Annotated in this window: 57 protein-coding genes, 2 tRNA genes, 1 pseudogene and 1 riboswitch (2 of these 61 running past the window's edge); of the genes and pseudogenes, 27 read left to right on the top strand and 33 right to left on the bottom strand. The window is 72.0% G+C overall.

Annotation, left to right across the window (positions count from 1 at the left end):
- On the top strand, positions 1-530 hold the 3' portion of the coding sequence (locus ACH4OA_RS19415) for an HAD family hydrolase (RefSeq protein ID WP_397946750.1). It extends 283 nt beyond the left edge of the window; only the last 530 of its 813 coding nucleotides appear in the window; the start codon falls outside the window, past its left edge; the stop codon is at positions 528-530.
- A gap of 41 nt (positions 531-571) precedes the next feature.
- Here the strand turns inward: ACH4OA_RS19415 and ACH4OA_RS19420 are convergent, their stop codons facing one another.
- A complete protein-coding gene (locus ACH4OA_RS19420) occupies positions 572-1054 on the bottom strand; it encodes a transglycosylase SLT domain-containing protein (RefSeq protein WP_365878715.1) in 483 nt (160 codons plus the stop codon).
- A 3-nt stretch (positions 1055-1057) separates the two neighbouring features.
- Positions 1058-1180: riboswitch (cyclic di-AMP (ydaO/yuaA leader) on the bottom strand.
- A gap of 704 nt (positions 1181-1884) precedes the next feature.
- Here ACH4OA_RS19420 and ACH4OA_RS19425 point away from each other — a divergent pair.
- The 4 genes from ACH4OA_RS19425 to ACH4OA_RS19440 all read left to right on the top strand — a co-directional run bounded on the left by ACH4OA_RS19425 (position 1885) and on the right by ACH4OA_RS19440 (position 6258).
- Positions 1885-2895, top strand: a complete 1011-nt coding sequence (locus ACH4OA_RS19425; RefSeq protein WP_397938385.1) for a polyprenyl synthetase family protein — start codon at positions 1885-1887, stop codon at positions 2893-2895.
- 228 nt (positions 2896-3123) lie between these two features.
- Complete coding sequence (locus tag ACH4OA_RS19430) at positions 3124-4335, top strand: outer membrane lipoprotein carrier protein LolA (protein WP_397969920.1); 1212 nt, start codon at positions 3124-3126, stop codon at positions 4333-4335.
- A gap of 44 nt (positions 4336-4379) precedes the next feature.
- Complete coding sequence (locus tag ACH4OA_RS19435; RefSeq protein WP_397969921.1) at positions 4380-5393, top strand: ABC transporter ATP-binding protein; 1014 nt, start codon at positions 4380-4382, stop codon at positions 5391-5393.
- Positions 5380-6258 carry an ABC transporter permease gene (locus tag ACH4OA_RS19440; protein WP_397938380.1) on the top strand — a complete coding sequence of 293 codons (879 nt, stop codon included), beginning with the start codon at positions 5380-5382 and terminating at the stop codon, positions 6256-6258. Before ACH4OA_RS19435 ends, ACH4OA_RS19440 begins: the two co-directional genes overlap by 14 nt.
- Before the next feature lie 3 nt (positions 6259-6261).
- Here ACH4OA_RS19440 and ACH4OA_RS19445 read toward each other — a convergent pair whose 3' ends face one another.
- On the bottom strand, positions 6262-6858 hold the full coding sequence (locus ACH4OA_RS19445; RefSeq protein ID WP_397938378.1) for a flavodoxin family protein: 597 nt from the start codon (positions 6856-6858) through the stop codon (positions 6262-6264).
- A 195-nt stretch (positions 6859-7053) separates the two neighbouring features.
- On the opposite strand from ACH4OA_RS19445, the gene ACH4OA_RS19450 reads away from it, so the two are divergent.
- Positions 7054-8268 (top strand): hypothetical protein, encoded by a 1215-nt coding sequence (locus ACH4OA_RS19450; protein WP_397969923.1) that lies wholly within the window; start codon positions 7054-7056, stop codon positions 8266-8268.
- Positions 8269-8271: 3 nt separating this feature from the next.
- Here ACH4OA_RS19450 and rarD read toward each other — a convergent pair whose 3' ends face one another.
- Entirely contained in the window at positions 8272-9228 is a 957-nt protein-coding gene (rarD, locus tag ACH4OA_RS19455) for an EamA family transporter RarD (protein WP_365878729.1), read from the bottom strand.
- Between the two features lie 131 nt (positions 9229-9359).
- On the bottom strand, positions 9360-10214 hold the full coding sequence (locus tag ACH4OA_RS19460) for an SDR family oxidoreductase (protein WP_397969925.1): 855 nt from the start codon (positions 10212-10214) through the stop codon (positions 9360-9362).
- A gap of 93 nt (positions 10215-10307) precedes the next feature.
- Between ACH4OA_RS19460 and ACH4OA_RS19465 the strand changes: the two genes are divergently transcribed.
- Positions 10308-10712: a winged helix-turn-helix transcriptional regulator gene (locus ACH4OA_RS19465; RefSeq protein WP_397938371.1), complete on the top strand. Its 405-nt coding sequence runs from the start codon at positions 10308-10310 to the stop codon at positions 10710-10712.
- Positions 10713-10725: 13 nt separating this feature from the next.
- On the opposite strand, the gene ACH4OA_RS19470 is transcribed toward ACH4OA_RS19465, so the two are convergent.
- The 5 genes from ACH4OA_RS19470 to ACH4OA_RS19490 all read right to left on the bottom strand — a co-directional run bounded on the left by ACH4OA_RS19470 (position 10726) and on the right by ACH4OA_RS19490 (position 17514).
- Positions 10726-11787: a 2-oxoacid:ferredoxin oxidoreductase subunit beta gene (locus tag ACH4OA_RS19470; protein ID WP_365878735.1), complete on the bottom strand. Its 1062-nt coding sequence runs from the start codon at positions 11785-11787 to the stop codon at positions 10726-10728.
- Positions 11780-13708, bottom strand: a complete 1929-nt coding sequence (locus ACH4OA_RS19475) for a 2-oxoacid:acceptor oxidoreductase subunit alpha (protein WP_365878737.1) — start codon at positions 13706-13708, stop codon at positions 11780-11782. The genes ACH4OA_RS19470 and ACH4OA_RS19475 overlap by 8 nt, the downstream gene beginning before the upstream one ends.
- 195 nt (positions 13709-13903) lie before the next feature.
- Entirely contained in the window at positions 13904-14563 is a 660-nt protein-coding gene (locus ACH4OA_RS19480; RefSeq protein WP_365941499.1) for a response regulator transcription factor, read from the bottom strand.
- A 183-nt stretch (positions 14564-14746) separates the two neighbouring features.
- Positions 14747-16072, bottom strand: coding sequence for a sensor histidine kinase (locus ACH4OA_RS19485; protein WP_397938367.1), 1326 nt, complete (start codon positions 16070-16072; stop codon positions 14747-14749).
- Between the two features lie 257 nt (positions 16073-16329).
- Positions 16330-17514 (bottom strand): sensor histidine kinase, encoded by a 1185-nt coding sequence (locus tag ACH4OA_RS19490; RefSeq protein WP_397969927.1) that lies wholly within the window; start codon positions 17512-17514, stop codon positions 16330-16332.
- A gap of 222 nt (positions 17515-17736) precedes the next feature.
- On the opposite strand from ACH4OA_RS19490, the gene ACH4OA_RS19495 reads away from it, so the two are divergent.
- The 12 genes from ACH4OA_RS19495 to ACH4OA_RS19550 all read left to right on the top strand — a co-directional run bounded on the left by ACH4OA_RS19495 (position 17737) and on the right by ACH4OA_RS19550 (position 29653).
- A complete protein-coding gene (locus tag ACH4OA_RS19495) occupies positions 17737-18156 on the top strand; it encodes an NADH-quinone oxidoreductase subunit A (protein ID WP_365880370.1) in 420 nt (139 codons plus the stop codon).
- Positions 18147-18749, top strand: coding sequence for an NADH-quinone oxidoreductase subunit B (locus ACH4OA_RS19500; protein ID WP_397938362.1), 603 nt, complete (start codon positions 18147-18149; stop codon positions 18747-18749). The genes ACH4OA_RS19495 and ACH4OA_RS19500 overlap by 10 nt, the downstream gene beginning before the upstream one ends.
- Positions 18746-20332, top strand: a complete 1587-nt coding sequence (locus tag ACH4OA_RS19505) for an NADH-quinone oxidoreductase subunit C (RefSeq protein WP_397969929.1) — start codon at positions 18746-18748, stop codon at positions 20330-20332. Before ACH4OA_RS19500 ends, ACH4OA_RS19505 begins: the two co-directional genes overlap by 4 nt.
- Positions 20329-21297 (top strand): NADH-quinone oxidoreductase subunit H, encoded by a 969-nt coding sequence (locus tag ACH4OA_RS19510; protein WP_397969931.1) that lies wholly within the window; start codon positions 20329-20331, stop codon positions 21295-21297. Before ACH4OA_RS19505 ends, ACH4OA_RS19510 begins: the two co-directional genes overlap by 4 nt.
- Complete coding sequence (locus ACH4OA_RS19515; protein WP_397938357.1) at positions 21297-21848, top strand: NuoI/complex I 23 kDa subunit family protein; 552 nt, start codon at positions 21297-21299, stop codon at positions 21846-21848. Before ACH4OA_RS19510 ends, ACH4OA_RS19515 begins: the two co-directional genes overlap by 1 nt.
- Positions 21845-22468: an NADH-quinone oxidoreductase subunit J gene (locus ACH4OA_RS19520; protein ID WP_397969933.1), complete on the top strand. Its 624-nt coding sequence runs from the start codon at positions 21845-21847 to the stop codon at positions 22466-22468. The genes ACH4OA_RS19515 and ACH4OA_RS19520 overlap by 4 nt, the downstream gene beginning before the upstream one ends.
- Positions 22468-22842, top strand: a complete 375-nt coding sequence (nuoK, locus tag ACH4OA_RS19525) for an NADH-quinone oxidoreductase subunit NuoK (protein WP_365880380.1) — start codon at positions 22468-22470, stop codon at positions 22840-22842. The genes ACH4OA_RS19520 and nuoK overlap by 1 nt, the downstream gene beginning before the upstream one ends.
- On the top strand, positions 22839-24833 hold the full coding sequence (locus ACH4OA_RS19530; RefSeq protein WP_397969934.1) for an NADH-quinone oxidoreductase subunit L: 1995 nt from the start codon (positions 22839-22841) through the stop codon (positions 24831-24833). Before nuoK ends, ACH4OA_RS19530 begins: the two co-directional genes overlap by 4 nt.
- Positions 24834-24839: 6 nt before the next feature.
- Positions 24840-26414, top strand: coding sequence for an NADH-quinone oxidoreductase subunit M (locus ACH4OA_RS19535; protein WP_397969936.1), 1575 nt, complete (start codon positions 24840-24842; stop codon positions 26412-26414).
- A complete protein-coding gene (locus ACH4OA_RS19540; protein WP_397969937.1) occupies positions 26411-27928 on the top strand; it encodes an NADH-quinone oxidoreductase subunit N in 1518 nt (505 codons plus the stop codon). The genes ACH4OA_RS19535 and ACH4OA_RS19540 overlap by 4 nt, the downstream gene beginning before the upstream one ends.
- Before the next feature lie 212 nt (positions 27929-28140).
- Entirely contained in the window at positions 28141-29004 is an 864-nt protein-coding gene (gene htpX / locus ACH4OA_RS19545) for a zinc metalloprotease HtpX (RefSeq protein ID WP_397946726.1), read from the top strand.
- Positions 29005-29200: 196 nt separating this feature from the next.
- A complete protein-coding gene (locus tag ACH4OA_RS19550; RefSeq protein ID WP_397938345.1) occupies positions 29201-29653 on the top strand; it encodes a hypothetical protein in 453 nt (150 codons plus the stop codon).
- Between the two features lie 23 nt (positions 29654-29676).
- Here ACH4OA_RS19550 and ACH4OA_RS19555 read toward each other — a convergent pair whose 3' ends face one another.
- Positions 29677-32274 carry an AAA family ATPase gene (locus tag ACH4OA_RS19555; RefSeq protein WP_397970109.1) on the bottom strand — a complete coding sequence of 866 codons (2598 nt, stop codon included), beginning with the start codon at positions 32272-32274 and terminating at the stop codon, positions 29677-29679.
- 319 nt (positions 32275-32593) lie between these two features.
- Between ACH4OA_RS19555 and ACH4OA_RS19560 the strand changes: the two genes are divergently transcribed.
- Together ACH4OA_RS19560 and ACH4OA_RS19565 are read left to right on the top strand one after the other, a co-directional pair.
- On the top strand, positions 32594-33199 hold the full coding sequence (locus tag ACH4OA_RS19560; RefSeq protein ID WP_397969939.1) for a hypothetical protein: 606 nt from the start codon (positions 32594-32596) through the stop codon (positions 33197-33199).
- Positions 33200-33267: 68 nt separating this feature from the next.
- Positions 33268-33582, top strand: a complete 315-nt coding sequence (locus ACH4OA_RS19565; RefSeq protein ID WP_397938339.1) for a hypothetical protein — start codon at positions 33268-33270, stop codon at positions 33580-33582.
- A gap of 58 nt (positions 33583-33640) precedes the next feature.
- Here ACH4OA_RS19565 and ACH4OA_RS19570 read toward each other — a convergent pair whose 3' ends face one another.
- Entirely contained in the window at positions 33641-34042 is a 402-nt protein-coding gene (locus ACH4OA_RS19570) for a YccF domain-containing protein (RefSeq protein WP_397938337.1), read from the bottom strand.
- A gap of 243 nt (positions 34043-34285) precedes the next feature.
- Between ACH4OA_RS19570 and ACH4OA_RS19575 the strand changes: the two genes are divergently transcribed.
- Positions 34286-34552: a GlsB/YeaQ/YmgE family stress response membrane protein gene (locus tag ACH4OA_RS19575; RefSeq protein ID WP_365876045.1), complete on the top strand. Its 267-nt coding sequence runs from the start codon at positions 34286-34288 to the stop codon at positions 34550-34552.
- Positions 34553-34642: 90 nt separating this feature from the next.
- Here the strand turns inward: ACH4OA_RS19575 and ACH4OA_RS19580 are convergent, their stop codons facing one another.
- Positions 34643-35131: a YajQ family cyclic di-GMP-binding protein gene (locus ACH4OA_RS19580; RefSeq protein ID WP_365876047.1), complete on the bottom strand. Its 489-nt coding sequence runs from the start codon at positions 35129-35131 to the stop codon at positions 34643-34645.
- Positions 35132-35345: 214 nt separating this feature from the next.
- Here ACH4OA_RS19580 and ACH4OA_RS19585 point away from each other — a divergent pair.
- Positions 35346-35427 (top strand) — tRNA-Tyr (locus ACH4OA_RS19585).
- 153 nt (positions 35428-35580) lie between these two features.
- Here the strand turns inward: ACH4OA_RS19585 and ACH4OA_RS19590 are convergent.
- From ACH4OA_RS19590 to ACH4OA_RS19675, 18 genes and pseudogenes are all read right to left on the bottom strand, one after another.
- Entirely contained in the window at positions 35581-36945 is a 1365-nt protein-coding gene (locus tag ACH4OA_RS19590; RefSeq protein ID WP_397969940.1) for a tyrosine-type recombinase/integrase, read from the bottom strand.
- Entirely contained in the window at positions 36942-37154 is a 213-nt protein-coding gene (locus ACH4OA_RS19595; protein ID WP_365876054.1) for a helix-turn-helix domain-containing protein, read from the bottom strand. Before ACH4OA_RS19595 ends, ACH4OA_RS19590 begins: the two co-directional genes overlap by 4 nt.
- A 154-nt stretch (positions 37155-37308) precedes the next feature.
- On the bottom strand, positions 37309-38547 hold the full coding sequence (locus tag ACH4OA_RS19600) for a DUF3631 domain-containing protein (RefSeq protein ID WP_397969942.1): 1239 nt from the start codon (positions 38545-38547) through the stop codon (positions 37309-37311).
- Positions 38544-38900 (bottom strand): hypothetical protein, encoded by a 357-nt coding sequence (locus tag ACH4OA_RS19605; protein WP_397969944.1) that lies wholly within the window; start codon positions 38898-38900, stop codon positions 38544-38546. The genes ACH4OA_RS19600 and ACH4OA_RS19605 overlap by 4 nt, the downstream gene beginning before the upstream one ends.
- The gene (locus ACH4OA_RS19610) at positions 38897-39808 is read right to left on the bottom strand and encodes a bifunctional DNA primase/polymerase (protein WP_397969946.1); all 912 of its coding nucleotides are present in this window, start codon (positions 39806-39808) and stop codon (positions 38897-38899) included. Before ACH4OA_RS19610 ends, ACH4OA_RS19605 begins: the two co-directional genes overlap by 4 nt.
- Positions 39809-39893: 85 nt before the next feature.
- Complete coding sequence (locus tag ACH4OA_RS19615) at positions 39894-40517, bottom strand: hypothetical protein (protein WP_397970118.1); 624 nt, start codon at positions 40515-40517, stop codon at positions 39894-39896.
- 177 nt (positions 40518-40694) lie between these two features.
- Positions 40695-41168, bottom strand: a pseudogene (locus ACH4OA_RS19620) (DNA cytosine methyltransferase); the annotation flags it as partial.
- Between the two features lie 85 nt (positions 41169-41253).
- Positions 41254-41511 carry a hypothetical protein gene (locus ACH4OA_RS19625; protein WP_397969948.1) on the bottom strand — a complete coding sequence of 86 codons (258 nt, stop codon included), beginning with the start codon at positions 41509-41511 and terminating at the stop codon, positions 41254-41256.
- Between the two features lie 14 nt (positions 41512-41525).
- Positions 41526-42218 (bottom strand): SpoIIE family protein phosphatase, encoded by a 693-nt coding sequence (locus ACH4OA_RS19630; RefSeq protein WP_397969950.1) that lies wholly within the window; start codon positions 42216-42218, stop codon positions 41526-41528.
- Between the two features lie 11 nt (positions 42219-42229).
- Complete coding sequence (locus ACH4OA_RS19635) at positions 42230-42691, bottom strand: hypothetical protein (RefSeq protein ID WP_397969952.1); 462 nt, start codon at positions 42689-42691, stop codon at positions 42230-42232.
- A 206-nt stretch (positions 42692-42897) separates the two neighbouring features.
- Positions 42898-44976, bottom strand: coding sequence for a plasmid transfer protein TraB (gene traB, locus ACH4OA_RS19640; protein ID WP_397969954.1), 2079 nt, complete (start codon positions 44974-44976; stop codon positions 42898-42900).
- 17 nt (positions 44977-44993) lie between these two features.
- Positions 44994-45542, bottom strand: coding sequence for a plasmid transfer protein TraA (gene traA, locus ACH4OA_RS19645; RefSeq protein ID WP_397969956.1), 549 nt, complete (start codon positions 45540-45542; stop codon positions 44994-44996).
- A gap of 19 nt (positions 45543-45561) precedes the next feature.
- Complete coding sequence (locus tag ACH4OA_RS19650; protein WP_397969958.1) at positions 45562-46062, bottom strand: hypothetical protein; 501 nt, start codon at positions 46060-46062, stop codon at positions 45562-45564.
- 46 nt (positions 46063-46108) lie between these two features.
- The gene (locus ACH4OA_RS19655; protein ID WP_397969960.1) at positions 46109-46450 is read right to left on the bottom strand and encodes an RRQRL motif-containing zinc-binding protein; all 342 of its coding nucleotides are present in this window, start codon (positions 46448-46450) and stop codon (positions 46109-46111) included.
- Entirely contained in the window at positions 46450-47457 is a 1008-nt protein-coding gene (locus ACH4OA_RS19660) for a DUF2637 domain-containing protein (protein ID WP_397969962.1), read from the bottom strand. Before ACH4OA_RS19660 ends, ACH4OA_RS19655 begins: the two co-directional genes overlap by 1 nt.
- A complete protein-coding gene (locus ACH4OA_RS19665; RefSeq protein WP_397969964.1) occupies positions 47454-47717 on the bottom strand; it encodes a DUF6303 family protein in 264 nt (87 codons plus the stop codon). Before ACH4OA_RS19665 ends, ACH4OA_RS19660 begins: the two co-directional genes overlap by 4 nt.
- A gap of 23 nt (positions 47718-47740) precedes the next feature.
- A complete protein-coding gene (locus ACH4OA_RS19670; RefSeq protein WP_397969966.1) occupies positions 47741-48421 on the bottom strand; it encodes a GGDEF domain-containing protein in 681 nt (226 codons plus the stop codon).
- Entirely contained in the window at positions 48418-48687 is a 270-nt protein-coding gene (locus ACH4OA_RS19675) for a DUF6284 family protein (protein ID WP_397969968.1), read from the bottom strand. The genes ACH4OA_RS19670 and ACH4OA_RS19675 overlap by 4 nt, the downstream gene beginning before the upstream one ends.
- Before the next feature lie 736 nt (positions 48688-49423).
- On the opposite strand from ACH4OA_RS19675, the gene ACH4OA_RS19680 reads away from it, so the two are divergent.
- Together ACH4OA_RS19680 and ACH4OA_RS19685 are read left to right on the top strand one after the other, a co-directional pair.
- Positions 49424-50149 (top strand): XRE family transcriptional regulator, encoded by a 726-nt coding sequence (locus tag ACH4OA_RS19680; protein ID WP_397969970.1) that lies wholly within the window; start codon positions 49424-49426, stop codon positions 50147-50149.
- A gap of 3 nt (positions 50150-50152) precedes the next feature.
- Positions 50153-50626, top strand: coding sequence for an NUDIX domain-containing protein (locus ACH4OA_RS19685; protein WP_397969972.1), 474 nt, complete (start codon positions 50153-50155; stop codon positions 50624-50626).
- On the opposite strand, the gene ACH4OA_RS19690 is transcribed toward ACH4OA_RS19685, so the two are convergent.
- Both ACH4OA_RS19690 and ACH4OA_RS19695 read right to left on the bottom strand, forming a co-directional pair.
- Complete coding sequence (locus tag ACH4OA_RS19690) at positions 50614-51180, bottom strand: HD domain-containing protein (protein WP_397969973.1); 567 nt, start codon at positions 51178-51180, stop codon at positions 50614-50616. The two genes, ACH4OA_RS19685 and ACH4OA_RS19690, sit on opposite strands and share 13 nt — an antisense overlap.
- A gap of 1 nt (position 51181) precedes the next feature.
- Positions 51182-51643 carry a GntR family transcriptional regulator gene (locus tag ACH4OA_RS19695; protein WP_397969975.1) on the bottom strand — a complete coding sequence of 154 codons (462 nt, stop codon included), beginning with the start codon at positions 51641-51643 and terminating at the stop codon, positions 51182-51184.
- 590 nt (positions 51644-52233) lie between these two features.
- Between ACH4OA_RS19695 and ACH4OA_RS19700 the strand changes: the two genes are divergently transcribed.
- Together ACH4OA_RS19700 and ACH4OA_RS19705 are read left to right on the top strand one after the other, a co-directional pair.
- Positions 52234-52368, top strand: a complete 135-nt coding sequence (locus tag ACH4OA_RS19700) for a hypothetical protein (protein WP_397969976.1) — start codon at positions 52234-52236, stop codon at positions 52366-52368.
- A gap of 553 nt (positions 52369-52921) precedes the next feature.
- A tRNA-Tyr gene (locus ACH4OA_RS19705) sits at positions 52922-53002 on the top strand.
- Between the two features lie 71 nt (positions 53003-53073).
- On the opposite strand, the gene ACH4OA_RS19710 is transcribed toward ACH4OA_RS19705, so the two are convergent.
- On the bottom strand, positions 53074-54351 hold the 3' portion of the coding sequence (locus tag ACH4OA_RS19710) for a SpoIIE family protein phosphatase (RefSeq protein ID WP_397969978.1). The gene runs 1347 nt beyond the window's last position; the window shows 1278 of its 2625 coding nt (coding positions 1348-2625); the start codon falls outside the window, past its right edge; its stop codon occupies positions 53074-53076.

Raw genomic sequence — 54351 nt, forward strand, 5'->3', positions numbered from 1 at the left:
AGACCGCGCTCGGCAAGATCGAGGCGGAGGTGGGGCAGGTGTACGCGGCGGTCGACCAGGACGGCGTGGACGGGCGCACGCTCATCGAGCCCGGCTACCGGATGCCCCACCCGACGCTGCCCGCGGTCCGCGTCGGCCGGCGGGCCGAGCTGTGGAGCGCGCCCATCAGCAAGGTGCTGCTGCGCCACGCCGGGCTGTCCGACGACGAGTTGGCGGCCGTGGCGCGCTCCGTGGTGGGCTCGCTGGCGACGGTCACCATGTCGGGGCCGGGCACCGTGGAGCTCCAGCCGGGCGGGGTGACGAAGGCGACCGGACTGGCGCTGGCCGCCGAGCGGCTGGGGATCGGCGCCGAACGGGCCCTCGCCTTCGGTGACATGCCCAACGACATCCCGATGTTCGACTGGGCCGCGCGCGGTGTCGCCATGGCCGGCGCGCATCCCGAGCTGAAGGCGGTGGCGGACGAGGTCACCGCGTCGAACGAGGACGACGGCGTCGCTGTCGTCCTCGAAAGACTGTTCCCGGCCGGCTGACCGGGCCCGCGGTGGTGTCCGGGGACACCGGCCGGTGCCGGTCAGTAGGCGCCGAAGACGTTGTCGATCGATCCGTACCGCGCGGCCGCGTAGTTGCAGGCGGCGGTGATGTTCGCGACCGGGTCGTAGATGTCGAAGGACGTTCCGGCGACGTGGTAGGCGTTGAACGTCGGGTCGATGACCTGGAGCAGGCCCTTGGACGGGATGCCCTTGGCGGCGTTGGAGTCCCAGAGGTTGATGGCCGCCGGGTTGCCCGAGGACTCGCGCATCACGTTGCGGTAGATGCCGTTGTAGGTGCCCGGGATGCCCTTCTGGCCCATGATCGCGAGGGACTCGCGGATCCAGCCGTCGAGGGTGTTCGGGTAGCCGGCGGGGGTGGTGGCGGACGCCGGGGCGGCGGTGGTGGCCGCGGCGGCGCCGGTCGCGCCGATCAGCGGCAGGGCGAGGACGGCCGCACCGGTGCAGGCGGCGGCGACGGCGCGGACGAGCCGGGTGTTGCGGGTGTGCTGAGCGGCGGCAGGCATGGGGAATCCTCTCCGGCGCCTGCGAGGTGAGCTGTCGGGTTCGGGCGGGGAGGCGCCCGGCCGTGCCCTGGAGGAGGCACGGCTTCACCCCTAGGGCCTCTCGTTTGGATCAGGCCGGGCTCGCGGGTCCTGGCACCGCACCTCGCCGCGTTGTCGTCGGTTGCCATGGCTCCGCCATGGCGCCCTCCTCCGCCTTGCGATGCACGGCACCAGACCCCGCTCCCTGATCCGGCCTGATCCAAACGACAGACCCAAGCCGTCCCGACGCGGCACGTGCCGCGCCGGGACGGCGGCTTACCTGGGTCCCCCGCTCCTGCCGTACGAATGAGTTCGTCGATGGGTTACGCGGGCGGCGGCAGGATTCGGCGTCCGCCCGACGGCCCGGAACGTATGCGAGAGCACATGTCGGGAACAAGTACCGGATGCGCTTAAGGCGCTATTTGACCTTGATCACCGCTGTATGGGGTACTTGATCCTTTGCGGTCGCCAATCCTCAACTCGCCGACAGGCAACGGGCGGTCGGCGGTGTGGCGGGTGGGGTGGGTCCGTCGGCCGGGTGACCCAATTCACGAAATAGCAAATGACGTCAAATCAGACATGGGGGATTAGGGGTGTTAGGGCGATTCGAACCCGGAGTCCGGGTCGTGAGGGAAGTGGAGTATTACTATGTGATCAAAACTATGCCCGCCATGATCCGATACCACCCAAGCTGGACGGGTGGGCGCTATCGGTGATCGAAACGGGACCGGATACGCTGACTTGAGTGATGGCAGCGACCTATCGACAAACCGTGTAATCGCCAGCAGACACCAGCAGACAGGAGACCCCTCGTGACCGTCGTCGGGCCGTTCGGGCTGAGCGTGCGGGACCAGGCTCTGGAAGCCGATGTCCAGGCCGGATTGACGGCTGTCGAGGAAGGCTTGCTCGAGGCCACCAAGAGCGAGGTCCCGTTCATCACCGGGGCCGCTCAGCACCTCGTCCGGGCCGGCGGGAAGCGGTTCCGGCCCCTTCTCGTGATGCTCGCGGCCCAGTTCGGCGACCCTTACGCACCGGGCGTCGTGCCGTCGGCCGTGGTCGTGGAGCTGACCCACCTGGCCACGCTCTACCACGACGACGTCATGGACGAGGCGGCCGTGCGCCGGGGCGTGGACAGCGCCAACACGCGCTGGGGCAACTCCGTCGCGGTCCTCACCGGCGACTTCCTCTTCGCCCGCGCCTCCCACATCCTCGCCGACCTCGGCCCGGAGGCGGTCCGGGTGCAGGCCCTGGCCTTCGAACGGCTGGTCACCGGTCAGATCCTGGAGACCGCGGGCCCCTCCGACGGCCGCGACCCGGTCGAGCACTACCTGGACGTGCTGGCCGGCAAGACGGGCTCCCTGGTCGCGGTGGCGTGCCGGTTCGGCGCGATGATGTCCGGCGCCGACGAGCGGGTCGTCGACGTGCTCACCCAGTACGGCGAACGGCTCGGCGTCGCCTTCCAGCTCGCGGACGACGTCCTGGACATCGCCTCCGACTCCCACGAGTCCGGCAAGACCCCGGGCACCGACCTGCGCGAGGGCATCCCGACCCTGCCGGTGCTCCGGCTGCGCGAGCGGGCCGCCCGGCTGGGCCTGCCCGAGGACGTCGCGCTGTGCGAACTGCTGGACTCCGACCTCAGCGACGACGCCCGGCACGCCGAGGCGCTGGCCGGGCTGCGCACGCACCCCGCGCTGGAGCAGGCCCGCCGGGACACGATCCGGTACGCGGAGGAGGCGCGGGCCGCGCTGGCCCCGCTCACCGAGTGCGACGCCAAGGCCGCGCTGACCGAGCTGTGCGACGCGGTGGTGCACCGCGCGGGCTGACCCCGCCCGGCGATCGTCCGTCCCCTAGGGGTCGGGAGGAGGCGCGGCCGTTCCGTGTCATACCGCAGGCGTACGCGCGGCTGGCTCCGTGGGGTGACGCTTCCGCGCGGCCGATTTGGTCATATGGACACCACGGACATCACCACTCCTCACCGTTTCGGGTGAGAATGGCGGTCAGGGTGGACCAGCGTGAGGACAGCCGCCGCCGACGACGGAGGTAGGGCACACATGGCACCGTACGACAGCGAGGACACAGTGGGCGCCACGCGGGACGAGGACGCGCGCACGGGACGGCGCACGGCCGCCCGGTACGCGGTTCCGGTCGCGGTGGTGGGGGTGGCGGCGGTCACGATCGGGCTCGTCCCGGCGCTCGCCGACTCCGGTGACCCCGACCTGCCGAAGATCAGCGCACAGCAGCTCGTCGAGAAGATGGCCCGGTCGGACGTACAGCGGCTGTCCGGCACCGTGAAGATCAGCACCGACCTGGGCCTGCCCGACCTCGGCGGCCTGGAGGACGGGCTGCTCTCCGGGGCCCGGGGCGGCTCCGGCAAGGACTCCGGCGACGGCTCCTCGGCCGACCCGAAGGACAGGCTCACCGAGCTGGTGTCCGGCACGCACACCCTGCGCGTCGCCGCGGACGGCCCGGACCGGCAGAAGCTGTCCCTGCTGGAGCGCGGCGCCGAGTACAGCCTGATCCACGACGGCAAGGACGTCTGGGGCTACGACAGCAAGAGCAACGAGGTCTACCACTCCACCGCGCCCGCGTCCGGCAAGGACCACCGGGCCGAGGCGCCGGCCACGCCCGAGGACTTCGCCGACGAGGCCCTGAAGGCGGTGGACGACACCACGTCCGTCATCGTCGACGGCACCGCGCAGGTCGCCGGGCGCGACGCCTACAAGCTGCTGATCCGGCCCCGGCAGTCCGGCACCACGGTCGGCGCGATCAGCATCGCCGTGGACGCCAAGACGGGTCTGCCGCTGAAGTTCACGCTGACCCCGAAGAGCGGCGGCGCCGCCGTGGTCGACGCCGGCTTCACCCAGGTCTCCTTCGCCCGGCCGGCCGCCTCCGCCTTCGACTTCACCCCGCCCAAGGGCGCGAAGGTCACCGAGGAGAAGGACGCGGACAAGGCACCGGAGCACACCCCGGAGCGCGGCGGACGGCCCGCCGGGGGCCCGGACGGACCGCAGGTCCTCGGCAAGGGCTGGACGTCCGTCGCCGTGATCGAGACGGGCGCCGAGGGCGGCCTGCCGACCGGCTCCCAGGGCGGGGACCTCGGCGGCTTCCTCGGCTCGCTCGGCGACCCGGTCTCCGGGAAGTTCGGCAAGGGCACGCTCTTCTCCACCCGCCTGGTCAACGCCCTGATCACGGACGACGGCAAGGTGTACGCGGGCGCGGTGACGAAGGAGACCCTGGTGAAGGCGGCCGACACGGGGAAGTGACCCCTGCGGGGCCGCCGCCGGACGCAGGAAGCGAGGGGGAGCCGATGGACGGAGCGTCCGCCGCGGACCACGGCCCGCGGGACGCGCGCGCCGCGCACGATCCGGCGGCGCCCCCGCCCGCGGAGCCGGCGAGTGTGATCGTCACCCGGGGGCTCGGCAAGCGCTACCGCGGCGGCCAGCTCGCCGTGGACGGTCTCGACCTGACCGTCCCGGCGGGCAGCGTCTTCGGCTTCCTCGGTCCGAACGGTTCGGGCAAGACCACCACCATCCGCATGCTGATGGGCCTGATCCAGCCGACCGCGGGCACGGTCCGGGTGCTCGGCCGGCCCATGCCCCAGGCGGCCCGCACGGTCCTCCCGCAGGTCGGCGCGCTCATCGAGGGCCCCGCCCTGTACGGCTTCCTCTCCGGCCGGGACAACCTGCTGCGCTACGACGCCGCCGACCCCACCGCCGACCCGCGCACCCGGCACGCGCGCGTGGCCGCCGCGCTGGACCGGGTCGGCCTCGCGGCCGCCGCCGGCAAAAAGGCGAAGGCGTACTCGCTCGGCATGAAACAGCGCCTGGGCCTGGCCGCCGCGCTGCTCCAGCCGCGCCGGCTGCTCGTCCTGGACGAGCCCACCAACGGCCTCGACCCGCAGGGCATGCGCGAGATCCGCGCCCTGGTCAGGGAAGTGGCCGCCGAGGGCACGACCGTCTTCCTCTCCTCCCACCTGCTCGACGAGATCGAGCAGGTGTGCACGCACGCGGCGGTGATGGCGCGCGGCCGGCTCGTCACCCAGGGCGCGGTGGCCGACCTGGCGGCCGGGGCGCGCGGCCGGCTGGCCGTGACCACCCCGGACCCGGCCGAGGCGGCCCGGGTGCTGAAGGAGCTGGGCGTCGGGGACGTGTCCGCGGACGGCGACCGGGTCACCGGCGAACCGCCCGGCCGGGATCTCGCCGAGGTGACCGCGGCCCTGGTCGCCGCTGGTGTCCGCGTCCGGGGCCTGACCGTGGAACGGGCCTCGCTGGAGGACGCGTTCGTGGCGCTGACCGGGGAGGGATTCGATGTCGCGGGCTGAGCCGCCGCGGACCGCAGCCGTCCGCCGTCCGCAGCCGCTGTGGGCCCTCGGGCTGCTGCGCAGCGAACTGGTCACCACCGTCCGCCGGTGGCGCACGCTCGCCCTGCTCGGGGTGCTGGCCGCGGTGCCGGTGCTGGTCGGGATCGCGGTGCGGATCGAGACACGGGACGGCGGCCGGGCGGGCGGCGGCGAGGGCCCGGCGTTCCTCGCGCAGATCACCAACAACGGCCTGTTCCTGGTGTTCACCGCGCTGGCCGCCACCCTGCCGTTCTTCCTGCCGATGGCGGTCGGCGTCGTCGCCGGCGACGCGATCGCCGGGGAGGCCGGCGCGGGCACGCTGCGCTATCTGCTGGTCGCCCCGGCCGGCCGTACCCGGCTGCTGCTCACCAAGTACGCGACGGTGCTGGCCTTCTGCCTGCTGGCCACCCTGGTCGTCGCCGGCTCGGCGCTGGCCGTGGGCGCGCTGCTCTTTCCGCTCGGCGAGCTGACGACGATCTCCGGGACCCGGATCAGCCTGGCCGAGGGACTGGCCCGCGCCCTGCTGATCGCCCTGGTGGTGGCGGCCTCCCTGGTCGGCGTGGCGGCCCTCGGCCTGTTCGTGTCGACCCTCACCGACAGCGGCATCGCGGCGATGGCGACCACGGTCGGCCTGCTCATCACCGTGCAGATCGTCGACCAGATACCCCAGCTGCACGCGCTCCAGCCGTACCTCTTCTCGCACTACTGGCTGTCGTTCGCCGACCTGATGCGCGACCCCGTCTACTGGGACGACCTGGTGCGCGACCTCGGTCTGCAGGCGCTGTACGCGGCCGTGTTCGGTTCGGCGGCCTGGGCGCGGTTCACGGCGAGGGACATCGGCGCGTAGCGCTCAGGAGGCGCCGCCGGTCTCGTACGGGAAGCGCGCGAAGGGCGCGTCCTGCGCGAAGAACGTCTTCGCGCGCGTCAGCGCCCCGGTGTCCTTCAGCACGTCACCGGGCTTGCTGCCGTTGCCCAGCAGCACTCCGCCGAACCGCATCCCCAGGTAGGCGGCCGAGTTGCGCAGGGTGCCCACGTACGGGTCGGCCACGGCCTGCTCCTCGTGCGCGAGCGCCGCGACGCCCCAGAGGGTGCGGCCGGACAGCGTCTCCTTGAAGTCGACCCCCGGGGTGCGCAGCCAGCCCGCCCAGTAGTCCAGGTAGCGCTTGGTGAGGCTGGAGACCGAGTACCAGTACAGCGGCGAGGCGATCACGATGTCCGTGGCTTCGAGGGTGGCGTCCAGCAGCAGCCCGGCGGGGGTGTCCGCGGGCGGCCGTACGTAGTCGCTGTCGTGCCGCAGGTCCGTGTAGTCGGGAAGCGGGTGCTCGGCCAGCCTGATCCAGCGCTGTCCGGTGCCGGCGGGCAGCTGCTCGGCGGCCTCGCGGGCCAGCAGCTCGGTGTTGCCCTCGGCGCGGGCGCTGCCCAGGACGAAGAGGAAGCGGCGGCTCATGGGAGTCCCCCCAGTGGGTCGTGTCGTACCCCGGACAAGTCCCGTGCATCTTATGCACATGCAAGTACCCTGCGCCAGGGGCGGCTGATGCGAGGCTGTGACGCCGTGGTGACGCGGAAACGGGGCGCGAACCGACACACTGGAGGCCAGGACGCGTACGACCGGATCGCGGCGCCGGGGGAGTGAGGTTCACCGATGGCTCGACTCAGCTTCGAGAAGAAGCGGCCGCGGCAGCCCGTGGGGCATCCGGCGGCGCTGCCGGTACGGGTGTTCGGCGGGGGTGGCGCCTCGGTGGACGGGGTGCCGGTCGTGGCGGCGCCGGGCGAGGAGATCCAGCAGGCCGTCCTGAACCACCTCCAGCGCCTGGCCATCAGCCTGGGCGCCCCGATACGCGCCACGGTCCACGACGACGTCGCCGGCTGTGTGGTCCCGCTGGAGGTCTCGGCGGACGGCTCCAGCCGGATGACCGGCGAACCGGTCCGGCTGACCGCGCCGGAGACCGCGCAGACCACGGCCCCGGGCACCGGCCAGGCCCCGGCCGGCCGATTCGGCCCACCGCCCGTGATGGACCCGTCGGCCACGCCCTCCCCGGCCCCGCAGACCCCGGCCGCCGCCCCGGGCCGGCAGGCCAGTGCCGTCTCGTTCCCGCAGGCCCCGGCCGCGCCCTCCCCGGCCGCCGTCCCGGGTCCGCGAGCCACCCTCACCGGTCCGGGCCCGCACACCACGACCGCCGCCCCGGCCCCCCTCGCAGGCGCGGACGCGTCGGCCAAGGCGGAGACGGCGGCGCGCGCCGGAACAGGCGCCGAGGTGGGCGGGGACGCGGACCTGTGGGCCGCCGTCACCGCCGTACCGGAGGAGCCGCCCGCGCCCGGGCACACCCCGGCCCGTGGGTTCGACGCGGTCGCCGAGGAGGTGCTCGGGGACGGGCCGCTGACCGAGACCGCCGAGGGCGCGGAGCTGCTCGCCGAGCCGCTGGGCCGGATCAACGAGGCCGTGCGGGCGGGCCGGATCGACGCGGCGGCGGAGCTGGCCGACCGGACGCTGGCCGAGGCGTCCGCCGTGTTCGGCCCTACCCACGCCGAGGTGCTGCACGTGCGCGAGCTGACCGCCTATATCGCCTACCTGGCGGACGACCCCGTGCGCGCCTGCCGGCTCTCCCTGGACCTCGCCCGGCTGCGCCGCCAGGCCCGGGACGGCGAGGCCGCCTACGGCAACGTACGCAGCGCGGCCACCGCCTGGCGCGCGGTGCGTGATCCGGAGGAGGGCCTGCGGCTGGGCCGCGACCTGGTCGGCCTGTGGACGGACCTCGCCGCCGAGCCGGGCCCGGCCGCGGACGATCCGCGCCCGCTGGAGGCCGCCCGGACCCGCATGGTCCGGCTGGCCGACCGCGCGGCGGCGGCGCGGTCCTGACCGTCAGACGTCCGCCGGTGCCGACGCCGGTGTCCCGGCGGTGCGGGGCGCCGGCCCGGCGGGCCGCCGCGGGCGCCGGGAATGGCGCAGCGCGTCGCCCGTGAGCAGGAACAGGGCCACCCAGACCAGCGCGAACCCGGCCCACCGCTCGGGCGGCATGGCCTCGTGGAAGTAGAAGATGCCGAGCAGGAACTGGAAGATCGGCGCCAGGTACTGGAGCAGGCCCAGCGTGGACAGGGGCACGCGGATCGCCGCCGCGCCGAAGCAGACCAGGGGCAGCGCGGTGACGATGCCGGTGGAGGCGAGCAGGGCGGCGTGGCCGGTGCCGTCGTTGAGGAAGCTGGCGTCGCCGTGCGCGACCAGCCAGCCCAGGTAGCCGAGCGCCGGCAGGAACTGCAGGGCGGTCTCGGCGGCCAGCGACTCCACACCGCCGAGGTCGACCTTCTTCTTCACCAGTCCGTAGACGGCGAAGGTGACGGCGAGGGAGAGCGAGACCCACGGCGGGCGGCCGTATCCGACGGTGAGGACGACGACGGCGGCGAGGCCGATCGCGACCGCCGCCCACTGCGCCCGCCGCAGCCGCTCCTTCAGCAGCAGCACGCCCAGCGCGATGGTGACCAGCGGGTTGATGAAGTAGCCGAGCGACGTCTCCACGACATGGCCGGAGTTCACCGCCCAGATGTAGACGCCCCAGTTCACGGTGATCACGGCGGCGGCCACGGCGACCAGGCCGAGCCGCCGGGGCCGGCGCAGCAGCTCTCCCGCCCAGGCCCAGCGCCGGATGAAGAGCAGCGCCACGGCGACCACCAGCAGGGACCACACCATGCGGTGGGCGAGGATCTCCACGGCGCCGGCGGGCTTGAGCAGCGGCCAGAAGAGGGGCACCAGGCCCCAGATGCCGTAGGCGGCGAAACCGTTCAGCAGACCTATGCGGTGCTCACGCTCGGGCGCCTGGGCCACGGCCTCCTCCTTCGCACTCGGGTGCCCGGTCCGGGCACGCGAGGAGAAGGTAGCGCCGGACGCTCCCGGCTGTCATGTCCGTATCGCCATACAGTCATGACGGCCGCGACGGCCGGGACGGGCCCCGCGCGTCAGTCCTTCAGCGCGGCCCGGACGGCGTCCGCGAGGGGCGTGGTGGGCCGGCCGGCCAGCCGGGACAGGTCGCCGGAGGTGACGACCAGCTCGCCCTTCTCGATCGAGGCGTCCACGCCGGCCAGCACCGCGGCCAGCGGCTCGGGCAGCCCGGCGCCGGTCAGGATGCCGGTGAGGGTCTCGGCCGGGACGGGCTGGTAGGCGATCTCCCGGCCGGTCTGCCGGCTCAGCTCGGCCGCGTACTCGGCGAAGCTCCACGCCTCGTCGCCGCCCAGCTCGTACGTGGTGTTCTCGTGGCCCTCGCCGGTCAGCACCGCGACCGCGGCGGCGGCGTAGTCGGCGCGGGCGGCGGAGGAGACCCGGCCGTCCCCGGCGGCCTGGACGACCGCGCCGTGCTCCAGCACCGGCGCCAGGTTCTCGGTGTAGTTCTCGTGGTACCAGCCGTTGCGCAGCAGGCTGTACGGCACGCCGGAGGCGAGCAGCACCTTCTCGGTGGCCCGGTGGTCGTCGGCCAGCGCGGCCGTCAGGGTGCCCGGGGCGCTGGTGTAGGCGAGCAGCGCCACACCGGCCGCCTTCGCCGCGTCGACGACGGCCGAGTGCTGCCGCACCCGGTTCTCGCCGACCTCGTTGCCGGAGATCAGCAGGACCCTGTCGCCGGCGGCGAACAGACCCTCGAGGGTCTCGGGCGCGTCGTAGTCGGCGACGGCGAGCCGGACACCGCGGGCGGCGAGGGCGGCGGCCTTGGCCTCGTCGCGCACGACGGCGGTGATCCGCTCCGCCGGGACCTTCTCCAGCAACTGCTCCACGACGTGCCGGCCGAGGTGTCCGGTGGCTCCGGTGACGACGATGCTCATGGTTCACGACTCCTAGGGGGATGGGGTGCTGACACTCACCGTAAGAGCTGCGCTGTCGTTGGGAAAGTACCCACTTTCAAGTAAGGTACTGGCATGACGGTAAGTGAGAACGCGGCGGTCACCGAGGCGCGGTGCCCCTACCGCCTCGTCCTGGAGCACGTCACCAGCCGCTGGGGCGTCCTCGTCCTGATCGAACTGCTGGAGCGGCCGTACCGGTTCAGCGAGCTGCGCCGGGCGGTCGGCGGCGCCGCCGGCCGGGGCGTCAGCGAGAAGATGCTCGCCCAGACCCTCCAGACCCTGGAGCGCGACGGCCTGGTCCACCGGGACGCCAAGCCGGTCATCCCGCCCCGCGTCGACTACTCGCTCACCGGCCTCGGCCGTGAGGCGGCGGAGCAGGTCCGGGCCCTCGCCCGGTGGACGCACGAGCGCATGGACCGGGTCGAGGCGGCCCGCCGGGCGTACGACGAGGCCCGGGACACCGGGTCCCGGGCCTCGTGAAGCGGCGGACGGATCAGCCGACGACCGTCCAGGTGTCCCCGCCCGCGAGCAGCGCGGCCAGGTCGCCCTTGCCGTGCTGGGCCACGGCGGTGTCGAGCTGCTGGGCCATCTGCGTGTCGTAGACCGGCCGTTCGACCGAGCGGAACACACCGATCGGCGTGTGGTGCAGGGTGTCCGGGTCGGCCAGCCGGGACAGGGCGAACGCGGTGGTCGGGGACGCGGTGTGGGCGTCGTGGACCAGGATGTCCGCCTCGTTCTCCGGGGTGACGGTGACCACCTCCAGGTCGCCGGTGGCGCGGTCGCGCACGACGCCCCTCGCGCCGTCGGCGCCGAACCGGATCGGCTGCCCGTGCTCCAGGCGGATCAGCGCCTCGCCGGCCCGCTCCTTGTCCTTCAGGGCGTCGAAGGCGCCGTCGTTGAAGATGTTGCAGTTCTGGTAGATCTCGATCAGCGCCGTGCCCGGGTGGGCGGCGGCGGCGCGCAGCACCTCGGTCAGGTGCTTGCGGTCGGAGTCGATCGTGCGCGCCACGAAGGTCGCCTCCGCGCCGATCGCCAGCGACACCGGGTTGAAGGGCGCGTCCAGCGAGCCCATCGGCGTCGACTTGGTGATCTTGCCGACCTCGGAGGTCGGCGAGTACTGGCCCTTCGTCAGGCCGTAGATCCGGTTGTTGAACAGCAGGATCTTCAGGTTGACGTTGCGGCGCAGGGCGTGGATGAGGTGGTTGCCGCCGATGGACAGGGCGTCGCCGTCACCGGTGACGACCCACACGCTCAGGTCCCGGCGGGAGGCGGCCAGGCCCGTCGCGATGGCCGGGGCGCGGCCGTGGATGGAGTGCATCCCGTAGGTGTTCATGTAGTACGGGAAACGGGAGGAGCAGCCGATGCCGGAGACGAAGACGATGTTCTCCTTCGCCAGGCCCAGTTCCGGCATGAAGCCCTGCACGGCGGCCAGGATCGCGTAGTCACCGCACCCCGGGCACCAGCGCACCTCCTGGTCGGACTTGAAGTCCTTCATCGACTGCTTGGCCTCGGCCCTGGGGACCAACTGGAGCAGCCCGTCGCCGGCGTCAGTCATCGATGGCCTCCTTCAGCGCCGCGGCGAGCTGTTCCGCCTTGAACGGCATGCCGTTGACCTGGTTGTAGGAGTGGGCGTCCACCAGGTACTTCGCCCGGATCAGCGTGGCGAGCTGGCCGAGGTTCATCTCGGGGATCACCACCCTGTCGTACCTCTTCAGCACCGCGCCGAGGTTGCGCGGGAACGGGTTGAGGTGGCGCAGGTGGGTCTGGGCGATCGACTCGCCGGACCGGCGCAGCCGCCGGACCGCCGCCGTGATCGGGCCGTACGTCGAGCCCCAGCCGAGGACCAGCGTCCGCGCGCCGTGCGGGTCGTCGACCTCCACGTCCGGCACCTCGATGCCGTCGATCTTGGCCTGCCGGGTGCGGACCATGAAGTCGTGGTTGGCCGGGTCGTAGGAGATGTTGCCCGTGCCGTCCTGCTTCTCGATGCCGCCGATGCGGTGCTCCAGACCCGGGGTGCCCGGGATCGCCCACGGCCGGGCCAGGGTCCGCGGGTCCCGCTGGTACGGCCAGAAGACCTCGGTGCCGTCGGCCAGGGTGTGGTTGGGCCCGGAGGCGAACGGCACCCGCAGGTCGGGCAGTTCCGTCAGGTCGGGGATGCGCCACGGCTCGGAGCCGTTGGCCAGATAACCGTCCGACAGCAGCATCACCGGCGTGCGGTACGTCAGCGCGATCCGGGCCGCCTCCAGGGCCGCGTCGAAACAGTCGGCCGGGGTGCGCGGGGCGATCACCGGCACCGGTGCCTCGCCGTTGCGGCCGTACATCGCCTGGAGCAGGTCGGCCTGCTCGGTCTTGGTCGGCAGCCCCGTCGACGGGCCGCCGCGCTGGATGTCCACCACCAGCAGCGGCAGCTCCAGCGAGACCGCGAGGCCGATCGTCTCGCTCTTCAGCGCCACACCCGGGCCGGAGGTGGTGGTGACCGCCAGCGAGCCGCCGAACGCCGCGCCCAGCGCCGCGCCGATGCCCGCGATCTCGTCCTCGGCCTGGAAGGTCCGCACGCCGAAGTTCTTGTGCCGGGACAGCTCGTGCAGGATGTCCGAGGCCGGCGTGATCGGGTACGACCCGAGGAACAGCGGCAGCTCCGCCTGGCGGCCCGCGGTGATCAGACCGTAGGACAGGGCGAGGTTGCCGGAGATGTTGCGGTAGGTGCCCACCGGGAAGGCCGCGGAGGCCGGCGCGACCTCGTACGAGACCGCGAAGTCCTCCGTGGTCTCGCCGAAGTTCCAGCCCGCGCGGAACGCGGCGATGTTCGCCGCCATGATCTCCGGCTTCTTGGCGAACTTCGTTCTCAGGAACTTCTCGGTGCCCTCGGTGGGCCGGTGGTACATCCAGCTCAGCAGGCCCAGCGCGAACATGTTCTTGCTGCGCTCGGCCTCCTTGCGGGTGAGGTCGAACTCCTTCAGCGCCTCGACCGTAAGGGTGGTCAGGGGCACGGGGTGCAGGTGGTAGCCGTCGAGCGAGCCGTCCTGGAGGGGGTCGCCGGCGTAGCCGACCTTCTGCAGGGCGCGCTTGGTGAACTCGTCGGTGTCGACGATGATCTCGGCCCCGCGCGGGAGGTCCCCGACGTTGGCCTTGAGGGCGGCCGGGTTCATCGCGACGAGGACGTTCGGCGCGTCACCGGGCGTGAGGATGTCGTGATCGGCGAAGTGGAGCTGGAAGGACGAGACACCGGGCAGGGTGCCGGCGGGGGCGCGGATCTCGGCGGGGAAGTTCGGGAGCGTGGAGAGGTCGTTGCCGAACGAAGCGGTCTCCGAGGTGAACCGGTCGCCGGTGAGCTGCATACCGTCACCCGAGTCCCCCGCGAACCGGATGATCACCCGGTCCAGGCGCCGCACGTCCTTCGCGCCGCCCGGTGTGCGCTGCTCTCCCACGACGCTTCCGTCGGTGTGCTCCGCTGGGCTGCTGACCTGGCTGGTCACTGAACTGGACCTCCTTCGAGGCGGCTGTCCGGGGCCGGTCGTCCCACGGACCATCCCAGGATCAACCCTACGTCGGTCAGGGTCGCCTTCCCGGGGTCATTCGTGGATTGGACGACGATTTGAGATCGCCCGTTCGCGGCGACTTCGCCTCATGTCCGCCCATCCCGACCCCCGCCGCCGGGCCCCGGCCGGGCCTCAGGAGTTCAGATAGGTGAGAACGGCCAGCACCCGCCGGTGGTCGCCGTCGCTCGGGGACAGGCCCAGCTTCAGGAAGATGTTGCTCACGTGCTTCTCCACGGCGCCGTCGCTGACCACGAGCTGCCGGGCGATCGCCGAGTTGGTCCGCCCCTCCGCCATCAGCCCGAGCACCTCGCGCTCCCGGGGCGTCAGCCCCGCCAGCACGTCCTGCTTGCGGCTGCGGCCGAGCAACTGCGCGACCACCTCCGGGTCCAGCGCCGTACCGCCCCGGGCGACCCGCACCACCGCGTCGACGAACTCCCGTACGTCCGCGACCCGGTCCTTGAGCAGATAGCCCACGCCCCGGCTGGAACCGGCCAGCAGCTCGGTGGCGTAGCGCTCCTCCACGTACTGCGACAGCACGAGCACCCCGAGCCCGGGGTGCAGCCGGCGCAGCGCCACGGCCGCCCGGACGCCCTCGTCGGTGTGGGTCGGCGGCATCCGTACGTCCGCCACGACCACGTCCGGCAGCTCTCCCCGGCCGTCGAGGTCGGCGATGGTCTTCTCCAGCGCGTCCGCGTCGCCGACGCCGGCCACGACGTCGTGCCCGCGGTCGGTCAGCAACCGGGTCAGGCCCTCTCTCAGCAGCACCGAGTCCTCGGCGATGACCACCCGCACCCTGTCCTCCACGATCTTCCGGCCCCCCACTGCCCGCTCCTGCGGCCCGGTCCTCGTGACCGGGTCCGTGACGACGGCGTCCGTCCGTGCCGGCCGCCGTCCTGCGCAGGCCCAGCATTCCAGGATTCGCGCGGGAGTGCCGCCGTGCCGGGGCGGGAGCGGGAAGGGAGGGCGTGCGCGCGCTCAGGGGCGCCAGGGCAGTTCGGCGGTCACCCGGGTGGGACCGCCGGCCGGGGAGTCCACCACGAGGACGCCGTCCACCGCGTCCAGGCGGGCGGCCAGCCCGGCCAGTCCGGAGCCCCGCGCCGGGTCGGCGCCGCCCACGCCGTCGTCGGTCACCTGGACCAGCAGCCGGTCCTCCACGTGCCACACGTCCACCGAGGCGGTGCGGGCCCGGCTGTGCTTGCTGATGTTCTGGAGCAGCTCGGAGACGGTGAAGTAGGCGATGCCCTCGATGGCCTGCGCCGGCCGGGCCGGCAGGTCGACCTCGACCCGTACCGGCACCGTGCAGCGGGCGGCGATGGCCGACAGGGCCGCGTCCAGGCCGCGGTCGGTGAGGACGGCCGGGTGGATGCCGCGGGCCAGGTCGCGCAGCTCCTGGAGGGCCGTCTTCACCTCGCCGTGCGCCTCCTCCACCATCCGGGCCGCCGCGCGCGGGTCCTCGCGCAGCTTCTCCTTCGCCAGGCCCAGGTCCATGGCCAGGCCGGCCAGCCGCGCCTGGGCGCCGTCGTGCAGGTCCCGCTCGATCCGGCGCAGGTCGGCGGCGGCCGTGTCGATCACGGTGCCCCGGTCCGACTCCAGCTCCACCACCCGCGCCGACAGCGGCGACGGGCCCAGCAGTCCGCGTACGAGCAGCCGGTCCACGCTGGTCAGGGCCCGCACGAGCCAGGGCGTGACCAGCGTGAACACCAGCCCGACCAGCGCGGTCACGGTGATCTCGAACGGGTTGTCGAGGTAGATGGCGTGGTGGGCGTCGCCGTAGAGCTGGATCCCGGCCTCGCCGGCGTACGCCGGGAACACCCAGCGCCACAGCGGATACGTCAGCAGCGACCAGCCCAGGCTCCAGAAGGTCACCGTCACCGCGAACGAGAACACCGCCCAGGGGAACTGCACCAGCGCGTACAGCGCCTGCCGCCAGGAGGAACCGCTCTTGAGGAGCGCGCCCGTCCAGGCCACCGGGCCCGGCTTGCGCGGCCGCAGCGGCTCCGGTTCGGCCACCTCCAGGCCGAGCAGCGCCCGCGCCCGCGCCCGCTCCAGCGCGCCGATGCCCCGGCACCCGGCCAGCGCCACCGCCAGCACCGGGACGCCGAGGAAGGTCACCAGCAGGCCCGCGCCGAGGGCGATCATCGTCACCGCCCAGCTGAACAGCACCACCGCGACCGGCAGGCTCAGCAGCACATAGGCGAACTCGCGCCGGCCGCGCGCCTCGAACGGCGCCCGCAGCGCGGCCGGCAGCCGGTGGCGCCGCTCGTCCCGGCGGGCGTACCCGTGTCCGTACTCCGTGGCCATCGCTTCGTCCGTTCTCCTCGTCGTGGCGGCGGTTCCGCCCCAGGGTCTTCCGAAAGGCCCCAGTCCAGGGTCGTCCGCCGGGCGCCGTCCCGACATGGAGGCCATCGGCGTCTTGGACCGGGGGTTTTCCCCACCCCGGCGCTCCGCTCGGCGGGAGGAAGGGGCCTGCTCCTGGCGGTCCCGCCACGGCAGCTCGGCGGGAGGAAGGGGCCTGCTATTGGCGGTCCCGCCACGGCTGCTCGGCGGGAGGAAAGGCCCTACTCCTGCCGGTCCCGCCACGGCAGCTCGGCGGTGACCACGGTCGGGCCGCCGGCCGGGGAGTCGACCGCGAACCGGCCGTCCACCGCGCCCAGCCGCTCCGCCAGGCCCCGCATCCCGCTGCCGCCGTCGAACCGGGCGCCGCCCACGCCGTCGTCGGTCACCCGGACCAGCAGCCGGCCGTCCGCGTGCCGCACGTCCACCGAGGCGGTGCGGGCCCGGCTGTGCTTGCTGATGTTCTGGAGCAGCTCGGAGACGGTGAAGTAGGCGATGCCCTCGATGGCCTGCGCCGGCCGGGCCGGCAGGTCGACCTCGACCCGTACCGGCACCGTGCAGCGGGCGGCGATGGCCGACAGGGCCGCGTCCAGGCCGCGGTCGGTGAGGACGGCCGGGTGGATGCCGCGGGCCAGGTCGCGCAGCTCCTGGAGGGCCAGCTTCACCTCGCCGTGCGCCTCGTCCACCATCGCCGCGGCCGTGTCCGGATCCTCCAGCAGCTTCTCCCGGGCCAGCCCGAGCCCCATGGCCAGGCTCACCAGCCGCGCCTGGGCGCCGTCGTGCAGGTCCCGCTCGATCCGGCGCAGGTCGGCGGCCGCCGTGTCCACGACGATCCCCCGGTCCGACTCCAGCTCGGCGATCCGGCGCTCCAGCTCGTCCGAGGGCGACAGCAGCCCGCGGACCATCGCCCGGTCCAGGTTCGCCAGGCCCCGGGACAGATACGGCAGCACCGGCCACAGGACGAACAGCGAGACCAGCGTGGTGCAGAAGGTGAGGACGCCCCAGGGCAGCCGGATGACGTCGTACAGCAGGGTGCGCCAGCCCACCGGGTCCTTCAGCGCCATCCACAGCCGCTGCATCGGGCCCCCGCTGCGGGCCAGCGGCAGCGGGGTCGGCTCCTCCACCCGCACCCCGAGCAGCTTCCGGGCGCGCGCCCGCTCCAGCTTGCCCAGCTGCCGGGAGCCCAGCAGGCTCAGCGCGAGCAGTGGGAGTCCGATCGCGGTGAGGCTGAGGACACCGCCGGCCACCACCACGACGAACGCGTACGTGAACCCGACCACCGCCACCGGCAGGTTCAGCAGGAGATGCAGGATCTCCTTCCAGGTGTGGACGTCGTACGCCGGCCGGGGCGGAGGCAGCCGGTGGAGGGCGGCACGCGGGTCACCGGCGGCGGGGCTGGTTGGGGTCATGCCGGCCAGCCTGCCGTGACCGGCACGGTTCCCGCCATGCGGTACGCCGCCCTGGACCGCCGGGGGAAAACCCCACCCCGGGCGGGATGCGGCCGTCCTCTCCCGTGACGGGCTGCTTACCGGTTCTTTATCAGGGCCTAGACTCCCGTGCGTACACATCCTCGAATCGCGCTGCGGCACCGCAGCACCGGGGACACGAGGCCAGGAAGCGAGGGACGGACGGTGCGGGAGACGTTGGGCGACTCGACAACCGCCGCGGCGCACGCCGTCGCGGCCGGATACTTCCAGTCCTACTCCGTGGTCGGACTGCTCGCCCTCGTCGGCGTGCTGTTCGTCGCGGTCGCCTTCGGCGCCGGCCGGCTGCTGCGCCCGGTCGTGCCGACGCCGGAGAAACTCCTGACCTACGAGTGCGGCGTCGACCCCGTCGGCGAGGGCTGGGCCCACACCCAGGTCCGCTACTACGTCTACGCCTTCCTGTACGTCGTCTTCGCGGTCGACTCGGTGTTCCTGTTCCCCTGGGCGACGGTCTTCGCCGCCCCCGGCTACGGCGCCGCGACCCTCGTGGAGATGTTCGTCTTCCTCGGCTTCCTCGCCGTAGGCCTGCTGTACGCATACAAGAAGGGCGTCCTGGCATGGACGTGACCCCGGATCCCGTGTACCTGCCGGAGCCCCAGCGGCTCGGGACGCTGGCCCGCCTGGCTCCCGAACCGATGAAGGTGGTCCTCAACTGGGGCCGCCGCTACTCGCTCTGGGTGTTCAACTTCGGCCTCGCCTGCTGCGCCATCGAGTTCATCGCCGCGTCGATGGCCCGCCACGACTTCATCCGCCTCGGAGTCATCCCCTTCGCACCGGGTCCCCGCCAGGCCGACCTGATGGTGGTCTCGGGCACGGTGACGGACAAGATGGCCCCGGCGGTCAAGCGGCTGTACGAGCAGATGCCCGAGCCGAAGTACGTCATCTCCTTCGGCGCCTGCTCCAACTGCGGCGGCCCCTACTGGGACTCCTACTCCGTCACCAAGGGCGTCGACCAGATCATCCCGGTGGACGTCTACGTCCCCGGCTGTCCGCCGCGCCCCGAGGCCCTGCTCCAGGGCATCCTCAAGCTGCAGGAGAAGATCGCCCACGAGTCGCTGGGAGACCGGTACGGTGCCGGGTCCGCCCGGCCGTCCGCCGCCGCGCTCCAGAGCGGCCTGGTGCGACCGCCGGCCCCGGCCGGTGAGGAGGGCACGCCATGAGCACGGCCGGCTGGCTGCCCGCCCCCGCCGGGGAACTCTTCGGACCGGACGCCACGGCCGAGGAGTCGTACGGCCTGCTGACCGTCGACGTGCCGCCGTCCGCCTGGCTCACCGCCCTGGAGACGGCCCGTACGACCCTGTCCTGCACCTACTTCGACTGGCTGAGCGCGGTCGACGAACCGGGCACCGGCTTCCGGGTCTGCGCGCACGTCGTCGCCCTCGGCCCGGTCCGCCGCCTCCTGGTCCGTACGACCGTTCCGCACGAGGCCCCCGCGCTGCCCTCCGCCGTCGGCGTCTACGCGGGCGCCGGCTGGCACGAGCGCGAGACCCACGAGATGTTCGGCGTCGTCTTCGAGGGCCACCCGGGGCTGGACCACCTGCTGCTGCCGGAGAACTTCGAGGGACACCCGCTCCGCAAGGACTTCGTCCTCGCCGCCCGGGTCGCCAAGGCGTGGCCGGGCGCCAAGGAACCGGGCGAGTCCGAGCACGGCGGCCCCAAGCGCCGCCAGATGCTGCCCCCGGGCGTGCCCGACCCCAACGAGTGGGGCCCGCTCAAGGGCCAGCTGCCGCCCGCCCCGGCCCGCCCGGCCAGGGCGGCGGCGGGCCGCGCGGCCGGCGAGCGTCCGGTACGGCGCACTCGCTCGGCGTCGGAGGGCTCGGCCGGCCAGGCCGCGCGTGCGGGGCAGGAGGCCGGCGGTACGGCCCAGCCGGCGCGCCGGACGCGGAGTGTGAGCGAGGGCTCGGCGAGCCAGCAGGCGGAACGGACCGAGGACGCGGCGACGCGCAAGCAGGCCGCGACCGAGGGCGACGCCACCCGGGCGGCGGCCCCGGGCCCGGCCGCCGAGGCGTCCACGGCCCACGAGCCCACCGCACCGGCACGCCCGCGCCGCACCCGCAGCGCGTCGGAGGGCTCGACCTCACAGCGAACGGAAACGGAGCCGACTGCCTCGGCCGAGCGGACCGCGCCGGCTGGGCCGGGCAGGGCGGCCGCGCCGACCGAGCCGGGCAAGGCGGCCGCGCCGACCGAGCCGGGCAAGGCTGCCGTGCCGACCGAGCCGACCGCCTCGGGTGAGCCGGCCGCGCCGGCTGTGCCGGACAAGGCGACCGCGCCGACGGCGCCGACCGCGCCGTCCGTGCCGGACAGGGCGACCGAGTCGGCCCAGTCGTCGCAGCCGGTGCCGACGGGGGAGTCGGGCGAGCCGATCGAGCCGTCGCAGCCGGTGGGGTCACCGGAAGCGGCGGAGCCGAGTGAGCCGGCCGTGCCGGACAAGCCGGCGGCACCGGCCGTGCCGGACAAGGCGGCCGAGTCGGCCGGTCCCGGCCGGCCCGCGCGCCGGGGCGCCGCCCCGCGCAGCGCGGACGCGCCGTGGCACCACGCCCGCCCGGCCTTCGACGAACCCGACCGCGCCCCGGAACCGGAGCCGGAGTCACGTGAGGCGGCCCGGCCGGGTTCCGAGCCGGGCCGTGCCCCGGAACCGGACTCACGCGAGGCGGCCCGGCCCGGCGAGTCCGAAGGCCCCGGCGGGTCCGCCGGACCCGATCGTCCCGACACCCCCGAAGATCCCCCAGGAGGCCCGCAGTGAACGACGTGCTGGACGTCGCCCTGCGACTCCTGGTCGTCTTCGTCGTCTTCCTCACCTTCCCGCTGATCGTCGGCCAGACGGAGCACAAGGTGATGGCCCACATGCAGGGCCGCCTCGGCCCGATGTACGCGGGCGGCTTCCACGGCTGGGCCCAGCTCATCGCCGACGGCGTGAAGTTCGCGCAGAAGGAGGACGTGGTCCCGGCGGGCGCCGACCGCCGCGTCTTCCAGCTCGCCCCCGCCGTGGCCCTCCTGCCGTACCTCCTGGTGCTGCTCGCGATCCCGATCGGCCCCGGCGAGGGCGCCGTCGGCCAGGTCCTCGACGCCGGGATGTTCTTCGTCCTCGCGGTGATGGGCGTCGGCGTGCTCGGCTCGCTGATGGCCGGCTGGGCCAGCGCCAACAAGTTCTCCCTGCTCGGCGGCCTGCGCACGGCCGCCCAACTGCTCGCCTACGAACTGCCGATGCTGCTGGCCGCGGCCTCGGTGGCGATGGCGGCCGGCACGGTCTCCCTGCCCGGCGTCCTGCACGTCTTCCACTGGTGGTGGGTGCCGTGGCAGCTCGTCGGCGCGGTCGTCTTCTTCGTCGCCGGACTCGCCGAGCTGCAACGCCCGCCGTTCGACATGCCGGTCGCCGACTCGGAGATCATCTTCGGCGCCTACACCGAGTACACCGGTCTGCGCTTCGCCCTGTTCCTGCTCGCCGAGTACGCCGGCATCGTCGTCCTGTGCGGTCTGACCACCGTCCTCTTCCTGGGCGGCTGGCACGGCCCGTGGGGCGCCGACGGCCTCGGCTGGGTGTGGACCCTGCTGAAGACCGCGCTCCTCGCCTTCCTGGTGATCTGGCTCCGCGTGACCTATCCCCGGCTGCGCGAGGACCAGCTCCAGAAGCTGTCCTGGACCCTCCTCGTCCCCCTCTCCCTCGCCCAGATCGCCCTCACCGGCATCGTCAAGGTGGTGATCTCCTGATGGCCCCCGTCCCCGGCAGCGGCCTCGCCAAGGGCCTGGCCGTCACCCTGCGCACGATGACGAAGAAGACGGTCACCGAGCAGTACCCGGACACCCTGCCCGAGCTGCCGCCCCGCTCCCGCGGGGTGATCGGGCTGTTCGAGGAGAACTGCACGGTCTGCATGCTGTGCGCCCGCGAGTGCCCGGACTGGTGCATCTACATCGACTCCCACAAGGAGACCGTCCCGCCCGCCGCGCCCGGCGGCCGGGAGCGCAGCCGCAACGTCCTCGACCGGTTCGCGATCGACTTCTCCCTGTGCATGTACTGCGGTATCTGCATCGAGGTCTGTCCGTTCGACGCGCTGTTCTGGTCCCCGGAGTTCGAGTACGCCGAGACCGACATCCGCGACCTCACCCACGAGCGGGACAAGCTCCGCGAGTGGATGTGGACCGTGCCGGCCCCGCCCGCCCTGGACCCCGGCGCCGAGGAGCCCAAGGAGATCGCCGCGGCCCGCAAGACCGCCGAGAAGCTGGCCGCCGCCCAGGCCGAACCCCGGGAGGGCGAGTCGTGACCCCCGCCGCAGCCGCGCACCTCGCCGGGACCGGGCACGGCCTCCGCCTCGCCGCGGCCCCGCACGGTTTCCTGTCCCCGACCGGTGTCGAGATCGCCTTCCTGCTCGTCGGCCTGGTCACCCTCGGCGCCGCGCTGATCACCGTCACCACCCGGCAGCTCGTGCACGCCGCCCTGTGGCTGGTCGTGGCGCTCGGCGGGCTCGCCGTGGAGTACCTGCTGCTCACGGCGGAGTTCATCGCCTGGGTGCAGGTCCTGATCTACGTCGGTTCCGTCGTCGTCCTCCTGCTGTTCGGGCTGATGCTCACCAGGGCCCCGATCGGCCGCTCCCCGGACGCCGACTCCGGCAACCGCTGGGCCGCGCTGACCGTCGCGGCGGCCGCCGCCGTCGCCCTGGTGTGGGTCGTCACGGATGCCTTCCGCACCACCTGGATCGACCTGGACGGCCCGGCCGCCGGCACCACCGCGGTCACCGGCGCCAGCCTGTTCCGGCACTGGGTGCTGCCGTTCGAGGCGCTGTCCGTGCTGCTCCTCGCCGCGCTGGTCGGCGCGATCGTGCTGTCCCGCAAGGCCAAGGTCGGCGCCGTGCCCGCGGCCCCCGGGAAGGAAGGCGCCCGCTGATGCACCTCGCCTATCCCGCCGTACTCTCCGCCCTCCTGTTCTGCACCGGCCTCTACGGCGTCCTCGCCCGCCGCAACGCGATCCTGGTCCTGATGTCGGTCGAGCTGATGCTCAACGCCGTCAACCTGAACCTGGTCGCCTTCGACGTCTGGCTCAGCCGGACCGCCGAGGACACCCTGCACTCCGGCCAGGCGCTGACCCTGTTCACCATCGCCATCGCCGCCGCCGAGATCGGCATCGGCCTGGCGATCGTGCTCGCCGTGCACCGCAACCGCGGCACCGCCGACATCGACAAGCTCCGCGACACCGCCGAGGGCCCCGCGACCGAGGGCCCCGGCACCTCCGCGGCCGAGAAGGCTGAGGCCACCGCGTGACCACGACCACCCTCGCCGTCCTCGTCCCCCTCCTGCCGTTCCTGGGCGCCGCGGCCGGCCTGCTGCTCGGCCGGACCGCGCCCGGGTTCGTCCGCCCGCTCGCCGTCCTGCCGCCGCTGGCCTCGCTGGTGCTGGCCGCGCTGGTCGCCGTACGCCAGGGGGGCGGCGCGGCCGTGGACGCCCACACCGAGCTGACGCCCACCGGGTCCGTGCCCGTCGAGCTGGCCCTGCACATCGACGGCTTCGCCGCGCTCGTCGCCGTACTGGTCGCCTTCGTCGCGGCCTGCGTGCAGATCTACTCCACCGGCTATCTGCGCGACGACCCGCGCTACCCGTCGTACGCCGCTCTCGTCTCCCTGTTCACCTCCGCGATGCTGCTGGTCGTCTACTCCGGCGACCTGATCGTGCTGCTGGTCGGCTGGGAAGTCATGGGCATCTGCTCCTACTTCCTGGTCGGCCACTACTGGGAGACCCCCGAGGCCCGCGCCGCCTCCCTGAAGGCCTTCCTGGTCACCAAGCTGGGCGACGTGCCGTTCCTCATCGGCCTGTTCGCGCTGGCCGGCGACGCCGGGTCGTTCCGCGTCACCCGCGTCCTCGGCGCCGTCGCGAGCGGCGGTATCAGCCATCCGACGCTGATCGCGCTGCTGCTGCTCGCGGGGGTCGCGGGCAAGTCGGCGCAGTTCCCGCTGCACACCTGGCTCCCGGACGCGATGGCCGGCCCGACGCCCGTCTCGGCGCTGATCCACGCCGCGACCATGGTCGCCGCCGGTGTCTACTTCACCGCCCGTCTCCTCCCGCTCTTCGAGGCCTCCCAGGCCGCGATGGTGGTCCTCGCCGTCATGGCCGCCGTCACGATGACCGGCTCCGGTCTCGCCGCGCTCGCCCAGGACGACATCAAGCGCGTCCTCGCCTACTCGACGATCGGCCAGCTCGGCTACATGACCGGCGCCCTCGCCGTCGGCGACCGCGGTGCCGCCGTCTTCCACCTCCTGTCCCACGGCGCCTTCAAGGCGCTGCTGTTCCTCGCGGCCGGCGCCGTCATCCACGCCGCCGGCACCAACTCGCTGGCCGCCATGTCCCGCATGCGCGGCCTGCGCGACCGCGTCCCGGACGCCTACTGGACGATGACCGTGGCGCTGCTCGCGCTCGCCGCGATCCCGCCCTTCAGCGGCTTCTTCTCCAAGGAGTCCGTCCTCGGCGCCGCCGAGCACGTGACGCAGGGCCACCCCGGACACGCTCCCGCCGCGGCCGGCTGGATCGTCCTGGTCGCCGGCCTGCTCGCCGCGCTGCTGACCGCCGCCTACGCCACCCGGCTATGGCTGCTCGCGTTCCGCGGCCGGGGCGCCGAGGCCCCCGACCACGGCAGGCAGCCGCTGACGATGACCGTGGTGCTCTGGGTCCTCGCCCTGCCCTCCCTCGCCTTCGGCGGGCTCGCCTACCGCGCGCTGCCCGGCTGGTTCGGCGGCCGTGACCTGACCCCGGCCCCGCTCACCTCGATCCTCGGCACGGGCCTCGCCGTGGTCGGCGGGCTGCTCACCTACGGGGCCTGGCAGCGCACCACCGCGCTCGCCGCCCGGACCCCGCTGGGTGCCGTCGCCGCCCACCCGGAGGGCGACGCCGGCCTGGTCGAGGCGGAGGCCATCGCCGCCCACACACCGGCCTACGGCGACATCGCCTCCGCGCCCGATCCGGCGGACCCCGGACGGCTGCTGCTCGGCCCGCTGCACCGGCCCGCGGCCGCCGGCTTCCACCTGGACGCGGTGTACGCGGCGCTGTTCGTCCGCCCGGTCCAGGCCGCAGCGCGTCTCGTCCGGTTCCTCGACCGCGAGGTCGTCGACACCTACGTACGCGGCGCCGCCGCCGTGCCCCGGCTGCTCGGGACCGCCGTACGGCGGTCCCAGACCGGCAATGTGCAGACCTATGTGAGCGCGCTGCTCGCCGGCACCGTCGTCCTGGCGGTCGCCGTCCTCCTCGTCGCCACGGGAGCGTGAGCAGGCGTGATCGGTATCAACGAGTCCGTGATGCGGTTCCTTCTGGCATTCGTCGTCGTCGGCCCGCTCCTCGGCGCCGTCGCCGCCCTCCTCCCGGCGCCCCCCGGACTGAAGGGGAAGTCACCCGGGCAGGCCGTGCTGCGGCACGGCGTGACCGTCACCGGCGCGGTCCTCGCCGCCGCGATCGTCCTCGCGCTCGGCTTCGACCACGACCATCCGTCGAGGATGCAGGCCACGACCGACATCAGCTGGATCCCCGCGCTCGACGTGCGGATCCACCTCGGCACCGACGGCATCTCCCTCCCCCTCCTGGTCCTGACCGCGCTGCTGACCTTCCTCTGCGCGCTCTACTCCTACTTCAAGCCGCCGGCGGGCCCGGCCCCCAAGGCGTTCGTCGCCCTCCTGCTCCTGCTGGAGGGCGGCACCCTCGCCAGCTTCGCCGTCCTCGACCTGCTGCTGTTCTTCCTCGCCTTCGAGACGGTGCTCATCCCGATGTACTTCCTCATCGCCCGCTGGGGCGGTGCGGACCGGACCCGGGCCGCGTGGAAGTTCATCCTGTTCACGCTGCTCGGCTCCGTGGTCATGCTGCTCGGCCTGCTCCTGGTCGGTCTCAAGGCGGGCACGTTCGACATGGTGGCACTCGCCACTGACAACGGCCGGTCGCTGACCGCGTCCGTGCAGGTCGTCGCCGTTCTGGCGATCGGGCTCGGGCTCGCCGTGAAGACGCCGATGTGGCCGCTGCACAGCTGGCTGCCCGACGCCCACACGGCCGCGCCGACCGTCGGCTCGGTCCTGCTGGCCGGTGTCCTGCTGAAGATGGGCACGTACGGCTTCGTCCGGATCCTGCTGCCGGTCGCGCCGCACGGCTTCCACACCTTCGCGCCGTACCTCGCCGCGTTCGCCGTCGTCGGGATCGTCTACGGCTCGCTGGCCTGCCTCGCCCTCGCCCGGCAGGGCGCGAAGGGCGACCTCAAGCGACTGATCGCCTACTCCTCCGTCGGCCACATGGGCTTCGTCCTGCTCGGCATCGCCACCATGACCCCGACCGGCGTGAACGGCGCCCTGTTCGCCAACATCGCCCACGGCCTCATCACCGGCCTGCTGTTCTTCCTGGTCGGCGCCCTGAAGGACCGCACCGGCAGCACCGACCTGGACACGCTGGCGAAGGAGACCGGCGCCGCGCTGTACGGCAGGGCCCCGCGCCTCGGCGGTCTGCTCGCCTTCGGCGCGGTCGCCTCGCTGGGCCTGCCGGGCCTGGCCGGGTTCTGGGGCGAGATGCTCACGCTGTTCGGCGCGTTCCGGCCCGCCGCCGGCCTCAGCCGGCCCGCCTTCCTCACCTTCCTGGCGATCGGCGCGTCCGGCACCCTGCTGACGGCCGCGTACATGCTGATCGTGGTCCAGCGCGTCTGCATGGGCGGTGTGCGGCGCGAGGCCCCGGAGCTGGCGGACGTGCACGGGTACGAGTTCGCCGCCTGGACCCCGCTCGTCACCCTCACCGTCCTCGCCGGACTGTGGCCGAAGGCCCTGCTCGGCCTGACCGACCCGGCCGTGCAGCAGCTCCTCGCAGGAGGCACCCGATGAGCGCCCAGCCGCTTGCCGAGTCGCTGGTCCAGTCCGTCGACTGGCTCGCGATCGCCCCGCCCGCCCTCGCGGCCCTAGTCGGACTCGCCGTCCTCGTCGCCGACCTGTTCGTGCCCGAGCCCCGCAAGGCCGTGCTCGGCTGGGTCTCGGTCGCCGGACTCGCCGCGGCGACCGCGCTGCTGCTGCCCCTCCTGGGCGGCGACCGCGCCACCTTCTGCACCGACGCCCACGCGCGCGCGTGCAGCTACACCGCCGACCGCTTCACCCTCGTCATCCAGCTCCTGGTGCTCGGCGGCGCCCTGCTCGCCGCCCTGCTCTCCGTCACCCACCTGGACGACGAGCGGCGCCGCGTCCCGCCGGGCGAGTTCTGGTTCCTGCTGCTGTCCTCCGCGGCCGGCGCCGCCCTCCTGCCCGCCTCCCGCGACCTGGCCACCCTGATCGTCGCCCTGGAGGTCACCTCCCTGCCCGCCTTCGCCCTCGTCGGCATCCGGCACGGCGACAAGCGGTCCTCCGAGGCGGCCCTGAAGTTCTTCCTGTCCTCGGTCACCGCCACCGCGGTCAGCCTGCTGGGCATCAGCTTCGTCTACGCCACCACCGGCACCCTCTACCTCACCCAGGTCGCCCAGCGCCTGCCGCACGTCGGCGGACAACTGCACACCCTCGCCCAGACCGGTGTCGTCCTCACCCTCGTCGGCTTCGCCTTCAAGACCGCCGCCGTGCCCTTCCACTTCTGGGTGCCCGACACCTACGTGGGCGCGCCCCTGCCCGTCGCGGCCTACCTGTCCGTCGTCGGCAAGGCCGTCGGCTTCTCCGGCCTGATCCTGGTCACCGTCGTCGCGTTCCCGTCGTACGCCGGCGTCTGGGGGCCCGCGCTCGCCGCGCTGGCCGCCCTGACCATGACCGTCGGCAACGTCGCCGCGCTGCGCCAGCAGACCACGCGCGCGTACAGCGCCGTACGGCTGCTCGCCTGGTCCTCCGTCGGGCAGGCCGGCTATCTGCTGGTGCCGATCGCCGCGGCCGGATACAGCAAGGACGCCGAGCGGGCGATCGGCTCCACCGTGGCGTACGCCCTGATGTACGCCGCCGTGAACCTCGGCGCGTTCGCCGTGGCCGCCCTGGTGGACCGGGGCCGCGCGCTGAACCGGATCAGCGACTACCGGGGCCTGTACGCCGCCAACCCGCTCGCCGCGCTGCTGCTGGCGTTCTTCCTGCTGTGCCTGGCCGGGCTGCCGCCTGGCGTCATCGGTCTGTTCGCGAAGGTCACGGTGTTCTCGGCCGCCGTCGACGCGGGCCTCGGCTGGCTCGCCGTCGTCATGGCCGTCAACGTCGTGATCGGCCTCTTCTACTACCTCCAGTGGGCGGCCCTGCTGTTCCGCGCCCCCGAGGGCGAGCCCGTCCGGCACCGGGTGCCGGCCCCGCTCACGGCCGCCCTCGCCGTCACCGGGGTCCTCGGCGTCGCCCTCTCCGGAGCGCCCCAGCTGGTGCTGCGGTTCGCGGCCGCCGGGCTGTTCTAGCGAGCGGCCGCCGGGCTGTTCCAGGAGTCGTCCCGCGCGCGTGGGGCACCCGTGCCGGCACGCGCGCGTACGGCCGGACGGGCACCTCACCCGCCCGGCCGCCGCGCGCCACCGTACGCGCAGGGAACTCGTGGCCTCCGCCTGGCGTTGTCACCTGCGGGAGGGTCACCGGAACAGAGTGTTCCCCAGCCGCACGACTTGGAGGACGCACCGTGCACCGCCGGCACAACGGGCTCAGGACCGCAGTTCTCCTCGGAGGGCTGTCGGCACTCATCATCGTCATCGGCGGCTTCTTCGGCCGCGCCGGACTGATCGTGGCGGTGCTGGTCGCCCTGGGGACGAACGCGTACGCGTACTGGAACAGCGACAAGCTGGCGCTGCGCGCGATGCGCGCCCGTCCGGTCAGCGAGTTCGAGGCCCCGGTGCTGTACCGGATGGTGCGGGAGCTGTCCACGCAGGCCCGCCAGCCCATGCCCCGGCTGTACATCTCGCCGACGGAGGCCCCGAACGCCTTCGCCACGGGCCGCAACCCGCGCAACGCGGCCGTGTGCTGCACCGAGGGCATCCTGCGCCTGCTGGACGAGCGGGAGCTGCGCGGGGTCATCGGCCACGAGCTGAGCCACGTCTACAACCGGGACATCCTCATCTCCTCGGTCGCCGGCGCCCTCGCCTCCGTGATCATGTTCCTGGTGAACTTCGCGTGGCTGATCCCGGTCGGCCGTTCGGACGACGACGAGGGACCCGGTCTGTTCGGCATGCTGCTGATCGCCATCCTGGGCCCGCTCGCCGCCTCCCTGATCCAGCTCGCCGTCAGCCGCTCCCGGGAGTACGAGGCGGACGCCTCCGGGGCCCAGCTCACCGGCGACCCGCTCGCCCTCGCCAGTGCCCTGCGCAAGCTGGAGACGGGCACCCGGCAGCTTCCGCTGCCCCCGGAGCCCCGCATCGAGACGGCGAGCCACATGATGATCGCCAACCCGTTCCGTCCGGGCCAGGGGCTGTCGAAGATGTTCTCCACGCACCCGCCGATGACGGAGCGCATCGCCCGGCTCGAAAAGATGGCGGGCGGCTACCGGTAGGACCGTTCCGGCCGGCCGCGCGCTGCAATTCCGTATTACGCGGCCGTTCTTTTCCGTCCCGGAAATCCGCGCGAAGCCCTGAGGCTGTACGGGGGAAAACGCGGGCGCTGCCGCGCGTCTGGTGATCGTTGCCGCCCGGCCGTCGCCATCCTGTGCACTGAGTATGCGGCACCAGGGACGACGAAAGGTTGGCCGAGTGAAGCTCACCAAGCGGTTCGCCGCGATCAGTACCGCCGCGGTCACGGCGGTGCTCTTCAGCGCCGGCGGCGCGCAGGCGCAGGGCGACGGGGGACTCCTGTCCCGCCTGGGCGTGGCGTCACTGCTCCAGGCCCCCTACCGGATGGGGCAGGCGGGCCTGGGAGGCACCGACACCCAGAGCGCCACGAACACCAACACGAACAACAACAATAACAACAATCCCGGTGGGGTGAACAACAACAACAATAACAACAACAATGGGGGCGTGAACACGAACAACAACACCAATAACAACAACATCCTCGCCGGTACGGCGGCGCCCGGCGGCGGTGGGCTTCTCTCCCTTCTGGGCATTCCGCCGCTGCTGCAGATCTGCTCTCCGACGGGACAGGCCGCGCAGGGGAACAACACCTTCACCGGCAGCCAGAACATCAACTGCAAATTCAGTTGACCTGAACGGTCCGTCGCGGAGCCCTACCCGCGCTCGGGGTCGGGGCCGTGGTGTTTCCGGGCGGCCTCATGGCGGGTGTGGACACCCAGCTTGGTCAGTACGGCGCCCACGTGATGTCCGGCCGTCTTGGGGCTGATGTAGAGGCGGGCGGCGATCTCGGCGTCCGAAAGGCCCTCGTCCAGCAGCTTCAGGACGTCCATCTCCCGGTTGGTGAGCCGGTAGGGATTGGCCCGGGTGGCCGGCCGCGGGCCCTGCCGGACCGGGCGGATTCCGCGGGCCCGCATCAGGGAGCGGGTGTGGGCCACGGCCGGCCGGGTGTCCAGGGCCTCGAAGGCGGCCAGGGCCCGGCGCAGCGCGGAGGCGTCACCGGACAGGCGGGCCAGCGCGGCGTCGTACGGGCAGCCGAGCCGGTCCCAGTGCGCCGCGGCGCCGGCCCAGTCGCCGGCCAGTTCCCGCGCGTACGGACCGGCCGCCGGGACCGGTGGGGGATCTCCTCCGGCGCGGCGGATCCAACAGGCCAGGGAGCCGGACAGCCAGGGATGGGTGCGGTCCGCCAGCGCGGTCAGAGCGCGGCGGGCCTCCGTCCGCACCCGTTCGTGGTCGCCGGCCAGCCAGGCCGCCTCGGCCCGGGCCTCCCAGCCCAGTCCCGTGTCCCGCAGGCAGTCCGGGTCGACCAGGCTCGCCGCCCGGTCCAGCGGCGGCCACACCTCGGGCCGGCCCTGACGGGCCCGTACCAGGCCCCTCACGGTCAGCGCCAGAGCTTGGGCGACCGGCGGCGAGCCGGGATGGGCCAGGATCTTCTGCGCGGCATCGGCGGCCCGGGACCACAGACCCCGGTTCAGCAGGCCCCAACTGCCCCAGGCCCGCGCGCACAGCAGGTAGGCCGGCAGGTCGTGATCGAGGCAGTAGTCCTCCGCCCGGCTCACGGCCGCGGCCGTCCGGGCGGCGTCCCGCCGCGACGCGGCCAGCCAGCACAGGACGAGCGCCAACGACCCCGCGTCCGGCGGCGGACCCCCGGCCATCGCGTCCGCGACCGCCCGCTCGCACTCCTCCCAGCCGCGTCCCCCGCTCAGCACGCGTGCCGCCGCGGTGTGGAAGCGCGCCTGGACGAGCACCTCCGCATCACCGGAGCGCCCGGCCAGGGCGAGCGCCTTCCCGGCGTGGCCGGCGACCGCCGCCTCGCCTTCGTGCCCGTAGCAGGCGAGCCGGCAGAGGTTCAGGTGCGCCCGCGCCAGCTCCCGGCCGGGCGTCAGCCCTTCGAGCACCCGCACCGCCTCCAGACCGGTTCGCCTGGCCTCGGCGGCTCGCCCGGCCGGCCACAGCCAGCAGGACAGCCAGCGCAGGTCCTCGCCCTCGCCCAGCCGGTCGCCGAGGGCGCGGCGCAGCCTCACCGCCGTACGCCGCGACGCGATCCCCTCGTCCAGCCGGCCGGACAGCAGGCAGGCCCGCGAATGGCCCTCCATCAGGGAGACCCGCTGCTCGGGCGGCAGGCGGTCGGCGTACCGCAGGGCGTGGGCGTACTGGGCGGCGGCTTCCCGGTGTGCCCCCAGCGCGGTGGCACGGGCGGCCGCCGCGGGCGCGTACTCCAGCACGGCGGCCGCGTCCCCGGCGCCGTGGGCGTGCTCGGCCAGCAGCGGCAGGTCCTCCTCGGCGACCGGACCGGACCGCATCGCCGCCAGTGCCTGCCGGTGTGTCCGCAGACGGTAGGCGGCGGGCACGGTCTCCAGCACCGCCAGCCGGGTCAGTTCGTGGCGGAACCCGGTCACCTGTCCGTGGGTGCGCACTATCCCGCAGGCCACGGCCTCGTCCAGCGCTTCCTCGGGGGCCGGCAGGACGCCGGCCAGCAGGGACAGCGGTACCCGGGCCCCCAGGACGGCCAGCACGTCGACCGCCCGGCGCGCCGCGGCCGACAGTCCCGCCAGGCGGCCCGCCACGGACTCGCGCACGGTGGCCGGGATGGCTTCGGCGGGAGCGGCCAGGATCTCGGTGACGAGGAACGGGTTGCCGGCGGAGACGTGGTACAGCTCCTCGGCGTCCACGGCGTGTCCGGTGGCCAGCCGCGCGACGGACCGGCGGCTCAGCGCGGTCAGGTCGTGCCGGTACACCCACGGATAGCCGGCCAGGGTGCCGAGGAGCGCGGTCACGTCGTGGGTGCGGCCGATCTCGTCGTCGCGGTAGGTGGCCAGCACCAGCGACGGGACGCCCGGCAGCCGGCGGGCCAGGTAACGCAGCAGGTCCAACGTGGCCTCGTCGGCCCAGTGGATGTCCTCGACGACCAGCAGACTCGGGTAGGCGCTCAGGTCGGCGAGCAGCCGGTCGTAGACCTCGTCGGAACGGCAGGCGCCGGTCAGCGTGCCCGTCAGGGCCGCGCGCACCTCGTCGCCCAGACGCGGGGCCAGGTCCAGCAGGGGGCCCAGGGGACGGGGCGTGGCGAGCGGGTCGCAGGCGCCGATCACGACCCGGATGTGGGGATCGGCCACCTGGGCGAGACGGCGGACGACGGCGGACTTGCCGATCCCGGCCTCCCCGCGGACCAGGGCCAGGCGTCCGGGCCCGCTCACGGCGGCCTTCAGGTGACCGGTCAGGTCCCGGAGCACGGTCTCCCGCTCTAGAAGGTCCATCACCAGCCAGTTTCCTCCCGTGGCCGAAGCGGCGCAAAAGATCCAGACCGATCAAGACCGGCCGGGCGGCGGCGCCGGGGGTGGGCTGCCGGGGCGGAGCGTGGGGTGTGTGCCGGGGCGGACGTGGGGTGCGCGGGGCGGAACTTGGGGTGCGCACCCGATGCGCCCGCCGTCCCCGGCCGCGCATGCTGGCCGAAGAGTTTCAGACCGGGGTATCGGAGTTCGCGGCGCCTGCCGTTTCCGCGCTGAGTGTGTCGCCTGCCCTGTGCCTAATGGACTGCCGATCTACGACGTCCATACCCATCGGAAAGGAAACATCATGGCGAACAAGTATGCCAAGCGCGCGGCCCTGATAGCCGCATCGGCAGCCCTGGCCGCGGGAGGCGCCCTGGCGCCGTCGAGCGCCTTTGCCGCCCCGGCACCCACAGGAACCCACGCCACGGCGCCGAGCGACAACGGTGGGAACAACAACAACAATAACAACAACAACGGTGGGCGAGGCGGTCACCACCAGAACAACAACAATAACAACAACAACGGAGGACGGGGCGGAAACAACAACAATAACAACAACAACAACAACGGCGGACGAGGCGGCAACAACAACAATAACAACAACAACAACGGCGGACGAGGCGGCAACAACAACAATAACAACAACAACAACAACGGCGGACGAGGCGGCAACAACAACAATAACAACAACAACAACGGCGGACGGGGCGGGAACAACAACAATAATAACAACAACAACGGGGGCGGAGGTGCGAACAACAACAACAATAACAACAACAACAACGGTGGAGGTGCCAACAACAACAATAACAACAACAATAACGGCGGCGGAGGTGGAAACAACAATAACAACAACAATAACAACGGAGGCGGAGGCGCGAACAACAACAATAACAACAACAACGGCTGAACTTGACGGTCCGGCGGCCGGGTGTCCACAGTCCCCTGGCCGCTGGACTGCCGCGTTCGTGCGGGGTGATGAAGACGAAGAACGCAACGGTACGCGGAGCCGGGCTCGCAGTCGCGGTGACCTGCTTCATGGCGTTGGGCGGCTGGGAATCCGCGGCGCATGCCGCCGGCGCACCGGTGAAGTCGACGACCCAGTGTTACGCGACGCGGAACAACCCGGACGACATCACGTGCTACCGGCATTCCTGGAAGGCCGAGTTCAGGCACGGTGACGTCGTTTACGTGCCCATTCTCATTCAGGTGCCCAAGCCCGCACATCCGTCGTCGGTGGTGTACGTCGGCAGCCTGGACGACATTCGCCCGAGCGCTACGACGGGTGCGTGAATCCCGCTCGGCCGGTCGCCGTAGGCGTCACAGCCGTCGGCGGTGAGGGGGATCGAGATCAGCGTTCGCCGAAAGCCTTGTCCGTGGGCACGACCTCCTGTCCGAGCGGCATGAGCGAAAGCGGGATGAGCTTCAGGTTCGCCCAGCCGAAGGGAATGCCGACGATCGACAGGAAAAGCGGAATGCTCGTGACCAGGTGGGCCAGCGCGAGCCACCAGCCCGCGAAGACCAGCCAGACGACGTTGCCGACGCACGACGGTGCGCCGGCACCCGGCTTCTCCACCGTGGTACGGCCGAACGGCCAGAGGACGAACCCGGCGATGCGCAGCGACGCGACGCCGAACGGAATGGTGACGATCAGGGCGAAGCAGATCAGGGCGGCGACCAGGTAACCGATCGCCATCCAGAGCCCGCAGAGGAGAAACCACAGGATATTGAGCAGCAGGTTGAACACCTTCATAACCCGTATACCTCTCCAGGTGGCTCAGCCGGCATGCCTGCCGCCGTCACACATCACCTTCCGCGCCGCCTCGCCCGTCATCGCCGTACGCCGTGGGCCGGGCGGGGCAACCGGTGGGTACGCCCGTGGCGTCCTCCCTGTTGACACGGCACGCACACGCTCGCGTGACGGACGGCGGGGCCACGGCGGAACAGACCCGGGCCCGGACAGTGCGGTCACCGCACGGAAGGGCAGGTTCACGGCATGGGCATCATCGGCTGGATCATCCTCGGGCTGCTGGCCGGAGCCATCGCCAAGGTGCTGCTGCCGGGACGCGACCCCGGCGGCTTCATCGGCACGACCGTGATCGGCATCGCGGGCGCGTTCCTGGGGGGCTGGATCTCGGCGCGCTGGCTCGACCACCCGGTCAGCAAGCACTTCTACGACGGCGCCACCTGGGCCGCGGCCGTCGGCGGCTCACTGGTGCTGCTGATCGTCTACCGCCTGCTGTTCGGCAACTCACGCGACTGAACCCGGCAGGCCCGGCGGGACGGCAGGGCAGCGACGGAAGGCGGAAGGGCGGGCACCACCGGGTGCCCGCCCTTCTCCGGTTCCGGCCGCCTAGCGGTAGTTCACGAACTGCAGCGCGAAGTCGAAGTCCTTGCCCTTCAGGAGGGCGATCACGGTCTGGAGGTCGTCGCGGCTCTTGGAGCTGACCCGCAGCTCGTCACCCTGGACCTGCGCCTTGACGCCCTTCGGGCCCTCGTCGCGGATGATCTTCGCGACCTTCTTGGCGTTCTCCTGGGAGATGCCCTCCTGGATCGACGCGAAGATCTTGTACTCCTTGCCGGAGAGCTGCGGCTCGCCCGTCTCCAGCGACTTCAGGGAGATGCCGCGCTTGATGAGCTTGGACTCGAAGACGTCGAGGACGGCCTTCACCCGGTCCTCGGAGTTCGCCTCCATGAGGATCTTCTCGCCGGACCACGAGATCGAGGCGCCCACGCCCTTGAAGTCGTAGCGCTGCGAGATCTCCTTGGCGGCCTGGTTGAGGGCGTTGTCGACCTCCTGCCGCTCGACCTTCGAGACGATGTCGAAACTGGAGTCGGCCATGTCCTGTGGCTCCTTGTATCGGGGTGCGTGATCGGGTGCGCGGCGGCGACCGCCGGGCCCGGTGGAGCACCGGGCCGCATCCGCACCAGCCTAGCCACCTCGCGACCCGGGAAGCGGAGATCAACCGGGTGGCGAAGCACCCCGGTGGATCGGGTATTGTTTACGTCGTTGCCGGGGAGCACCGCGAAAGCGGGTTCGAACGGCAGCGTCACCCGGCGGTGTGCCCGAGCGGCCAAAGGGAGCAGACTGTAAATCTGCCGGCTCAGCCTTCCCAGGTTCGAATCCTGGCGCCGCCACACGGGAGCGATGGCCCCGTGATCTGCGTAAACAGCAGATCACGGGGCCATCGTCGTACTCCCCAGTGATCAGGGGACTGTCTCACGCTGTCTCGCGTTCGAACGCCTCGTCTCGGTGTGCGTGGACGGAGCGTGGACGGGTTTCGTGGCCGGTCATCGGGCCCGCCCCAGCCGGGCAGAGATCTTGGCGTTCGCCGCCTCGTCCCCGTCCTTCAGAAACTTGGCGTACACCCGGAAGAGCACCGCCACGCTGTGGCCGGCGCGCTCCGCCACGAGCTGGGGCTCCACCCCGGAGCTGAGCCAGGTGGACACCGCGGCGTGGCGAAGATCATATGGGCGCTTGGCCAGCACCGAAGCGAACTCCTCGGGGGCCAGGGCCCGCGAACGAGCCTCGGCCCAGACCTCCCCGTAGCCCGTGTCCTGGACCAATCCGCCTCGCGCGGTCTGGAACACCCGGCCGTCCGGGGCGGTGCCGTACGCGGTCAGGTGCCACCGCAGCAGGGCGACCAGTTCCGGCGGGATCGGCACGTGCCGGACGGCCCGCCGGGGCCGGTGCTTCAGTCCCCGCTTGTCGTGCGCCTCACCGCTGTCCGTCCAGGCCGTCCCCGAACGGGGGCGAGTCTCCCTCAGACGGAGCAGTCCCCACCCGCGCCGGGGAAGGTCGCAGTCGCGGCGCCGCAGGCCGATGACTTCGGCCGGCCGCGCCGCCGCGTAGTAGATGCAGCCGAAGAACGCCACCAGGCGCCGGCCGCGCGGGCTCTGGTCCCGGACTGCGGCCAGCAGCTTGGCGGCCTGCTCGGGGTTCGGCACGCATTCGGGGTCGACTTCTTCTACTACCTGCTCGGGCGCCCTCCACTTGAGGCGGGCGAGCGGGTTGTCGGCGAGGAGTTCCGACTCCACGGCGAACTCCAGCGAGTTGTAGAAGATCGCACGCTTGCGGCTGATGGTTCCCGGTGCTGCGGTTTTCCCGTCCAGCTTCACGGACGCTGCATTGAGCGCGGCCCGTATCAGCAGGAGATCCGACAGGGCTGAAGTGGACAGCGACTTGCGCTTGAACCACTCCAGCACCTTGGTCACGTCGGCGGGACTCTCCTCGTCCCAGCGGTTCTTGTTGAACGCCCAGCCATACAGGGCCCGACGCACGACTCTGGCGTCCGGCATGCCCTTGGTGTCCTTCACAAAGACGGGCGTCACGGTCGCCATCGCCTCGGCCAGCGTGCGCCGCGTCGAGGCGGGGGAGTGGTCCCACTTCATGCCGATGTAGTTGCGGGCGTGCTCGTACCACGAGATGTCCCGCTCCTTCACGACCATGGACTTCGGCAAGCCGCTGTCCACGTCGAACGGCTCGCCCTCACGGGCCGCGGTAATGAGCTGGGCCCGGCGACTCTCCGCCAGGCCCAGGGTGAGGAACGACTCCGCGTGCGGGCTGGTGCCCACTTTCCAGCGGAGTTGATAGGGCTTCCGGTAGTCGCGCTTACGGATGGCCCAGATCTTGACGGTGTAGCTCCACTCGGTCACGCGGCTTCCAATTCGTCTTTGAAGGCGTCCAGGACGCTTCGGCGCACACAGATGCGGCCGGACGGCGTGCGCTTCGCCTCCGGTCCGTAGCCGCGGTTTCGCCACCGGTACCAGGTGGCGCGACTGATGCCGATCTCTTCCAGGGCGTCGCTCAGCGGCAGCAATTCGTCCTTGGGGAGGCGGCGTCGGCGGGAAGAAGGGGTGGCCATGCCGGGATCTCCTTGAGTAGCAGGAGGGAGAAGCCACGGGGAGGGCCCTGCGGGGCCCTCCCCGTGCGTCCGCTACATGCGCTACATCCGCTACAGCGCAGGTCATGGGCCTGTTTTCTGTAGCGGATGGAGGCCGTGTAGCGGATTGACGCCGCTACGCGGGGCGGGCGGGGGCGTTTGACGTAGCGGTTTCGTCGGGGGTGTAGCGGATGCCGGGCAGCTCATCCGCTACGGATTCACCCGTGTTGACCTGCGGCGTAGCGGGTGTAGCGGATGTAGCGGACTTTGACGGGGGCGGGGCGCAGTAGCGGGCCCAGGCGTCCGCGAGGTCCTCGGCGTAGTAGCCGCGCGGCACTGCGCCGGCCGCTGTACGGATGGGGCGCGGCTTGATCGGCTTGTTGGCTCCGGTGACGTACTGGCTGAGCAGCCGGGCCAGTCCTCGGGGAGTGAGCGGCTTGCCGCCGACGTCGACCCATGGCGCATCGTCCATGCTGGTCAGGCACTCCAGGATGGCGGCGGTCGGCATGCGGTCGATGCCGCAGAACACCGTGTCGCGCAAGTCGGTCAGCAGTCGGATGCCCAGGGAGGCTTCGTCGTCCTCACCCGCGGCGGTCACCAGCTCGACGCACGCGGCCCGCGCGCGCTCGGGCCAGCTCCCGCCGGCTGCCTCGGCGACGGCCAGCAGGGGCTCCCACACGTCGGCGGGCCGGTCGGTAATGCCCTCGGGCATGACCGGCCAGGCGCCATCGACCGTGGAGCGGACGGCGGCGGCCCAGCGGGCGAGCCGGTCCCGCAGGGCGTGGCCTTCCTTCTCGTGGACGCGCTGCCGGTAGGGCTCCACGCGCTCGTTCCGGGCCCGCCGGCGCATGCGGACGATGACCGAGCGGGTCAGAATCGTGTCCGGCAGTGAGCCGAGTCCGGCCATGGCGACCGCGCAGTACGAGGGGAACGGCTGGACGGTCTGGTTGGAGCCGTCACCGACGCACCGGTACGTGACCCCGGATCGGCGGTGACCGGCATTGAGGAAGCCGCGCAATTCCTCGTTGTCCCCCGCCTTGGGCCCGAACACGGTGTCGATCTCGTCAAACAAGATCGTGGGCCGCCCCTTCGTGCCGGACACGGCCCGGAAGAGAGCGGCGGCGGAGGCGTTGACGGCGACCATCGGCTGCGGGACGAGCGTCTCCACGATCTCCAGCGCGCGGGACTTGCCCGATCCCGGCTCCGGGGAGAGGAACGCGATGCGGGGGGTGGAGTCGAAGCAGTCGAGCAGGTGGGCGTGGGCGTCCCAGAGGGCAACGGCGACGTAGGCGGCTTCGGTGGGGAAGACGTTGAAGCGGCGGTGGAAGGCTTCCACCTCGTTGAGCAGCGCGGCGCCGTCGATGGGGGAGGTCATGCGGCTGCCCTCCCTTCGCGGAGGTTGCGGAGCGGGCAGGTGGCGCGGTGGGCGGTGTGGGCTTCGATCAGCGCGCGTACCTGGGCGTGGCCGATGGCGTCGTGGTCCCAGCCGCACCAGCACTGCGAGGCGGCCATGGGCATGCCCCCGTACGGCGCGGTGACCGTGAGCCAGGCGACGGGGTAGCGGTCACGGGCCGGGTGCTGGTCAGGGCGAAGAACAGAAGGGACGCCCTGGCGGGCGGCGCCTTTCGGCTCGCCCACGGCCGGGCGGGGCGCGGCCGGTTCGGCGGCCGGCGGCCTGTCCGGGGTGGAGGTGATGCTCTTCAGACAGGGGCGGGAGGGGGCGGTCATGCCGTCTCCCGGCGGGTCTGGTTGTGGGCGATGGACCAGTTCAGGGCGCTGCGGAGGGTGGAGCGGCACTCGGCCGCGGTGAGTCCGGCCGCCTCCCCCGCCTCCTGAAGAGCCTGCTCAACCACCTGCCGGGGAAGGTCGCCCCACGCGACGAGGCGCCCCAGGGCGCGCGCGCCACGGAACAGGGTCCCTTCCCGCTCGCCGACACGGGCCGCAGCGACCGCCCGCGCCTCGTTGGCCAGGGCTACATCCGCGTACCGCCGGGATCGCCCCAGGACGGCCGTCGCGGGCGCCTGTGACGGCTTGGGGACGGGCTGGAGGACGGCTTGCAACCACGACGGCAGGACGGCCGCCTCAGGGCCGTACTGTGCCTCGTAGGTTCCGGTGGGGGTGGTGCTGCCGGCGGCGACGACGTACCCACCCCACGCCCGGGTGTCCACCAACTCCCCGATAGTCCGTGCGGTGTTGGTCAGGTGCAAGCCGGACGGGGCGGTGAAGTACAGGTGCGTCCCGCCGCTCGCGGTCCGCACCCGGTAGGTGGTGGGGGCGGCGTGGCCGGCGCGCTCGCAGAGCGCTTGGAAGGTCGTCGCGCCGCAAGGCGCGTCCGAACTGCCCTTGCCCTTGTTCTTGGGTACGTCCAGGTCGACCACGACGAGCCGGGAGGGGCCGGTGGCGATGCCGACGTTGTACGGGGCACGTGCCCAGGCGGCGCGGATCAGGTCCGGGTCGGTGGTGGCGCGCTGCTCCCACTTCAGGTGCCCGGCCGCGCAGGGTCCGGTGAGGGGGCAGGACTGCTCCCCGTGCAGGGCGGGCCGCTTGGTGCCGGGGCGCAACGGGAAGACGTGCCAGCCGCGTTCGGCGGCTGCCAGTGCCGCATTCAGCAGCGCGGAGCGGGGGCTATGGGTCATGCTGGGTGTCTCCAGTTCCTTGACGGGTTCTGGCTGACAAGGGCGGCCCCGGACTTTGGCGAGACGGGGGCCGCCCTTGGTTTGTCTAGGCCACATCCAGGGCGAGCTGGGACGGGCCGGGGCTCGCGGCGCCGGGGGCGAGGGTGGTGAGCAGCGCGCGGTAGGCGTAGATGGCCTGGTGGATGACGACGCCGTTGCCGAGGATCTTGAGTTGGTCGGAGCGGGACAGGCCCAGGTCCGGGCTGGTCACCCAGCCGGGATCGGCGCCCATCATCCACTCCACGAACGCCGGGGATAGGCGGCGGTTGTCCTTGGTGCCGGGTTCGGTCGGCTCCGGTGCGGGGCGCCCGAGTACGGCCTCCCAACGGCGGATGGCGGGCCCGTAGTCGGTGCCATTGGTGGCCACCCATCGGTTGTCCAGGCGTACGGCCTGTCCGGGGAGGTAGTAGTTCCCGGCCCGGTCGCGCTGGTTCGGGCCGCCGTGGGGTCCGTCCGATGCCTTGGGGGTGGGCAGGAGGTTGACCACGACTTCGTTCAGCGGTCGGGAGTTGGTCTCCAGCAGGTTGGAAGCGCCGGACTTCCAGTCGCGGGCCGCCGGGGTTGGCAGCAGGGTGACGGCGGTACGCAGGTTCATGCCGCCCTTGCGCCTGGGGGAGGTGCCGGGGCCGCCGGTTCCGTCGGCGGCGGCCGGGGTGGGCAGCAGGGTCATGTGTCCGTCGGGGGCAGCAAGAAGACCACTTCGTCCTCCAGCGTGGGCCCGTGCCCGCCGGCGCGGCGCTTGTCCGGGTGCTGGGGCCCGCCGTTGCGTCCCAACTGGGAGGTGGGGGTCTTCAGCAGCGGGATACGCGACGGCGAACCAGCGGTCCCGCCGGTGGGGGGCGCCGATTTCGGGATCTCCAGCTCGTAGGCACATCCACCGCGCGTCATACCCGCACGCGGCCAGGTCCGCGGCGACGACATCGAGGCCCCGGCTTCGGAGGGCGGCGACGTTTTCCAGGAAGACGAGTCGGGGTCGAAGGTGGCGAATGGCGTGGGCGACGGTTTTCCACAGTCCCGAGCGGTCACCGGCGATTCCTCCCCGAGGTCCGGCGTTGGAGATGTCCTGGCAGGGGAAACCGGCGGTCAGAGCTGCCGGGCGCGGCAGTGAGGCGGACAGTGCCGGCCAGTCGACGGCCTTGATGTCACCCACGTTGCGGGCGTGGGGCAGACGGGCGGCCAGCAGCCGGGAGGCGGCCGGGTCCTTCTCGCCGACGATAGCCGTGGGCAGGCCGGTGACGGCTTCCACGGCGAGGTCCAGTGCACCGGAGCCGGTGCACAGGCTGATGTTGCCGCCCTCTACCGGCGCGGCGGAATGCGTCATGCTGGGTGTCTCCAGTTCCTTGACGGGTTCTGGCTGACAAGGGCGGCCCCGGACTTTGGCGAGACGGGGGCCGCCCTTGGCGTTGTTAGAAGGGGGGTTCGTTGCTGTAGCCGCCGGGCGGAGTGCGCCGTGTCCAGGACGGCAGGGGGAGCAGGAGCCAGCGGCGGGTGTCGTTCCAGCAGGTGCAGGGGTCGAAGTCGCTGCCGTCGTATTCGCCGTCGGGGGTGGTGTAGTCCCAGGTGTGTCCGCCGTTGCCGTGGCACAGCGGACAGTCGGGGCGGGGGGTGTCCACGATGGCGAGGGCCCGGCGGGTCCAGTCGATGACCTTGATGCGCGGTCGCATGGTTGTCCTCCGGTTCAGCGTGCGGAGGGGTGTGCGATGACGACGGCGGTCGCGTCGTCCCGGTAGCCGTCTGTCTCGCGCGCGGCGGCTACCAGGGCCTCGGCGAGTGCCTGCGGGTTGTCCTCCAGCTCGCGGACCAGGGTCTTCATGACCTCCGGTTTCACCTGGTCGTGGACGCCGTCCGTGGTGAGGATGAGGAGCTGGTCGCGGACGCCGGCGGTGTAGACGGTGCCGATCGTGGCCCGGGCGAGGCTGGTGCGGAGCCAGTTGTCGTGTTCGCGGGCGATCTCCAGGGCCACCCCGTTGGCTCGGAGTTGGGCGCCGACGGTGTGGTCGTCGGTATACAGCTCCAGCCGCTGGCCGTTCCAGCCGTACGCGCGGGCGTCGCCGGTCCAGTTGATGACGGTGATGTCGTCGCCGGGGATGACGCGGGCCGCGACCGCGACCGCGTCGGCCTCGTCGTCATCGGCGCCCGGCTCAGCGATCAGTTCGGCGGCGGTGAGGAGTCCGGCGAGCGGCCCGCGGCGGGCGGAGATCCGGGCGGCGACTGCGGCGAGCAGGGGCGCCGTGGCGGAGGTGCGGGGGCCGTGGCCGATGCCGTCGATGACGGCCGCACCGACCGTGCCGTCGGCAAGGACGTGGACCGTGGCCGCGTCGGCGTTGTCGGCGGCCGTGCCCTCGCGGGTGGCGAGTCCCGTGATGATCACGTTGCGTCCTTTCAGCCGTGCAGTTCGGTGTGGGTGCGGGCGATCAGGCCGTGGGTGTGGGTGGTGGTGTGCTCCTGGCGGACGGGGCCGGTGTAGTGGTGATGGTGCACGTTGGGCACCACGTCCTTGGCGCGGCGCAGCACCCGGGCGAGGGCGAGGATGGGCACGGCGATGGCGGCCGGGGCGGAGCAGATCAGGCCGATGACGGTCGGGTCGGCGTGCTCGGAGGCGATGAGCAGGCCGATGGCGATGAGGCCGGGCGGGACGGTGGCCAGGCCGGCGGTGAGCATGAGCCGGCCGGCGTCGACCGCGCGCTGCGACATGGGCGGCGTGCCCGGCTGCACGACCGGCGGCGTGCTGCCGTAGGCGGGCACGGGCGTGGTGTCCCGGTAAGCGGTCGGTACCGCGGGGGCGGGCCGGTAGGCGTCGGCGATGATCCGGCGGGCCTCGGCGGCGGCTTCCGTGTCGGTCATCGGGAGGGGGTGGGTGGGGTGGTTGGGGCGGTTCACGGAGTGTCCCTCCGGAGTGGGCCGCGGCTCCTCGCGTCGGGGTGTGACGTGAGGGTCGCGGGCGGGCTTCAGACGGTGTGACGCGGGTGTGGCGGGCCGGTGTGACGGTGCGTCACACCCGCGTCTGCCTAGGGGTTTGGGTGTGACGGGCCCGTCACGTGTGACGGGTGTCAGGCGGCGGCGAGGGCGGGGACGATGCGCCACCGACCGGTGGTGTTCGTCGCCTCCAGCCGCCCCTCCAGCGCGGCGTCCTTGAGCCGCTTGGAGACCCAGGAGCGGGAGAGGTTGTTACGGTCGCACCAGTCCATGAAGTCGACCGGGCCCACGACCATCTGGCCGGCCTGCTCGAACTCCTCCAGCGCGAGCGCGAACAGCTGCCGGGCCTCGTCGGGGGACGGCTTGCGTCCGGTCTCCTGGCCGAAGATCGGGGCGTCGTCCCCTTCCTCGGCGCCCGGCAAGTCGGCTTCGGGGTCGATACCGGCGTCCTCGGGGTCGACCAGCAGCCCGTGCCCCTGTCCGTCGCTCATGTCGTTGTCTCCCTGTACGGCGGCCAGCCGCGGCCTGCCCGCGGCCGGGGTGGGGTCGGGGGCGGTGCGGCCGGTGTAGGCGCGACCGGCGACCGCGGTCACCGCTCCGGCCGTGACCGGGTCGGCGGTCGCGCCCTCGCGCAGTGCCCACGCCGCCAGCTGCTCCATGAGCGCAGCAGCTTGGACGGGGAAGGCGAAGGTGCGGCCCGGGGAGGGGTAGCGGTCCTCGGGGATGCCCGGGGAGACGACGTAGCAGTAGCCGGGTCGCCGGTTGCCCCACGCCCCGGGGTGGGCGCCGGCGTCGATGACCGCCTCGGGCAGCGAGAACCCCTCGTCGCGGGGGTCGCAGCCGAGCGCGATCACGGACGGCAGGGAGGCCCGGGTACTGGTGGACATCTGGTCGTACGAAGGACGCTGGAGGGACACCACCAGAGAGACGCCGGCCGAGCGGGCTTCCTGCGCGATGCCGGTGAACGCGTCGTCGCCGAGGTTGCGCAGGGTGTTCGCCGCCTCCTCGAACCAGGCGACCAGGAACGGCATGCCGGGGCAGCCGCACGGCCGGCCGTCGGGGCGGCAGGTGTGCTCGCGGCTGGTCTGCTGCTCGGCTGCCTCAGGGACCCACTGCCGGTAGCCGTGGGCACCCAGCCAGCGGGTACGGGCGGGGATGACGGCCTTGACCGCCTCCACCATGACTTCGGTGTCCGCCCCGCCTTCCGCCGACCAGTCCATGGCGGGCCGCAGCGGGGCGAAGTCCTGGAACGCCTTGGGGTCGGACACCCACAGCAGCACGTCCCGGCGGGAGAGGATCTCCGTCTGAAGGTTCAGCGCGGTTTCGCCCTTGCCGGACCCGGTCCCGCCCGCGATCAGGACGTGGGTGCTGTTCCGCTTGGCCTCCGGGTCGCCCGGCAGCCAGATGACGAGCGGGGAGCCGTCGTCGTACCGGCCGATCACCAGCGGTTCCGCGATGGAGCCCCCCAGATTCGAGGGTCCCTCGTACTCCGCCGGCTGCGCGAGCATGTCCTCGGGGACGATGACCAGCTCGCCACGCCGGCTGGAGTCCGGCGAGGGGAGGTAGCGGACGGCGGAGACGGGAAGGTCCAGCGCGGACGCGATCCGGGCCAGGGCCTTGGACACGTCGTCGTTGGTCTGCTCACCCGGCTCCAGCGACAGCGGCGCGGTGACCCGGTTCGGCTCCACCTTCGCCTGCCCGATCTGCGCGCGGGCCAGACCGACCTTCTCCAGCAGCCCCTTGTCGGCGCCGCCCGTCTGCGGGTCGGTGTCGTTGCGGCGCAGGACCATGCGGACGTTCCACGACAGCGCCACGACGGGCCCGCCCATCAGGAACAGGTCGTCCAGCGGGCCGGTGGTGGGTCCGGCGAGGCAGGCCGCGGTCACCCACGCCGACCCCGCTGCCACGGTGATGGCCGAGTGCAGCCGGCGCTGCTGACTGGTCGACTTCCCCGCCCACCACGTCGCCCCCGTCAGGGCGACGGAGGCGAGGGTGAGACCGACGCCGGCCCCGGCGGAGGCTTCCCACCGCAGAGAGCCGAGCGCACCCGCCAGGCCGGTCCCGGCCCAGCCGAGCCAGGGCGGAAGGTGCGGCTTGACCCGGTTGAGCAGGTAGACGCCCACGCTTCCGCCCGACCCGTTGGTGAACGGGTCGGGCAGGTAGGCGGCCGTCCCGTCGTGGCCGTAGGCCACCGAACGGCTGTTGCGAGCCATGAACGCTCACCCCTTCCCTACTGCTGGGCCCAGTTCATGACCGGCTGCTGCGGCCGGCGGGCACGGTGACGGACGCGGTTGATCTCTTCCTCGTACTCCTGCTGGAAGGCCGCGTAGCAGGCGGCGGCGTTCTTCGCGGCGTCCCGCAGGGCGTCCGCGGACCGCTGCATCTTGCGGGCCACCTTCTGGGCCCGGATGCGCGAGCCGAACGCCCGCCCTTCCGGGTCGGGCACGGCCGCCAGGACGCCCTTCATGATCTCGGCGCCCATGGCCACTTCGATGGACAGCGTCACCGCGGCGGCCCGCAGGGTGTTGCAGTACTGCCGCACCTGAGCCGGCGAGGTGAACTCCGGTGCCGGCAGCAGTCCTTCGGCGTGGGGGCGACGCCCGCCGCCGCTGCTGGCGCGGTGGTTGTTGGTGGTCCGGTTGATGGTGACGTTCACGGGGGGCGCGAACGAGCTGCCCATGGCGCCGACGAAACCGCCGGCCGCGGCCCCGACGTTGGCGAACTTGTTCGACTTCGATCCGTCGGCGCTGCTGCCGCCGCGGCTGTTGGTGGAGGCCATTGATCGGCTCCTTCGCAGGTCAGTGGGTGCGGCGGACGATGAGCCAGGCGGTCTGCGCGGTGCCCCAGATCAGCAGCCACAGCAGGGCGAGCGGGCCGGTCAGCGGGCCGAACCCGGTCGCGGCGGCGAACCAGGACAGGGCCAGCGTCGCGAGCAGGGCCAGAGCGATGCGCCAGGCCAGGACCGAGCCGGTCCCGGGGCGGCGGCGCTGGGCGAGCAGCACCCACACGGCCGGGCCGGCGGCGAGGACGGCGAGGAGCAGGCCGGTCCGCGGCGCCTGGGCGTGCAGCAGTCCGGCCGCGGCGAGGGCGAGCAGGGCCCAGCCGGTCGGCGCGAGGGCGCCGCGGTGGCGCCACAGCATGCGGCCCGCCCACCCGGCAGCCTCGCGGGTGAGGGAGGGCTGCTCGGGAACGACGATCACGAACGGCTGGGCGCCGCGGCGCCCGCGCTGGCGGGGGATGTGAACGGTGTGGACGCCGGCGGCCGACTTCAGGCCGCGGGCACGGGAACGGCTGGACACAGCGGATCTCCTCATCGGGAGGCAGTCAGGTGGGGTGTGCTGTGCTTCAGGCCGCGGCGGCCTGGTCGTCCGGGAAGGCGCACGCAACGCACGCGCCGAGCGCGGCCGGGATGACGTATCCGGCATCCCGGCGGCACTCGGGGCAGGTGCGGCGGGCGGTGTTCGCCCGCTCCAGCGCGGCCCACTTCGCCGGGGTCATCGGCCGCACCGGCTTGGCCTGGTCGATGCGGTAGAGGTAGGCGACCAGCGGGCCCCGGCGCCGGCGCGGCCGTTCGAGCTGCGCGGCCACGTCCTGTCCGCCCGGCCGAAGACCGGCCGCGCGCAGTTGCCGCAGCGTGGCCAGCCCGTCAGGGGCAAGGCGCCAGGGGTAGACGGGGAGGGTGGCCATCAGCGGCCCGCGATCGCGAGTTCAGCGCCGCCCGTGGCGGGGTCGCGGTGTTCGGCGTAGCGGGTGGAGACCCACCCGACCGACCAGCCGCACAGCTCCGCCGCCTGCCGCACCGACAGCCCGACGCCGAACGCGGCGGCCACGATCGCGCGCGCTTCGTCCTCGGGCAGCTTGCCGGCAGCCGGGCCGCGCTCAAGCAGCGCGGCGCGTTCACGCTCGGCCCGCTCCTCGCGCTCGCGCTGTTCACGGCGTTCACGCTCGGCCCGCTCCGCAGCCTCCCGCTTGCGCCGTTCAGCAGCCTCCCGCTCGGCGCGCTCACGCTCGCGCTCGCGCTGTTCACGCTCGCGTTCACGGCGTTCACGTTCCTCGCGCTCCGCCGCCTCACGGACAGCCCGCTGCTCCTGCTCCTCGCGCCAGCGCCGCTCCTCCCGCTCCGCCTGCTCGCGGGCCAGAGCGGCTTCGTGTTCACGCTGTTCACGCGCCAGCATGGCGGCGTGCTCGCGCTCCTCCCGGGCTTGCCGGCGGGCGGCTTCCTCCCGCTCACGGGCCGCTTGTTCGGCCCGCTCCCGCTCGGCCCGCTGCCGCTCCTCCAGCACCTGCACGGCGGCGGTGATGGCACGGCGGTAGGCGAGTCCCGCCTCCGCGCTGACGATCAGCAGCAGCGGCGCCACGGCGTGTACGGCCACCCCGACCAGGTCTTTCGCCAGCGCGGAGTCGGCGGTGTTCAGGGCCAGGGTCATGGCGCCGGTCATCCACCGCAGCATGATCGGCCACCGGCCGCCGTGCCCACCCAGGCGGGCCAGCACCGAATCCAGCCGGACCACGATCACCACCGCAGCGTCCACCACCAGGGGCAGGATCGGTGCCGTCCAGTCCCACTCATCAGCGGTGTGGGCGGACATCAGCGGCGTGACGGTCAGGATCGAATACAGCATCGCGCCGCACACGATCAGCCACGTGCCCACCGAGAGCGCGCGCTCCGCTGAACGGATCTGAACACCGTTCATGCGTCCACCCCCGTGCGTGTACGCACCCGAGTGGCGGCGATCAGCATCACCGGTGACGCCGGGTCGTCGGGGTCCTGGCTGTCCTCGGTCCACTGCCACGCGGCGCCCGGCAGCGGCTCGAAGCCCAGCACGCTGAGCGCCTGCGCGCGCTCGGTGAACGTCGGCACCGGCAGCGCACGGTCGAAGCCGTACTCGGGCCACTGCTCGGTCGTGTTCAGCAGCACCACGTACAGGCGCCAGCAGCCCCTAAGCGTGGACAACTGCGCCGTGAACTCCTCCGCTATCACGCCGCCTCCCCACGGTGCGCGATGTGGGTGCCGGGGCGTCCCGCGCGGCGGCCGGCCGCCGTGGTGCAGCGCTGCTCGGTGGCACCCGGGTAGTTCCAGCCGCCGCCGGTGCGCTTGGCCGCGTACATCGCCTCGTCCGCCAGCCGCAGCAGGACCGACAGCGACTCCGGGCCCGCGCGGCGGACATCCGGGAAAAGGTCGCTGGACAGGGCGGCGCCGATGGAGGCTCCGAGGACGAGGTCACGGCCGCCGTGGCGGAACGGGGCGGCGATCTCGCCGTGCAGGCCGCTGAGCAGCCACGGCAGTGAGACCGGGTCGGCCAGCGGCACGACGGCGGCGAACTCGTCGCCACCGAGACGAGCTGCAACCGCTCCGTGCTGTCCGGCCAGCGCGCCGACGAAGCTGCCACCCACGAAACGGATCGCCGCATCTCCCGCGGCGTGCCCGAAGGTGTCGTTCAGCGCCTTGAAGCCGTCCAGGTCGACCAGCACGACCGCCGTGTGCGGGTTGCGGGCCAGCAGCCGGGCAGCGCGCCGTTCGAACGGGGCCCGCGTCCACAGCCCGGACAGCGGGTCCCGCCGCGCGGCCGACACGCACCGACGCATCCACAGCCCGTGGATACCCCACCCGCCGGCCAGCGGTCCCGCGGCCGACAGCATGGCAAGCAGGTCATTCATGCCGCACCCACCGGCTGGTTCGCCGCGGCCGTGCGGTTGGCCACGGCCGCCCGCTCGTTCAGGACCCGCGTCAACGCGCGGCGCAGACGCCGGGTGTCCAGCTCGGTCGGCGTGCGGTCCAGGGTGATGATCTGCGCGTCCAGCAGGTCGACGTCCGCCAGGATCAGCGGCATCTCCTGCTCGATCGCGTCCAGCTCCGCGCTGGTGGGCTCCCGCCAGTCCTCGAACGCAGTAACAGCGTCCTGAAGTGTGACGATGAGGTCCATGGGTCGTGGTTCCTCTCCAAGGGTGAACGGCCCGAACAGCGGCTCCGGTGTTCCAGCACCGGAGCCGCGCGCCGTTGAAGTCGGAAGATCCGGCTCCCCACGCCCCGCCCGTACGGACGCCACGCGGTACGCGGGCCCGGACAGGCGAGGGAGGCAACCGGCCGCAGCGCTAGCCGCCGCGGTGGCAGGGAGAAACGGACCGGATCGGCCGCAGGCGAGGAATCACCCACGACGTACTGGCGCCCGCCGGCCGGTCCGTCGCGGCGGCGCCCAAAGTCTTCGTTGGTGCACTGGGCACCTCATCATCCGAGGGTCAAAAGGGGTCAAGCACTGCAAGGGGGACCGCGTCCCCACTCTCCGGCCGTTGCTCGCGGTCGCCGGGCCACCTCGCCAGTACGGGCCGAAACCCTGTTCTGCCTGGCCTTCAGCGGGATTGCAGCGTCCCCGCCTTCTGCGCATGCGGCATGAAGCCGCCGAGCCGAGTTGTTGCGTTCGGCTGTGCAGTACCTGTTTTACAGGTACTGCATGAGGGTCCGTCAAGTGGGCCGGCGGAACCTCTTGGTCTCGCGCCGGGACTTCTTGGCGCACACTCAGAATCGCCGCAGGTCAGGGGAGTTCGTTACCACCAGCGTGGACAGCTCTGGGACTTCTGGCTACGGTCAAGAAGTCCCTAGACATCCCAACGGGGGTGCAGATGTCGAACGAGCGGTTACGGTCGGCCCTTCTTGCCCGGGGCATGACCGTGCAGAGCCTCGCTGAAGCGATCGAGGTCAACCCGAAGACGGTCGAACGCTGGATCACGCAGGACAAGGTGCCGTATCGGCGCCACCAGTACGCGACAGCGGCCGTGCTCAAGGTCGACGTGACGACGCTATGGGAAGACGGCCGGACCGTCGACAGCGCGACGGATCTGACGAAGGCCGAGATAGCGACCGTCTACCCGCACCGGCACACCGTTCCGCCGGGGCTGTGGCGAGAGCTGTACGGCCGCGCCGAGCGGCACTTGGACGTGCTCGTGTACTCCGGACTGTTTCTCTCGGAGGACCCTCTTTTCCACAACCTGCTGAAGGCGAAGGTGGAGGCCGGGGCCCAGGTGCGCATCTTGCTCGGTGACCCTGGCTGCGCGGCCGTCCGGCAACGGGGCATTGACGAGGGCCACCAGATCATGGACGGCAAGATCCGCAACGCCTTGCATCTGTACCGCCCGCTCATGCGCAGCCACCCGGACATCGGCTTCCGGCTGCACGACTCGACGCTCTACAACTCCATCTACCGCGCCGACGACGAGATGCTGGTGAACCCACACGTGTACGGCATCGGTGCCTACATGGCGCCCGTTCTGCATCTCCGCCGGCTACCAGGTGGGGGATTGTTCGACACGTACGCCAATAGCATCGATCACACGTGGGAGAACGCCCGCCCGGTCACCGACCAGGACATAGCCAGCATCACGGGAGCCTGAACCATGGGACGCATCGACTACCTGCACGACCCCGACGCCCCGCGGGCCAACTCGGTCGTGCCGTCCGTCGTCGCCTTCGTCCAGAACGACGCCGGCCAGGTGCTCATGATCCAGCGGTCCGATAACGGGCGCTGGGCATTGCCGGGAGGCGGTCACGACGTGGGCGAGTCCATCAGCGACACCGTTGTGCGCGAGGTCTGGGAAGAGACCGGGATCAAGGTGGAAGTGGTCGACGTGTCCGGGCTCTACACGGACCCCGGACATGTCATGCAGTACGACGACGGCGAGGTGCGCCAGCAGTTCAGCATCTGCTTCCGGGCGCGGCCGGTCGGCGGTGAACTCCGCACGAGTAACGAGACGACGCAGGTCCGCTGGGTGGACCCAGCGGACCTGGCGGAGCTGGACGTGCACCCCACGATGCGCCTCCGCATCGAGCACGCCCAAGACAAGGCGCGTACGGCTCCCTACATCGGCTGACGCTTGGCGGCGCCGACGCGTTGGAGCACGCGGGACGTGCACGCAAGGATCTCGGGTTCGGCCCGGCGGATAAACGTCCCGATGAGGCTGTCCGGCCCGTACCGCCCCGTGATCTCGTTGATCCGATCGATCGGGTTCGTGGGCGTGCCGTCCGGCGTGGTGTTCATGTCGCAGTAGCAGAGCGCGTCGTTCAGGTGCTCCTGCTCGCGAGGAAACTCGGACTCCAGCTCCGCGCGCATGCCGCGGGCTTCCGCCTCCATCCAGGCGCAGGAGTGGTGAGCGACCAGGTTGATGACCCGCTTGTCGGCGCCGGCAACGTCCCGGAGGTAGCGCGCGCCGTCCAGCGGGTGAAAGCCGGTCTTGGCGAGGTCCGGCGCGTAGCCGATGTCGTGCAGGACGGCGGCAGCCTCCAGCAGGTCCGCGTCCTGGTCAAGAACGAGCGCGATCGTGCGCGCCCTCTCGGCGACCCCGAGACAGTGATTCCAGCGCCGCGGCAGCGGTTCGGCGAGCAGGGACTCGGCCAGGAGGTAGGCCCACTCGGTCAAGGTCGGCAAGCTACGAACGCTCCTCTCGTGTCGGCACGGCGCGAACCGTCCGCACCTTGCCCTGTCCGCCCCCCGCCAGCACGCCGGCGGCCTCCAGCTTCTCCAGGGCCTTGGTCACCGTGGGGCGGGAAACGTCAAACCGCTGGGCCAGTGATGAAGCACTCGGGAACGCGTCCCCCGCCTGAAGCCCGTCAGTCGTGATGACATCCGCGATTCGCTCGTGGAGGGGGCGCCGGTCGACTCGCGCCTCGGACCGAACGACGCGCCAGCGTGCCCCTGGCGTGGGTTCAGCTAGACCTTCCTGCCGCAACACGCCGTACGCGCGGATGGCGACCCCGCGCGAGACTCCGTGTTCGCGCATGACCTCGGACAGGGACGGCAGCTCGGTCACCTCCGGATTGCCCTCGATCAGAGCCCTCACCGAGTCGGCAACCTTCAGGAAGGTCCCCCGAGGGCTGGCCTGCTCCGACACCCGTTCTCCCCTCTGCCGACTGCTGGCGGGATCAAGGGTCGCACGTCCTTCAGTCCGGGCGTAGGGCTCAACCGCGTGTGGCGCGGTCCGTGCCGCAACACGCGCAGCAGATTTAGTGATCTAAATCACATAGTTTTCCTCTGTCGGCTCGCTGTCTAAGTAACGTCGGGCAAACGGCGCTGGGGGGAGAGCTGCGATGTGCTTGCCGGATGTTCCCCTGCCGGTCGTTAGCTCCGTCTTGTGCCTATCTGGCCGCGGGGTGACTTGCCCAGTGCCTGACCTCGGGCGACATGGCAACTACGTCTTCCGGGTTACGCCTTTGCATCGCTAATGACTTGCGCGAAGTTAGCCCTAGTTAGGTCGAACTGGCCAAGCTAACGGAAACAAGGATGCGTCTCGGTAAATTCGCAAATCGCAATCTGCTTCTCTAGTTGAGATGTGGAATTGCGATCGTTTCCGCCCTCGCCCCGTGCTTGCCCGCCTATGCTTAAGGCGGTTCCTATCAGAGGTCCCTTGAAGTCGTTCGCCTCACCGGAGGCGAACCCCTGAGTTGTACTCAGGGCCACTCCGAGGACGGAAGGAGGGACCAGGTGGCCGAGGAGCAATCCGACGACGGTCGCTGCGCGCGGTGCGGACGCCGCCGGTCGATTCGGCAGGCGGTCGTGGACTGGGTGCCGGTGATCGCCGTGGTCATCAAGGAAGTGGTGCAGTACCTCTCGTCTTGACAAGGCGACACGAACCCGGCGGAGGGCTCGACCAACGAGCCCGACCGCTAGCAGGTCGGCCGGGCTCGTGATCTGTACCCCTTCGGGGCCTGACGCTGTGACAGCAGCGTTAGGCCCTTCCTTGTCTCTCAAGACTTTGAGGGTCAAGCACTGACTCTACCCCTCTAGGCATTGCCATGCCATGCCTGAAGGGGTGCAGCAGCACTCTCTTGCCTCTAAGCGGTATCAGCGTCAAACATTTAGCGCTGGTGCGCTCCGAGGTGCCTGACTAGGTAATTTGTGCACAGCGGTGCGTCAAATGTTTGACGCCCCTCAGCGCGGCGCGCAGCGTGGCCCGCGGAGGGGGAGCATGAGTGGCGGGTTCGATCACGATGCCGTCAGGAGTGTTCAGCCGAATTGTTGAAGGCCGAACGGGATCGCCGCGTCCCGAGACGAGCGTCGCCCAGGTGGCTGTGACTGGGAGGGCATGCGAGGGGCACCGTACGTGGCGTATGGACGATGAGTGGACGGAAGAGGGCCACAAGCCCGCCATGCCGGCTCTTTCCGCTGTTCAGGCAGCACTCCCTTAGTCATCGCTGTGCAGACTGTAAATCTGCCGGCTCAGCCTTCCCAGGTTCGAATCCTGGCGCCGCCACACGGGAAACAAGGGCCCGTGACCTGCGTACACAGCAGGTCACGGGCCCTTGTCGTATGGGCGGGGCCGGGTCAGGCGGGTGGGGTGGGGCGTAGGGCCAGCAGGGCGATGTCGTCCGTGGTGTCGCGGCCGAACTTGATGATCATTTCATCGCAGAAGACGTCGAGCGGGGCCCGCGCCTGGGCCGCGGTGTGGCGGCGGAGCCTGGTCATCGCGTCGTCGAGTGATTCCCCGCGCCGTTCGATGAGGCCGTCCGTGAAGAACAGCAGGGTGGAGTGCGGCGGCAGCGGGTCGCGCGCGGAGAGGCGGGGCATGCCCGGGTCCATGCCGATCAGCAGGCCCCGGCCCGTGTCCAGGTAGCGGGTGTCGCCCTCCCGGGTGGTCAGCAGGGGCGGCAGGTGGCCGGCGGAGGAGTGGTGCAGGCACACCGTGCCGCCCTCGCTCTCCACCAGGCCGTACACACAGGTGGCCGTGAACTGCGGGTTCAGGGTGTCGCTCGCCAGGTCCAGGCGGCGCAGGACCTCCCCGGGCGGCTCCGGGCGGTCGACGGCGATACCGCGCAGCATGTTGCGCAGGCCGCTCATGGCGACCGCGGCTTGGAGGTCGTGCCCCGACACGTCACCGATGACCAGCGCGATGTCGCCGCTGGGCAGCACGAAGGCGTCGTACCAGTCGCCGCCGACCTCGGCGGTGGTGCTGGAGGGCACGTAGCGGGCGGTCAGCTCCAGACCTTCGGCGCGCGGCAGTTCGGGCAGCAGCGCGCGCTGGAGGTGTTCGGCGTTGGAGCGGGCGTGCTGGTGCAGCCGGGCGTTGTCCACCCCGAGCGCGATGGCGCGGACCAGCTCCGCGATCAGCGGGACGTCCTCCTTGGCGAACGGGTGCTCCTCGTCGGTGCGGACCATCGTCAGGGCGCCGAAGACCTCCCGCTGGGCCCGTAGCGGAGCGACGACGGCGCTGCTCGCGCCCAGCCGCTCCACCAGTTCCCCTTGCCGGACGTCCAAGGGGCTGCGCGGGTGACCGGGCGGCGAGACGTCGGTGACCAGCAGCGGGCCCGCACCGCGCAGCACCCTGGGCAGCGAACCCTGGGTGATGTCGGACACCGGCGGCAGCCTGCCGACGTGCACGCCGACCAGCACCTGGGGATCGCGGTGGACGACGCAGATCCGCTCCAGCCGCCCGCGCTCGTCGACGAGGTCCGCCACGCACCAGTCCGCCAGCTCCCGGGTCAGCACCTGGCACACCCGCCGCAGCCGCTCCTCCGGCTCCAGGGTGCTGGTCAGCGCGATGCCGATGTCGGCGAACAGGGACAGCCACTCCGGTGCCGCCGTCTCCGTGCTCACCGTCCGCAC

It is taken from the genome of Streptomyces sp. NPDC017095, assembly GCF_044332325.1.
In the GTDB taxonomy this organism is placed as follows: domain Bacteria; phylum Actinomycetota; class Actinomycetes; order Streptomycetales; family Streptomycetaceae; genus Streptomyces.

Coding starts and splice junctions, on each gene's coding strand:
- ACH4OA_RS19675 (WP_397969968.1), bottom strand. CDS start 48,687: ATGGACCTCATCGTCACACTTCAGGACGCTGTTACTGCGTTCGAGGAC.
- traB (WP_397969954.1), bottom strand. CDS start 44,976: ATGGCTCGCAACAGCCGTTCGGTGGCCTACGGCCACGACGGGACGGCC.
- ACH4OA_RS19420 (WP_365878715.1), bottom strand. CDS start 1,054: ATGCCTGCCGCCGCTCAGCACACCCGCAACACCCGGCTCGTCCGCGCC.
- ACH4OA_RS19540 (WP_397969937.1), top strand. CDS start 26,411: ATGAGCGCCCAGCCGCTTGCCGAGTCGCTGGTCCAGTCCGTCGACTGG.
- nuoK (WP_365880380.1), top strand. CDS start 22,468: ATGCACCTCGCCTATCCCGCCGTACTCTCCGCCCTCCTGTTCTGCACC.
- ACH4OA_RS19670 (WP_397969966.1), bottom strand. CDS start 48,421: ATGAATGACCTGCTTGCCATGCTGTCGGCCGCGGGACCGCTGGCCGGC.
- ACH4OA_RS19435 (WP_397969921.1), top strand. CDS start 4,380: ATGGACGGAGCGTCCGCCGCGGACCACGGCCCGCGGGACGCGCGCGCC.
- ACH4OA_RS19605 (WP_397969944.1), bottom strand. CDS start 38,900: ATGACCGCCCCCTCCCGCCCCTGTCTGAAGAGCATCACCTCCACCCCG.
- ACH4OA_RS19440 (WP_397938380.1), top strand. CDS start 5,380: ATGTCGCGGGCTGAGCCGCCGCGGACCGCAGCCGTCCGCCGTCCGCAG.
- ACH4OA_RS19680 (WP_397969970.1), top strand. CDS start 49,424: ATGACCGTGCAGAGCCTCGCTGAAGCGATCGAGGTCAACCCGAAGACG.
- ACH4OA_RS19635 (WP_397969952.1), bottom strand. CDS start 42,691: ATGACCGACACGGAAGCCGCCGCCGAGGCCCGCCGGATCATCGCCGAC.
- ACH4OA_RS19600 (WP_397969942.1), bottom strand. CDS start 38,547: ATGACCTCCCCCATCGACGGCGCCGCGCTGCTCAACGAGGTGGAAGCC.
- traA (WP_397969956.1), bottom strand. CDS start 45,542: ATGGCCTCCACCAACAGCCGCGGCGGCAGCAGCGCCGACGGATCGAAG.
- ACH4OA_RS19460 (WP_397969925.1), bottom strand. CDS start 10,214: ATGAGCATCGTCGTCACCGGAGCCACCGGACACCTCGGCCGGCACGTC.
- ACH4OA_RS19610 (WP_397969946.1), bottom strand. CDS start 39,808: ATGACCCATAGCCCCCGCTCCGCGCTGCTGAATGCGGCACTGGCAGCC.
- ACH4OA_RS19570 (WP_397938337.1), bottom strand. CDS start 34,042: ATGAAGGTGTTCAACCTGCTGCTCAATATCCTGTGGTTTCTCCTCTGC.
- ACH4OA_RS19450 (WP_397969923.1), top strand. CDS start 7,054: ATGGCTCGACTCAGCTTCGAGAAGAAGCGGCCGCGGCAGCCCGTGGGG.
- ACH4OA_RS19515 (WP_397938357.1), top strand. CDS start 21,297: ATGGCCCCCGTCCCCGGCAGCGGCCTCGCCAAGGGCCTGGCCGTCACC.
- ACH4OA_RS19555 (WP_397970109.1), bottom strand. CDS start 32,274: ATGGACCTTCTAGAGCGGGAGACCGTGCTCCGGGACCTGACCGGTCAC.
- ACH4OA_RS19500 (WP_397938362.1), top strand. CDS start 18,147: ATGGACGTGACCCCGGATCCCGTGTACCTGCCGGAGCCCCAGCGGCTC.
- ACH4OA_RS19580 (WP_365876047.1), bottom strand. CDS start 35,131: ATGGCCGACTCCAGTTTCGACATCGTCTCGAAGGTCGAGCGGCAGGAG.
- ACH4OA_RS19660 (WP_397969962.1), bottom strand. CDS start 47,457: ATGAACGGTGTTCAGATCCGTTCAGCGGAGCGCGCGCTCTCGGTGGGC.
- ACH4OA_RS19470 (WP_365878735.1), bottom strand. CDS start 11,787: ATGACTGACGCCGGCGACGGGCTGCTCCAGTTGGTCCCCAGGGCCGAG.
- ACH4OA_RS19560 (WP_397969939.1), top strand. CDS start 32,594: ATGGCGAACAAGTATGCCAAGCGCGCGGCCCTGATAGCCGCATCGGCA.
- ACH4OA_RS19445 (WP_397938378.1), bottom strand. CDS start 6,858: ATGAGCCGCCGCTTCCTCTTCGTCCTGGGCAGCGCCCGCGCCGAGGGC.
- ACH4OA_RS19490 (WP_397969927.1), bottom strand. CDS start 17,514: ATGACCCCAACCAGCCCCGCCGCCGGTGACCCGCGTGCCGCCCTCCAC.
- ACH4OA_RS19685 (WP_397969972.1), top strand. CDS start 50,153: ATGGGACGCATCGACTACCTGCACGACCCCGACGCCCCGCGGGCCAAC.
- ACH4OA_RS19615 (WP_397970118.1), bottom strand. CDS start 40,517: ATGACCCTGCTGCCCACCCCGGCCGCCGCCGACGGAACCGGCGGCCCC.
- ACH4OA_RS19465 (WP_397938371.1), top strand. CDS start 10,308: ATGACGGTAAGTGAGAACGCGGCGGTCACCGAGGCGCGGTGCCCCTAC.
- ACH4OA_RS19485 (WP_397938367.1), bottom strand. CDS start 16,072: ATGGCCACGGAGTACGGACACGGGTACGCCCGCCGGGACGAGCGGCGC.
- ACH4OA_RS19505 (WP_397969929.1), top strand. CDS start 18,746: ATGAGCACGGCCGGCTGGCTGCCCGCCCCCGCCGGGGAACTCTTCGGA.
- ACH4OA_RS19565 (WP_397938339.1), top strand. CDS start 33,268: ATGAAGACGAAGAACGCAACGGTACGCGGAGCCGGGCTCGCAGTCGCG.
- ACH4OA_RS19625 (WP_397969948.1), bottom strand. CDS start 41,511: ATGCGACCGCGCATCAAGGTCATCGACTGGACCCGCCGGGCCCTCGCC.
- ACH4OA_RS19655 (WP_397969960.1), bottom strand. CDS start 46,450: ATGGCCACCCTCCCCGTCTACCCCTGGCGCCTTGCCCCTGACGGGCTG.
- ACH4OA_RS19595 (WP_365876054.1), bottom strand. CDS start 37,154: ATGGCCACCCCTTCTTCCCGCCGACGCCGCCTCCCCAAGGACGAATTG.
- ACH4OA_RS19575 (WP_365876045.1), top strand. CDS start 34,286: ATGGGCATCATCGGCTGGATCATCCTCGGGCTGCTGGCCGGAGCCATC.
- ACH4OA_RS19430 (WP_397969920.1), top strand. CDS start 3,124: ATGGCACCGTACGACAGCGAGGACACAGTGGGCGCCACGCGGGACGAG.